The sequence below is a fragment of the Mycobacterium sp. NGS59 genome, assembly GCF_059812345.1.
In genome coordinates, this window is record NZ_JCALCN010000014.1 from 56,670 (window position 1) to 111,523 (window position 54,854).

Here is a 54,854-nt window from a genome sequence, read left to right on the forward strand (position 1 = left end):
GACATGGTCAAAGCCGCGCCACACACCCGGCACAATGATCACGTTGGTTCCGAGTTGCGCTGTCACGAAGCCGACTTCGCTCTCGCGCCAGATGGGCAGGATAGGGTTCTGGACGGCGCCGAGACGCGCCAGAGCGACCATGACAACCATCGTCTCCATCGTGGTCGGCAGCTGCCACGACACTACGGAGCCGTCGCGGACTCCGTCAGCAGCCAACGCCGCTGCCGTTTTCTCCGCTGCTTCGCGCAACTGGGAATTCGTGAGGCTGCGGCCAAAGTCATCAACGAGCACAATGCGGTCGGGGTGTGTCTGTGCTGCGGTTTCGACCAGGCCCCAATACGTTTCGGACATCAGCCGCTCGGCAACAACAGTCGACGTTTCGCGAGGATGTTACGCATTATCTCGGAGCTTCCACCGGAGATCGTATAGGCGCGCGACCACAACCAGCATTCTCGCAGACGCTGTTTGGCTCGCTGCACTTCCGTGTCGTTCGTGACGGATTCGCTTGTGGCGGCGGCGAGTTCGGCGCCGTAGGCAGAAATCCGATGGTAGGTCTCGGCGAAGCTGAGCTTGGCGATCGAGCCGTCGCCGGGTTGGTCGGCGCCGGCGATCAACCGCTCGACATGGTCGTCGATGAACGACTTCGCCACCTCGACCTCGACGCCCAATTCGGCGACGGCCTGGCGGATGTCGTCGTGCTCCCACGCCGGCGTGCCGTCGACGTGCCCGTGGCGCGCCACCGTCACCAGGTCGTCGATCAGCAGTTCGAGCAGCACCACGTTGCCGCCGATACCGAAGCGCTCGAAGTCCAGACCCGCCATGATGATCGACCAACCCTGACCCGCTTCGCCGACGAGACTGTCGGAACCGACCACCACACCGCTCAGGAAGACCTCGTTCACCTCGATCGCGTCCCCGACAGTGCGGATGGGCCGGACCTGGACGCCGGGCGCAGTCAACGGGACGGCGAACACCGAAAGGCCGTGATGACGTGACGACGTCGGATCCGTCCGGATCAGCGCCAAACCCATGTCGGCCCAATGCCCGTCGGTGATCCACGTTTTCTGTCCGTCGATGACCCAGCTGCCGTCGTCCTGCCGTACACCGCGGCTGCGGATTGCGGCGACGTCACTGCCCGCATCGGGTTCGCTGAAAAGCTGGCACCACACGTGCTCGCTGCTGCGGATCCGCGGCAACAGAGTCCGCTTCTGCTCCGGGGAGCCGAAGTGCAGCAGTACATGGGCAGCGAGATTGACCTGGTCGACCGGGCGCGGCGCCCGGGCGCGCAGGATCTCCTCGCTGACGATGCGGTCGTGTAGCGGATGATGGTCAGACCTGCCGCCGTACTCGACGGGCCAATCCGCACCGACGAAGCCCGCGTCGAACAATCCGGCGAACCAGCTGCGCAATTGCGCTTCCTGCGCGGCGTCCTTCGGCGCCCGATGCCCTTCACGGGCTTCGATGGTAGGCGCGTGTTGCGTGATGTGTGCCCTGACCCGAGTTCTGAACGCCGCCAACTGTTCTGCGCTCGGCCTGGACCCGAAATCGCTCACCAGCCAGACTCCTCGGCGAACAGGGCCCGGCTCGTCCGTGCGGTGCCGATTAGATGCCCGTTGTCGAACACCCGCCGCAATTCGTAGTGCAGCGGATACTCCCAGGTGAAGCCGATCCCGCCCGACAACTGCATGCATTCATCAACGGCGGCAGCCGCTTTCGCGGCAACGAAAGCATGAGCCGCCGTCGTCAACACCGCCGCGCGGTCCTCGCCCGCGGCGAGCGCGCGAGCCGCCCTCATCACGATGGCGCGTGCTTTGACCACGAAGACGAACAGTTCCACCAGCCGGTGCTGAACCGCCTGAAAGCTCGCGATCGGCGCCCCGAATGCGATGCGCTCCTTGAGGTAGGACGTCAGCCGCTCCAGCGTCATGGCGACAGCGCCGACCGAATCGGCGGCGACGAGCACGCGGGCGACCGCCGACAGCCGGCGCGCCAACTCGGCCGGGCCGATCGGCACACTCGGCACGCCGACAACGTCGACGGACCAAACTGGCCGGGTGACGTCCAACAGATCGCCGTCAGCTCGGCGACACTGTGGACCCGCGCCGTCGATGAGGTAAACACCGTTGTCTCGCAACGCCACAACAAGATCCACCACATCACCACGGACGATTCGCGTGCCGTCTCCCACGGCGATCCCGGCCGTGACGGCACCGCGCAAAAGGTCTGGCAGCCAACGCTGTCTGATTTCCTCGGGCGCCGCGGCGACCGCGGCTGCGGACACCACCGTCCCGAACCACGCCGAGCCATCCTGTGCCCGGCCGAGTTCCTCGGCGACGACGCACGACTCGACGGGGCGCCAGCCGGCACCGCCCAGGGTTTCGTCGACGAGCAGGCCGGTCCAGTCCAGCGCCGCCAGGGCGCCGATGCATTGGCTGTCTGCCCGCTCCGCCAGGAACTTGCGCGCCGACGACCGCAGCAACTCCAGGTCGACGTCGTCGTCCGGCACAGGTACTAGCCCCGAGCGAGCAGCTGATCGGCGTTGTCGCGCATGATCCGTCGCTTGGCGCCGTCGTCGAGCGGGTCGAGCAGCTTGACGAAATCGGCCGGTTCGGCCAGTCCCTCGGCATGCGGATAGTCCGAACCCATCAGCAGGCATTCGTCGTAGCCCAGCCGGTCGACGATGGTCGGGATGTCGTCCTCGGGGTACGGGACCACGCCGACGTGGCGGCGGAAGATCTGCGACGGGCGCTCGGTCAGTTTGCCGCCGATCCAGGGACCGTTGCGGCCCATCCCGCGGCTTTTGTCCATGTGGATGCAGAACTGCGGCACCCACTCCGCACCATGTTCGGCGACAAGGACATTCAGTCCGGGAAACCGCCCGAACAGGTTGTCGAAGATGAGCGCGGACAGGGTGTCCTCGATCGGTCGCTGCCCGTAGATGTTCATCCACTGCCAGGCAGACATGTGCCACGCGGCAGGGTCGGGACTGTGCCCCCAAGCCGGCGAGATGGCCGTGAAATACCAGTACGGCTGGATGTGGAAGACCAGGGTGCAACCGGCTTCCTGTAGCCGCGCGTAGATCGGGTCGAAGTACGGGTCGCCGGGTGAGCGCCCATAGGCAGGCCCCGTCGGGAGCAGCACCAGGCGTGCGCCTTGCTCGATGATCGCCTCGGTTTCCCGGATCGACGACTCGAGGTCTCGCAGCGACAACAACGCGGTGGCGTACAGCCGGTCCTGATAGTTGAATCCCCATGTCTCATCGAACCAGCGGTTGAACGAGCGCAGATTGGCATAGAGCGCCTCGGTGTCGTCGACATAGTGCTCGGCGGCCAAGGCCATACCTGCCGGGAAGATGACCGCACGTTCCACGTTCTGTGCGGCCATCACGTTCAATCTCGGTTCCCGCTCCAGGTATTCGGGCTGCATCGGCTGGGGCTCATAGGTCTCGTCCGGGTTGCCCGAGCCCATCTGTTTGAGCATCTCCTTGAGCGAGCCCGGCCGGTAGGCCAGGTCGAAGCCCAGTCCGGCCTCGCTGTTGAAGGTGGCGATCCGGTGGCCGGCGAGGATGACCTCCTTGCCGTCGGCGGCGACGACCGGGGCGATCGCGCGGTCGTGAAAACGCTTGGGAAGGTAGCGAGTGAACGCGTCCCGCGTCTCGTAGCAGTGGGTGTCGCAATCGAATATCCCGTAGTCGAGCTTCGTCACCACGTGGCTCCTCCATGCGAGAATGGTTATTCTCTATTTCAGCAAAGATACTATCCTGATCCGGCTACACCTATTCGAGGGGCGGACCGGCAGTTGGAGGCAGCGCGTGCCGTCAAGTGACGTCGACGACCTCCGCAGCGTCGTACGCGACTTTCTGACGGAGAAATCGTCCAGCCACACCGTCCGCGAGCTGATGGCGACCGATACCGGCTTCGACGCGTCGTCCTGGCACCAGCTGGCCGCGGAGTTGGGCCTGACCGGTGTCGCGGTACCCGAGGAGTGGGGCGGGGCCGGCGCGGGGCTCGCCGAACTGGCGGTGGTGTTGGAGGAGATGGGTGCGGCCTTGCTGGTCTCCCCCTTCTTCGCCACTGTCGCGCTGGCCACCCCGGCGCTTCTGGCCAGCGCCGACCGCACCGCGATCGAGAGGTACGTCCCGGCGTTGGTCGACGGCACGAGCACCGCGACGCTGATCCTCAACGGCGGACTCGGGGCATGGGAACCAGACGCTGTGACGTTGCGCGCGCAGCGCGACGGCAGCGTCCACCGGATTCATGGCACGGCACCGCTCGTGCTCGACGGGCATACCGCAGATGTCGTTCTGGCAGCGGCAAATACCGAAGCCGGCGTCTCCCTGTTCGCGGTGGATGCCGGAGCGGAAGGCCTGCATCGCACGCGGCTGGCCGGACTCGACCGTACCCGCAAGGTCGCCCGTGTGGACTTCGACGGCGTCGCGGCGGAGTTGATCGGGACCGACGGTGCTGCCGCGCCCGGACTGGCGCGTACCTCGGATGTCGCCATCGTCGCACTGGCCGCCGAACAGGTCGGCGCAGCGCAACGCTGCCTCGACATGGCCGTCGGCTACGCCAAGGACCGAATCCAGTTCGGACGGCCGATCGGCAGCTTCCAGGCTGTCAAGCATCGATGCGCGGACATGTTGGTGCTGGTCGAGGGGGCGCGTTCGGCGGCGTCGCACGCGGCCGACGTGGCCCAGACCGATCAGCTGGCCACCGTGGCCGCGGTCGCGAAACTGGTCTGTTCGGAAGCCTTTCTCCGGGTTGCGCTGGACAACATGCGCATCCATGGTGGTATCGGATTCACCTGGGAGCACGACGCCCACCTCTACGTCCGCCGCGCCAAAGCCACCCAACTGATGTTCGGGACCCCCGACTATCACGCGCAGCGCCTGGCAGTACTTGTCTCCGCAGTGAAAGGACTCACGTGAGCGTCTCGTTCTCCCTAGAATTGCCCACCCAGCGAGTCGAGAAGGTAGCCGAGTTCGTCTCGGCCGACGCCATTGCCGACATCGCAAAGGCTGCCGAGACAAGCGGTTTCGCCGCAGTGCACGTCACCGATCATCCGGCGCCCGACGCCAAGTGGCTCGACCACGGTGGTCACCACGCCCTGGACCCGTTCGTCGCACTGTCATTCGCCGCCGCCGCGACGACCGACATCAAGTTGTTGACCAACGTCTATATCGCGGCCTACCGCAATCCCTTTCTGGGCGCCAAGTCGATTCAAAGCCTTGCTGTGCTGTCCAATGGGCGGCTCATCCTGGGCACCGCTGCCGGTTATCTGAAGCCTGAATTCAGCGCGCTGGGAATCGATTTCGACAACCGGGGCGCGTTGCTCGATGAAGCGCTGGACGTGCTGGGCAAGGTGATGACCGGTGAGGACATCGCCTATCACGGCACGTCGTTCGCATCCCGGGGGGTCCGGTTGCGCCCGTTGCCCGAGACCCTGCCACCGGTGTGGGTTGGCGGCAACAGCAAGCCGGCCATCCGCCGGGCGGTCTCGCGCGCCCAAGGGTGGGCGCCGTTCAACACGTTCGGCTACGCGACCGCGTCACGGACGGCGGAGATCGCTACGCTCGACGACTTGGAAGCGGCCATCGACTGGGCCAAACGGTACGCGGTCGAGATCGGCCGCACCGAGCCGCTGGACATCTGCTTCTCGGCCGGAAATCTGTTGGACGACAACAGATTGGCAGACGAGCGCCATGCCACCATCGACCGGCTCGAGAAGGCCGGCGTCACGTGGCTCACCATCGCTCCACCCGGTGCAGACCGGGCCGAGGTGATCGAGCATGCCCGGGCCTTCGCCGAGGAGTTCATCGCGGCGCGATAACGTCTATTCTCATGCCGCAACCAAGCCTTCAGGAACTGCTCGATCCCCTCACCACCGCGCTGGTGACGCAGGAATGCCAGGGGGGTGTGATCGGTCCGCAGGCCGGCCTGCCGTTGCTTGCCGAGGAGGCTCGCCGCGAGGCGATCCCGAACATCGCCAAACTGCTCGACGCCGCACGGGCGGCGGGCGTTGCCGTCGTGCATTGCCTGGTTCAGCGCCGTCCCGACGGCCGCGGATCCAACACCAATGCCCGACTGTTCGCGGCAGGCAAGTCCTTCTCCGCCGAACTCACGCCGGGCAGCGCCGGCGCCTCGGTGCTACCGGAACTGGGACCGGTGGACACCGATCTGGTCCTTACCCGCACGCATGGTGTCGGACCGATGTGCGGTACCGATCTTGATTCGGTGCTACGCAACCTGGGCGTCAAGACGATTGTCGGCGTGGGTGTTTCGGTCAACATCGCGATCCCGAACTTCGTCATGGACGCGGTGAACCGTAGCTACCAGTTCGTGTTGCCGCGCGACGCAGTGAGTGGCTATCCACGTGAATACGCGGAGACGGTCATCGACAACAGTTTGGCGCTGCTGGCCACGGTGACCACGACCGAGGCGGTGGTCGACGCCTGGACCGGCAGGTGATAACGTCATTCTCAGTGAGCGTAAATGATCATATTCGCTGCTCAGGAGGAATCTGACATGCCTGCCCGCGTTTTGCCGTACCCGGTTTTCGATATCGACAACCACATGTACGAGACAACGGATGCGCTCACCAAATACCTCCCGAAACAACACCGCGGCAAGGTCGGTTATGTCGAGGTCAACGGCCGGCCCAAACTCGTCGTCAAAGACCACATCAGCCACATGATCCCCAACCCGACGTTCGCGCGGGTAGCCAGGCCGGGCAGCGCCGAAGATTACTTTCTCGGCAACAATCCCGAAGGGCTGACGTTCCGTGAATTCGTCGGCGAGGCAATGGATGTCATACCCGCCTACCAGTCGCCCGGCCCCCGGCTCGAGCTGATGGACGACCTCGGCATAGACCGCTGCGTGATGTATCCCACCCTGGCGAGCCTGATCGAGGAACGGACCACCGACGACGTGGTTCTCACCCATGCCATCATCCACGCGCTCAACGAATGGATGCACGAACACTGGACATTCGACTACCAGGACCGTATTTTCGCGACCCCGGTGATCTGCCTGCCCCTCGTGGAGGAGGCCATCAGGGAGTTCCACTGGGGTCTTGAACGCGGTATGAAGACCTTCCTGGTCCGCCCGGCTCCGGTGCCCAGCCGTTTCGGCGGGTCGCGCTCCATGGGCCTGCCCGAGTTCGACCCGTTCTGGGAAGAGGTGGTGAAGGTCGGGATGCCGGTCACCATGCACGCCTCAGACAGCGGTTACCAGAAGCACCTCATGGAGTGGGAGGGCGGTGACGAGTACCTGTCGTTCAAACCGAGCGCGCTGCGCGAGGTGGTGATGGGTCACCGCGCGATCGAGGACACCTTGGCGGCGATGATCTGTCATGGTGCGCTGTCGCGCTTCCCTGACCTGAAGATCCTGTGCGTGGAGAACGGCAGCGGCTGGGTCAGAAACCTGCTGGAGCAACTGAACACCGCCTACCGGATCATGCCGAAGGAGTTCGACGAGCATCCGGTCGAGGTGTTCAAGCGCAACATCTACATTCACCCGTTCCTGGAAGACGACCTCAAGGGAATCGTCGACATCATGGGCGAAGACCACGTCATGTTCGGCTCAGATTTTCCGCACCCGGAGGGCATCGGTGACCCGTTGAGTTTCGTCGACAGGCTCGAGGGATTTTCTGAGTCGGCGAGGGCAAAGATCATGGGCGGCAACGCGATGGAGCAGTTGGGAATCAAAGTTCCCGTCTGAATCGCCGGTTCAGTCCCGCCGGCGCACGGGTACGTTCGACCAGCCGCAGACGTTGGACATCGCCACCCGGCGCAACCCGCGGCGGTCAACCTCGTACTCGGGGACGAGGTCCAGTAGAGCGTCCAGTGCAATGCGGCTTTCCATTCGCGCCAGCGCCGCCCCCAGACAGCTGTGCACGCCGTAGCCGAACGCGAGATTGAAGCCCATCTTACGTTCCCGGTCGATATCCAGCCGGTCCGGATCGGGGAACATCCGCTCGTCGCGGGTCGCTGAACCCGTCACCAGCAGAACGGCGGCGCCTTCGGGGATCGTCGTGCCGTGCAACGTCACATCGCTTGTCGCGGTGCGGATCTGGTACTGGGACGGCGCCTCGTAGCGCAGTAGTTCCTCGATCGCCGCGGGGATCTTGCTGCGGTCCGCACGCAACTTCTGCCACTGGTCGGGAAAGTCGGCAAACGCAACCATGGCGTTGCCGATGAGCTTGGTCACCGTCTCGGCGCCGGCTCCGCCGAGCATGGTGGCGAATCCGGTGATGTCCACATCGGTGAGTTTCTCGATCTGGCCGTCGCGTTCGATCTCGGTCTCGATGAGGCGGCTGATCATGTCGTCCTGCGGTTCGGCGCGGCGCTGCTGAACCAGGTTGTAGTAGTAGACACCCGTCTTGACTGAGGCCTCGTAACCCGTTCTGGTGGTGGCGATGTCGCCGGGATGGCGTTCCAACAGCAGGTCGAGCCAGACCCGGATCTGGTCGCGGTCCTGTTTTGGTACCCCCAGCATGGTCGTGATGACCTCGTTCGGAAACAGTGCCGAGAAATCCGCCACCGCGTCGAAGGATGTGGGGTCGAGAGCTTCGATGCGTTCGTAGACCTTTTCGCGCACCATGTCTTCCAGCGCCGCGATGGCACGGGGGGTGAACACGTTGCTCACCAGCCTGCGCATCTTCTGATGCTCGGGCGGATCCATCGAGATGATCACCTTGGGCACCGGGATCGCGTTGTCATGGGCCTTCACCATGTCCAGCGTCGCGCCCTTGGCCGACGAGTAGGTTTCGTGATCCTTGGTGGCGGGAGCGACGTCGTGGTAGCGGCTCAGGGCCCAGAAGTCCCATTTGGCGTTGTGGTACACCGGCGCTTCGTCACGAAGACGTCGGTAGGTGTCGAACGCCCCGTTGAAGAAGTCCTCCGAGAACGGGTCAAAGTCCAGGGAATCACCGGAGACGGCCTGTGGTGACGGCACGCTCATAAGATCGCCCCGTCGCGTGGTTCCACTTTGATGACCTCCGCGCCCCACTCGGCCAGCACTGCCCCGGCCGACGGTACGAAAGTCCAGGCGGCAACCTCCAATGCGCGGACGCCGCTGAGTACCTCGTCGACGGGAATGTTGCCCTCCGATGGTTACGTGGCATCAAAAACATACGTCTGCATGTTCTGAGAATGGCAGTTCTACCCTGATCGTAACCAATGTGAGGACGCGTGCTTCACGGACCGGCCGACAGCCGCTCGCCATCACCGCGTTCTATCCGCTCGTGAGAACCGATGTTCTCGGCTTTCGCGAAACCTACTATCCTGCGTATGTGCCGTTTCCGAATATCTCGCCCACCATTCCGGAGCTGGTGAGATCCGGTGCGGCACGTTTCGGCGACAAGCCCTTCCTGATCGTCTGCGACCAGGAATTGACCTACACCGCGCTGGATCAGCGCTCCGCCACCCTGGCGAGCGCGCTGATGGCCGAAGGGATCGGCAAGGGCGACCACGTCGGGATCCTGCTGCCCAACTGTGTCGACTGGGCACTTGCCTGGTTTGCCACCACCCGCGTCGGCGCGGTCGCCGTCCCGCTGAACACCTTCCAGAAGTCATCCGAGTTGGCATGGGCCATTCGCCACGCCGATCTCAAAGCCATTCTGACGTGGCCGAGTTTCCGCAACAACGACTTCCTGGCGAGGCTGGAGGAAGCGCTGCCGGGACTGTCCGAACAACGCAACCCCGGTCGGATCGCGGTTCGCACTGCGCCTTTCCTGCGCACTGTCGCCGTGTTCGGGTCAATGGCGCGGGGCTGGACCACGATGCTGAAAACTGAAGGCACGCTGTCGGGTACCGAGGCAGACTTTCTGATCGACGTGGAATCCTGCGTCACGCCCGCCGATGAGGTGTCGATCGTCTATACCTCCGGCAGCACCGGTGACCCGAAAGGTCCCGTCCACACCCAGGGCGCTCTGGTTCGCCATACCTACAACCTCACCTTCACCTACGGCGTCACACGCGACGACGTTCTGTTCACCGCCATGCCGTTCTTCTGGGTGGGTGGATTGATCACCGGCCTGCACGCGGTGATCCACCACGGCGCGACGCTGGTGACCCAGCCGGCATTCGACGCGCCAGAGGCATTGGAACTCATCGAGCGCTACCAAGCGACCATCACCCTGGGTTGGCCGCAACAGGGTAAGTCTCTGGCCGAGCACCCCGAATTCGCTTGCCGCAATCTGAAGTCGGTGCAGCGCACCAGCATGCCCGCGATGGTGCCGCCGCAACGTCGTCCGGCGGGACCCAACGCGTTGGGTATGACCGAATTGTGCGGCAATCACATCGGAGTCGATCCCTACGTACCGCAGCCGCCCGACCGGTCGGGAACCGGCGGAGTTTCGATCGAGGGACTCACTCACCTCTTGGTCGATCCCGCCACCGGGCAACCGGTGCCCCGCGGCACGCCTGGCGAAATCTGGGTTCGCGGTTATTCGTTGATGCAGCGCTTGCATAAATGTGAACGTGAGGAGGTGTTCACAGCTGATGGCTACTACCGCACCGGCGACTGCGGCGTCGCGTACGACGACGGCTGGATCACTTTCACCGGCCGGTTGGGCGAGTTGATCAAGACCGGTGGCGGTACCAACGTCACCCCCGCCGAAGTCGAGCTCGCGCTTGCCGATTGCGAAGGCGTGCTGGAGGCATACGTGGTGGGGGCCGAGCACCCCGGCCGCGGGACAGTCGTTGCCGCGGCGGTGGTACCGCGCGGGGCATCGCTATTGGACGGCGAAGCCTTGCGCGAGCAATTGCGCAGCCGGTTGTCCGCCTACAAAGTGCCGAGATTCATCTGGGTCGCCGCCAAGCACGAGTTGCCGTTCACCGCGACCGGCAAGGTCAAGAAGTCCGCGTTGGCACAGCAACTCAGCGAGATGCTGCGAACGCTTGGGCATCACTCTGCGCGGCAACGCGGCTAACGGTAGAAGGGTCCCGGCTTGCCCGCCGGAGAGTCCTGCGACGCGCAGAGCCGCCAGCACGGCGAATGACACCAGTCCCGAGCCCGCTCGCGCCGGTACCCGCCTATCGGCGATTGCGGATTCTGGGTCAACGGATTCAACTCGACCCCCAGGCCAAAAATATGCGTTGGCACGAAACGCAAACAAGGTCGCTATGTTGGCAGGGACTCGATTGATCGGAGGATTCATGGACTTGGGTTTCCAGGGCGCGACGGCCGTCGTCACGGGAGGCAGCAAGGGAATGGGACTGGCGATCGCCGAAACCCTGGGCGCCGAAGGCGCTTCGGTGGCGATCATGGCGCGCGGTCAATCCGCGCTCGAGTCCGCGGCCGGACGCATCAGCGCTGCCGGGGCGCCGCGGGTGCTGCCGATCAGCGTCGACATGGCCGATGCGCAATCTATCGAGTCCGGTTTCGCCTCGGTGCGCGATGCGTGGGGCAGTCTGAATGTGCTGGTGCACACCGTCGGTCCGAGCGCAGGTGCGTTCGATGACCTCGACGACGACGACTGGCACGCCGCCTTCGATCTGGGCACCATGTCGGCGGTACGTTCGGTTCGGGCTGCGCTGCCGATGCTCCGATCCGCCGACTGGGCGCGCATCGTCACCCTGTCCGCGCACTCGATTCAACGTCAGAGCGCACGCCTGGTCGCCTATACAGCCGTGAAGTCGGCGCTGTCCAGCTTTACCAAGAATCTGTCGAAAAGCCTTGGAGCCGAGGGGATCCTGGCCAACTGCGTCTGTCCGGGAACGATCGTGACGGCCAGTTTCACCGAGATCCTCAAGGATGTGCTGGCCGCCGACGGTCTCGATTCTTCGAATCCGCACGACGTGATGACGTGGGTCGAGAACACGTACGGTCACCCCTGCGACATCGGCCGTGCCGGGCTGCCCGAGGAGATCGCGTCGGTCACCACTTACCTGGCATCCCGCCGCAACGGCTACGTGACAGGCGCGACCGTCAACGTCGACGGCGGTTCGGACTTCGTCTAGCTCCGACAACGCTTGTCACGGCCGTCACGTGAATCCCATGCGGCGCACGGGACTACCGGCACCGGTCCGCCCGTCAGAGCAAGGGGGATTCCCGCCTCCGGCAGCCCACACAGCGTGCCGGCGTCGACCCCCGCTTTTTCTGTGTCGTACACCCGAACGCCCACCAGTTCCAGGTCTGGGCGGGTCAGGACGTGCCGCAGCGACATCATGCCGGTGATGCCGGTCGCCCATTGGATGACGCGTGTCATCCCCACACCACGTCGAGTCGGGGCGGTGAGCGGAACATGGTGCCGGTCACATATGGCCGAGCCGCACCGGGATCGAGTCTCAGGCCCGGCAATTCGTCGAACAGGGCGGTGAAGATCTTGATGCTTTCCAACCTCGCCAGGTGCATGCCCAGACACACGTGTGCACCGTGACCGAACCCGATGTGCGGCTTGCGTTCTCGAAAGATGTCGAAAGATTCGGCGTTTTCCCAGCGGGTTTCGTCGTGGTTGGCGCTACCGAGATTCAGCATCATCGTTGCGCCCTTGGGGATGTTCACCCCGAAGAACTCGACGTCAAGAGTCACTTCGCGCATGAAGTTCAACAGCGGGGTCTCCCACCTGATGCCCTCTTCGATGGCCTGCGGCAACAGATTTCGGTCGTCGCGAACCGCGTCAAGCTGATCGGGGTGAGTCAGTAGCGCCATCGCCAGACTGGCCGTCGACCGCGACGTGGTTTCCGCACCCGCCGGCAACAGATTGCGCATGAACCCATAGATCTGCTCGTCGGACATCTTGACGCCGTCGATCTCGGCCTGCGACAGGATGGTCACCATATCGTCCTTCGGCGACTTGCGCCGGTCGGCCAGCACTCCGGTGAAATACTCTTTCATCTCCGCGGAGGCCTTCATCGCGGCTGCCATGTCGCCGCGGAAGCCCAGCAGGTCAATCGCCAGTCGATGGAATTCGCCGATATCGGACTCGGGCAACCCGAGTAGGGCCGCGATCACCCGCACCGGAATCGGCATGAAGACCGCATCCACCAGATCGGACCGTCCGTCGTCACGAATCTTTGCGATGGTGCGATCGACCAACGGGCCCACAAGTTCGGCGTCCCAACGTTTCATGGATGAACGCGCGAACGCGAACTCGTGCAACCTGCGATAGATCGCGTGCTCAGGCTCCTGCATCTCCAGGATCGTCGGCCCCTGCAACGGCCGCACCACGTCTTCGTAGCACCGTGTGCTGAAGGTGATGTTGTCGGTGAAGACGCTTTTGACGGCGTCGAACGAGTATGCGGTGTACGTTTTGCGCCCGTTCCCCATGTCTTCGGGTACGCCCATCTCCGGCCACCCCGGGTGCACCGCACCTCTGGCACGCAGCTCACGCAACAGCGGATACGGGGTGGCGTCGCCGTCGGCACCCATGCCGGCGTTGAACTTCGCCTGCGCTTCACGGATGCGCTGATCGATGCCGTCGGTGACCGCCCGTTCTGTCATGCAGCCTCCTGCCGCGCATCAACCTACAGCTCGTCGGTTGCAAACCTACATGATGTATGTTGAACCAACCAGCGGCGAGCCGAAACCCCAAAAAGCAACCTGGAGCATTCGATTGGCCATTCGAGTCGTGCAATGGGCCACCGGCGCGGTAGGCCGCGCCGCGTTACAGGAGCTCATCGAGAATCCTGATTATCAACTGGTCGGGGTGCTGGTGTATGACCCCGCCAAGGCCGGCCTGGACGCCGGGGAATTGTGCGGACTACCGCCTACCACCGGAGTGGCGGCCACCACGGACAAGGACGAAATCGTCGCGCTGAAGGCGGATGTCGTCGTGCACGCCGCCAGCAAAGCGCACACCGTCGAGACCAACGCCGAAGACATCTGCCGACTGCTGGCGGCCGGCAGCAACGTCATCACGACTACCTCCTACAACCACCTGCCCACCTACGGCGCCGACACCGAGGCCGCGTTCGTGGCGGCCTGCCGGACGGGCGGGTCACGGTTCCACGCCGCGGGTGAGAACCCGGGCTTCATGTTCGAGCGACTCGTCGCGACTGTGACCGGGCTGAGCAAGACCATCGATCGCATCGATCTCTACGAAGCCACCGACGTGTCGGCCGTCCCCAGCCGTCCGATGCTGGTCGACCTGATGGGCATGGGCCGTCCTCCCGAGGACGTCACCGTCGACTCGCCCATCATCAAGAAGCTCGACATGGCCTACCGGCAGGCGCTCAACGCCACCGCCGACGTCCTGGGAATCGCCCTGTCGCACATCGACGTGTCGGTGGACGCCACCACGCTGCCCCACGACATCGAGGTGCTCGCCGGCACGATCGAGGCCGGAACTGTTGTGGGACAGCGGTTCTCCTGGGTAGGCCACTGGTCGGGCCGACCGCTGCTGGCCATCCACGAAGAATGGGTGCTGACGCGCGAGCTACCGCAGTGGGGCATGGCGCCGCTGGCGCCGGGCGAGAAGGCGCCATTGATTCGCGCGGTCATCAAGGGCGTCCCCAGCTTCGAACTGCAACTCGACGTCGGCTGGGACGGACAGTTGCCCACGGGCCAGCACGCCATGCCAGGTCACCTGATGATCGCCATGGGAGCGGTGCGCGCGATTCCGTATGTGCTGGATCAACCGTCCGGAATCGTGACTGCGCCGGTGTTCGGTGCGATCCAGCTAGCCGAACGTGACCCCGACCGCGCGTGAAATGTGCTCACTCGGCGCGGCATGAAAGACGTGTGCCGAACCGTCCGGCAGCACGCGCCGGGCCACCAGATAGTCCGACCCCAACCAACCTTGCCGGATGTAGCGGCCGAACCGCAGAAATGTCCCGGGCGCCCCACTCGCCGACGGTATGAGTTTCACCTGCTCGATTCCATGCTTGACGCCTTCGCCGGTCAGCGGGCGAGCCGCCGCCAGCCCGCGCACGATGACGGTCGCCGCGTCGTAGGACAGACCCGGCATGGAATGTCCCGGCCGCCGACCGTAGCGCTCCTCGAACCGGTCCAGGAAAGCCTGGCCGACCGCATTGCGCTCGTCGTAGCTGTCCAAACCGACCCAGCCCGAGAGGTGACGCATCCATTCGGCGTTGATGTGAGCCATTTCGAACGCGGTCGTGGTGTACCGGGCGGGATCCCAGCCCGCGGCCAGCAGTGCGTCGCTGAATCCCCACAACCCGTGCCCGAACCCGACGTGGACCAGGGCATCGGGTTCGGCGGCACGCAGCGCAGCCACCGCCTCGGTCTTGTCAGCCTCTACCTGTGGGATGGCAACAGTGGTGGCGACATTCAAACCCGCTGCAGCATAGGCTTTTTCCGCAAACGACAGATACTCCTTGCCGATCAGCGACGCCTCGTAGGCGATGGCGATCCGCGAATGACCGTCACCGATCAGTACCGCGGCCAGCATCACCGGCTCCTCGCCCATCGACCCGTTGTTCAATGCGAAGCACCACTCGCCCAGCGCGTTTTCCGATCCCGACAAGGTCAGGATCGGCACCTTGGCCGTCGCATCGACGTGCGACCGCAGCGGCACCACATTGTCGGAGACCCAGGGTCCGAAAATGGCCAGGCACCCTTCGGCCACCAATTCGTCGAAGCCGCGTTCCACGGCGTGATAGGTGCCGTTGGGAAGCCCGACGACGTTGCGCTGAATCAGCTCGACCGGTCGGTCGATCAGTCTGGATTCCAGCGCTTCGTCCAGCGCCAGTCGCAGCGCGGCCACGGTGTTGTTGTCGGTGTCGCCGCTCGTCGGATAGTCGTTGAGCAACCCCACCTTCAATGGTGCGACCGACCCGTATGCGCGAACCCCACCGTCTGCCATACTCGGCAACATACATCACGAATGTTGCGTCGAACGGCGCCGCGGCGCATTCAGCCAGAGCTCAACATACAAGCTGAATGTTGTTACGATCATCGGCATGGCGCAGCGGGGCGGTTCCCACGACGAGCGCCGCGCGCGCGGCGACCGGACCAGGCGCGACCTCGTCGCCGCCGGCCGGGAATTGTTTGTGGCGCAGGGATATTTCAAGACGAGCATCGGCGACCTGGTGACCAGGTCGGGCGTCGGCACGCGCGGCGCCTTCTACCACCATTTCAAGGACAAGGCCGAACTGTTCCGCGCCGTGTTCGAGGAAGTGGAGAACGACCTCACCTTGCGTTCCATCGCCGCTCCGCCGCCCGGTGCGGACCCCTGGGAACGGCTCACCCGCGGATTACACGGCTTCCTGGACGCGGCACTGGAACCCGAAGTTCAGCGGGTGATGCTCGTCGACGGGCCGGTGGTGCTGGGCTGGCAGACCCTGCGCAGCATTCAGGAGAGCAACAGCATCGCTCTTATCAACGAAATGGTCCGCGCGGCGATCGCCGACGGGATCATCGACGACCAGCCGATCGAGGAGCTCACCCACATGATCGTCGCCGCGCTCGAGGAAGCCTCCAGACTCGTCGCGCATGCCGCACATCCCAACCGGGCTCGTCGCAGAGCCGCCCAGATCCTCGACCGTCTCCTGCTCAGTTTTGCGGTCCAACCCCGAAAAGTCCTGCGGCGGTGATTCATTGGCTCAAGTCTTGCAACCGACTCGGATGTGCGGAAATGTTTGCTTCCGAAAACCAGATACCGCCCCTCCGGGCGCTGATACGTTCGCTTCCACCCACTGCATAAGGAGACTCGTGCAGCCTCGACCCATGATCCACGGCCCGACCGGCACGAACAGGGCGAACCACCATGTCTAGCGGTCGGGATCGGCCGTTGCGGGTCGCGGTGGTCGGGGCTTCGGCAGGCCTGGGCCGGTGCATCGGCACCGGGCTTGCCCAGCGCGGCAACCAGGTTGCACTGCTGGCACGTCGGTACGACAGGTTGGTCGACGCCGCGAAGGAAGCGGGCAACGGCGCGGTGGCCGTTGCGTGTGATGTCACCGTCGCCGAAATCTGCCGCGAGGCAATCACTGAGGTCGTCGACGCGCTGGGCGGTCTGGATGCCCTGGTGTACACGACGGGGATGGGCGTTCTGGCGCCGTTGCAAGAGGTGACGGCAGAACAATGGGCACTGTTGTTCGCCACCAACGTCACCGGAGCGTCCCTGGTCACCGCGGCCGCCGCGCCCCACTTGGCCGCGACGGGCGGTTCGGCCGTCTACCTTTCCTCGCTGAGCGCGTCCTACACCACGCCATGGCCGATGCTCGGGTCCTATGCCGTCACCAAGGGGGCGCTCGACAAGCTGGTCGAGGCGTGGCGCATCGAACACCCGGAGATCGGCTTCACCCGCCTGGCCGTGGGCGACAGCCTCGGCGGCGCCGGCGACTCGATGACCGAGTTCAACAAGAACTGGGATCCCGACGTCCTGGAGAAGTCCATCCGATTTTGGATGGAAAACAAATACATGCTGGGCGGCCTCATCGACGCCGAGCATCTGACCGACGTCGTGGACAACGTAATCCGTTGCGGTAACAGCGGTTTCATTCCCTATCTGACACTCGCTCCGCGCGCTTCCAGCGCAGTCAAGGAACTCCGCAAATGGTGACGACCCGAGGGAGACGGCGATGAAGTCCAAAGCAGCGGTGCTGCGTGGAGTCGGATTCGACTGGGACGTAACAGAAATCGAACTCGACCCGCCGCATGCCGGTGAGGTCCTCGTCAAGATGTCCTACGCAGGCATCTGTCACTCCGACGAGCACTTTTACACCGGTGACAGTGTGCCCACCCCGGAGATGGAGGAGATGATGCGGGCAGCGGGCCGTCCGGTGCCCGAATGGTTCCCTCTGCTCGGTGGCCACGAGGGATCCGGCGTCGTCGAAGCGGTTGGGCCCGAGGTCGGGACCTTGAAACCCGGTGATCACGTTGCTGTCTCGTTTCTTCCCGCCTGCGGCAACTGCCGGTGGTGTACCACGGGCCGCACCTATTTGTGCGACGTCGGTGCCGACATCCACAGCAAGGCCATGACCACCGACGGCACTCACCGGCGCCACCTCGACGGCGAAGACCTGATGGCGATGATGCAGGTCGGCACCTTCTCCGAATACGTGGTGGCCTCCGAGCGGTCACTGGTCAAGGTGCACGACTGGATCCCCCTGGATGCCGCCTGCCTGGTTTCCTGCGGTGTCACAACGGGATTCGGGTCGGGTTCGGTGGCCGCGGGTACCGAAGCCGGCGACACCGTCGTGGTGATCGGCGTCGGCGGAGTCGGCATGAACGCGGTCCAAGGGGCGAAGGTCGCCGGCGCCAAGCACATTGTGGCGGTCGACCCGAACGAGTTCAAACGGCAAATGGCACCGGCCTTCGGGGCCACCCACACCGCCGTCGACACCGGCGCCGCACTGGAACTGGTCAGCGAGATCACCTGGGGCGTGATGGCCGACCGGGTCATTCTCACGCCGAACGTCGTCCCAGCGGACATGGTGCTGATCGCCATGATGTTGGTACGCAAAGGGGGCACCTGTGTACTGACCGGGGTGCCCAAGCTCACCGAGTTGATGGTGCCGATGGTCCTGACCGACATGATCTACTCCTGCAAGACGTTCAAGGGCGCTCTCTACGGCGAGATGAATCCGCGCGAAGCCATGCCCCGTCTGCTGTCGATGTACGAGGCGGGCCTGATCAAGCTGGACGAGCTCATCACCCAGAAGTACAAACTCGACGACATCAACGAAGCGATGAAGGACCTTCGGGCGGGCAAGAACATTCGCGGCGTGATCGCATTCGAGTGACTGGGATGACACATGCCTAGCATCGACTTCGCGATCCGTCCGGCCGAACGCCGTCACGCAGCTGGTGCTGGGTCGAATACGCCGGCGGCATGTTGACCCCGGAAATCCTGGACATGGTCATGCAGCGGTTTCGTCTGGCGCGTGGGGCCTCATGACTTGCCGAAGGTGCGTTCCTCCCACCACACGGCCAGCCGCGGGTAGTGGCGCGGCAGCAGTCGCACCAACAGGTCGACACCCCGTGCGTCGTTGCCGATGAGCACTCGGCCCCGATTGGCTTCCACGGCTTTCAGGATGCCCTCGGCTGCCTTCTCCGGCGACATCTTCAACAGTTTCTCGTTGTAGGCCTCGGCCCGCTTGAGCTGCTCGGGACTGAGCTCCTTGCCGGCCCGTTTGGCCTCGTCGAGTGCCGCGGTGGCGATGTTGGTGCGGATACCGCCGGGATGGACGACCATGACCTGAACCGGGTGGCCGGCCGCCAGCATCTCGGCCCGCAGTGACTCGGTGAAGCCGCGGACCGCGAATTTGCTTGTGCAGTAAGCACTCATCGAGGCCTGCGCCATCAGCCCGTTGAGACTGGAGACGTTGACGACGTGCCCGTCGCCCGACGCGATCAGGTGCGGCAGGAACGCTTTCGTCCCGTTGATCACGCCCCACAGGTTGATCCCGATGATCCGCTCGTAGGTCTCGTAGTCGCAGTCGACGACCGGCGCCGCACCGCCCGCGACACCCGCGTTGTTGTAGAGCTGGTGGACCACTCCATAGTGGTCCACGATCGACGCGGCGTAATCGGTGACTGCCTCGCGATTGCTGACGTCGAGAACGTCTTCGTGCGTGTCAGCTCCGAGATCTCTGGTCTGCCCGGCGGTTTCGGCCAGACCTTCCTTGTTGACGTCGGAAAGCGCCAGTCGGGCGCCGCGCCGTGCCAAGCCGACGGCCAGAGCCCGGCCGATACCCGAGCCGGCGCCGGTGACGACCGCAACCTTGCCTTTGACCGATCCCATCGGTGGCCGCTACCGGGCTTGACCGTTGAGGGCCAGACTTGGCTGCACATCAGCCTTCGACGACGTTTGATAGGCGTCGGTGTCGAAGCGCTTGAGTCGTTGCCGGAAGCGGAAAGTGAAGTCCGGCCACAAGGTCGTGTTGTTGCCCTGCGCGTCCAGGTACCAACTGGCGCACCCCCCCGTCATCCAGACCGATCCCGCGAGCTTGCGCTGCAGTTCCTCGTTGTAGCGGTCCTGGATGTCCGGCCGCACCTCGAGGCGGGTGATGCCTTCGCGGGTCATGGTGTCGACGGCGTCGACGACATAGTTCAGCTGGGATTCGATCATGTAGACCATCGACGTGTGCCCGAGGCCCGTGTTGGGACCGACCAGCACGAACAGATTCGGGAAACCGGAAATCGCGCAGCCCTTGTAGGCACGCATTCCCTCCTCGGCGAAGACTTTGCTCAGGCTGCGCCCGTCGCTGCCGCAGATGGTGTCGAACATCGGTGAATCGGTGACATGGAACCCGGTCGCCACCACCAGTGCGTCGACTTCGCGTGCGGAGCCGTCCTTGGTGACGATCTTGTTCCCGTCGATCTCACGGATGCCCTCGGTCACCAGATCGACATGGTCACGGTCCAGGGCCCGGTACCAGTCGTTGGCGATCAGCATTCGTTTGCAACCGATCCGGAAGTTCGGTGTCACCTTGCGCCGCAGCTCGGGATCTTTGATTTCCAGCCGGATCTTGGCGCGCGAGATCAACTCGAAGGGCTTCATCATCTTCGGGTACTTGGCCAATCCGACGACCTGGGTTTCGCGTGCCGTGTAGATGCCGGCACGGGCCAGCCGGAGCAAGCCGGGGATCTTGCGGAATGCCCATCGTTCCGGTCGCGTGAACGGCCGGTCGAATCGGGGCAGCAGCCACGGCGCGGTGCGCTGATAGACGTCGATGTGGGCGACCTTGTCGACGATGGCCGGGACCAACTGAATCGCCGAGGCGCCCGTGCCGATCACCGCGACACGTTTCCCGGTCAAGTCGGCGTCGTGGTTCCACTGCGCGGAGTGGAACAACGTGCCGGCGAAGTCGTCGATACCGGGGATGTCAGGCAGTGACGGCTCGGCCAGCGCGCCGAAGCCACCGATCAGCACATCGGCTGTCAGGTCGCCCTTCGAGGTCGACAGCTCCCACACATTGTTCTGTTCGCTCCATGCCGCCCGTTTCACATGGCAGCCGAAGACGTGGCGATCCAGCACTCCGGACTTCTCCGCGACACCGCGAATGTAGTCCTGGATCTCCGGTTGAGTGGAGAAGGAACGTGTCCAATTCGGGTTCAGGGCAAACGAATACGAGTACAGGTGCGACGGCACGTCACAGGCCGCGCCCGGGTAGGTGTTGTCGCGCCAGGTGCCGCCGACATCGTCACCGCGTTCGAGCACGACGAAATCCTGGTGACCGGCCTCGCTGAGTTTGACTGCCGCCCCCAGACCGGAAAAGCCGCTGCCCACGATCGCGATCCTGGTGTGGCGGGGCAACTCGGATCGCGCCGCCTGTGCGCTGGGACTCGCCGTCACTGTGAACCTCCCGAAGCCCGTACCCGACCCTTCGGTAGGTACCCAACGAGAGACCTCGTTAAAAGGAGTTCACAGCAAACCCGAAAATTGGCCGGCTAGCGCACCACGCCGCGCAGTGTCACCAGTCCGAGTTCCTTGTGGGTGAGGAACCCCGGCGGCGCGTCGCAGACCGCCGGGATCGCATTGACGGGTCCCATCGCCGTCCAGGTGTAGCCGGGGTTTCCGTGGTCACCGTGTTCGTCGGCGGCACCACGCAGAATCAGCTCGGTGGACACGTCGCCCTCCACCACCAGGCGGTAGTGGTAGTAGCCGTCCCAGTCGGGACGGGGGTCGATGGCGTCGTGCTCGATGAACGCGTATCTCTCGTGCAGCGTGATGAAGGGCCGGCCGTCCACCCACGCCGTCCATTCGTGTTGCTGGGCGGCCACCGTGCCCTTCTTGATGACTCCCTTCAACCCGGGCATGTCCATTTCTTCGGTTCCCTCGTAAGGAATGTCGCGGGTGGCCACTCCCACCTTGGTCTCCGTCGTGAACTTCTCGACAGTCTTGCCCACGCCGTCCACCACCATGGTCAGCGACTGCGCGAACAAGGGCCAGGCGGCTCCGAACAGATTCCCCGCTTCGAACTCGACGGGATCTTTTCCGAACCCCATTTCGTCGAGGTATTTGAGCGTGTCCTTGTTGAAGTTCACCACTTCATAGATATGGATGCGGTCGATCCGGCTCGCGATCCGGCACAGCGTCAGCACCAGCAGGTCCGCGGCAAACCCGGGATGGATCCCGCCGCCGTGAAATGACGTGCCGCCCTCCCGGCAGGCCTCTTCTATCTTGTCGATGTCGGCGGCGTTCGTCTCGGTTCGGTACCACCAGGCGCCACCGGAGGCGACGACATTCTTGCCGCCACGAAGGAGGCGGCAGATTTCGTCGATGTCGGACCACAACGGCGCGTAGAACACACAGTCCGCATCCAGCGCTTCGAGAGCTGACTTGTCGGTTGTCGCGAGCACACCGAACGGAGCGACTCCCACGAGTTCACCGGCGTCCTTGCCTACCTTCTCGGGGCGGCTACAGAGCACGCCGACGACCTCGTAGACGGGGTTGTCGGCGAAATGGCGCAACGCCAGCGTTCCCACATTGCCGATGCCCCACTGGATGACGCGATACTTCTTGTTCGCGGTCTGCGTCATCGCTACTCCTTCCACATGAGACCGCGGAGTGCCTCCGCCGGCGGAATCTCGTCCGCGGCAATCAATCCCGCCGGGGCACGACAAACCCAGTCGATGACGTTCACCGCCCGGGCGGCGGTGGAGATGCAGCCGGCGTCTGTCGTATCGAGTACCGGATGCGAGACATATGTGTTGATCTCTATCCGAGGTTCTCCCTCGGCGACGACGCGGTGTACCCCGGGTTGGCCGTCGGGCGGGTAGGGCCAGTCGGGTGCCGCGGCGCTGGTGAGTCTCGTGATGTGCTCGAGGGTGATCACCGGTTGCCCGTCGACGACGCCTTCGGCGGCGAACCGGACCGCGGCCATTCCGCCCGGCTCCACTTTCATCATGATGCAGTCGATGGGCTCCGGGGTGAACCAGCGTTCATCGCGTTGCCGCACCTCGTCGAGGGTGATCCCGAGATGGTCCGCCAGATTCCGGACCGCGCCGCCGAACATGGATACCACGACACCAGGCAGGAAGAGCATAGGCGGATCGTCATCCGGTTTCAGACCGAAACCCATTGAAGTGCCTGTAAATTCGTAGTCGTCGTAATTTGCGTAGTCGAAGATCTCCTGGACGATGATCGAGGAGACGCGGGTCGTGAGGCTGCACGCCGAGTACACCAGGGTGTCCCCGGAGAACCCTGGGTCGATGCCGTTCACATACAGCGACGCGTTGCCGGCCTCGCACGCCCGCTGCAGCGGCTCCCGTAGCCACTCATCGGCCTGCCGTGGATTCGCAAGCCAAACCAACGACGTGCCAACCACATTGATGCCTGCCGCCAGAAACTTGGTCAGCTGGTCGATGACTTCCATCGGCCGTGTCTCGCCGAGCGCCGTATAGACCACGCAGTCGGCCCCGAGGGCCACCAGGGCATCGACGTCGTCGGTGGCCGTGACGCCGGTTGGTTCGTTCAACCCGCACAATTCGGCGGCGTCTCTACCGACTTTCGCGGGGCCCGAGGCGTGAACTCCGACCAGCTCGAGGTCCGGCCGTCCGATGATGGCCCGCAACGAATGTCGGCCGACGTTCCCGGTGGAGAACTGGATCACTCTGCGCATCGGCAGCCTTCCTTTAGTAGTCAGGGATCGGCAACGGCGAGTTGTTCGACTCGATTCCGCCGTCCACGTGGAAGATCGCATTCGTGGCGTAGCAGTCACGCGTGCTCAGGTACACGCACAGACGCCCCAGGTCCTCGACATTGCCCAGCCGGTGCAGCGGCGTCGCCTCCTGCATCTTCTCCAGCGACCCCGGCATCAAATCCAGGCTCGACTGCAGCCCGTCGGTGGCGAACGAACCGAGCGCGATGGCATTGACCCGGATCTTCGGGGCCAGTTCTTGGGCCATCGCGCGGGTCAAGGCTTCCAGGGCTCCCTTGGCGGTGCAGTACGCGGCCAGCGCGCGGATGCCGAAACGCGCTGAGCCCGAGGAGATATTGACGATGTTGCCGTGTCCGGCTTCGATCATGTGCGGTGCGACGAGCTGGCTCATGATGAACGTAGACGTCACGCACCAGTCGAAAGCGAGCTGGAAATCTTCGTCGGTGATATCGAGAAACCTTGCGTACGTTGCCCCGCCGACGTTGTTGATCAGGATGTCGATGTGACCGAATTTCTCCATGGCGGTCGAGACGACGCGTTCTCCGTCGGGACGACTCATCGCGTCGGCGACCAGCGCCAACCCCTTTCCGCCGGCCGCCTCGATGCCGTCGATGGTGGCCACGATGTCGGACTCCGTACGCGCGGTACCCACCACGGTCGCACCCGCCTCGGCCAGGACCCTGGCGATGCCCTGTCCGACGCCCTTCCCGGCGCCGGTGACGATGGCGACCTGTCCGTCCAAGTTGAACTGCTCCAGTGCCATCCCTGCTCCTCGGCCCGCGGTGACGTCGACATCATCTAACGACTCAAACTGACTTAAGTCAACGATGGACTACACAGCGCGCCAGCTTGCTGGCTGGCTTGGACGACGCCGGCGCGCTACTGTTTGCAGTCGGGTTTGACGAGGAATCAGATCGGATAATGACGGCCAGCAACAAGATCTCAGCGCGTGAGACCAAGCGTCTGCAGACGCGGGAGCGGCTACTCGGTGCCGCGGTCGCGGAATTCAAGCGATCCGGTATGGCCGAAGCGGATGTCGCGGCGATCGTGACGGCGGCCGGTGTCGCGCACGGCACCTTCTTCTTCCACTTTCCCACCAAGGAACACGTGTTGCTCGAACTCGAGCACCGGGAGGAACAACGCATCGCGAACCAGTTCGCCCGGTTTCTGGACACCGAGCATGATCTGGAGGGTGCCCTTCGCGAAGCCGTCCGGCTGGTCTCCGGACTGGAACGGCGGCTAGGTGAAGAGCTGTTCAAAGACTTTCTGGCGCTGCACTTCTCGCAGACCCGCCCACCGGCGGAGGATGGCAGGGACCACCCGGTGATCATGGCGGTGGCCCGGGAGATCGAGCAGGCACAGCAACGCGGCGGCGTAGCTGTCGATGTCATCCCGATGAACAGCGCGGTGTTCTTCCTGCTCGGCTTGTACGCGTTGCTGATCACCACGAACACGTGGCCGACCCGCGACGCGATGCTGGACGACTACGTGGCCCGAACGATGCAGAGTATGACAACCTGCTGAACCGTGCTGTTGACCTCAGTCAGTTTGTGGACTAGAACAAGCGGGGTTGAGGGAGGAAAATTGAATCTGCCCACATTGAGCTTTCGCCGCTCCAACGGGGACAACGGAACCACTGCCGGTGGCCGCGACGGGCTGTCCTTCGACGAGCACATGGAGGAATCGCAGCTCGCGCAGCGCCGGGCGGACAAGTGGCTGATCTCGGGATCCCTGTTGATCGGCACGGCCGCGCTCGGGATCTTCGGCCTCCCCCTGTTCCTGCGGGGAGTCTGGTTGCTACGGCGGGCGCAGCGGGCGGGATTGTCCGTGCGGCCCATGCTTGTCACCCTGCTCGGTTACCTCGTGATCATCGATGCCGCCATCAACACCGTGGGCTGGGCGCTGGACATGGTGGGCAACCACACCCTGCTGGGCCGAGTGTTGTTGGTGGGCTGGGGCAATATGTTCGACGCCGGCTACTTCTGGCATTTCAACGAACTCTGGATAGGCGGCGCGGCCGGCCCGGGTGAAAAGGGGTGGGAAGTCGGTCTGATCCTGACCGTCTTCACCATGCGCATCGCCGCCGGGATCGGTTTCCTGCAGATGAAGCGGTGGGGGCACCAGTGGATGGTCGTCACCTGCTGGATGGGTGTGGTGATCTGGATCGGCTACGTGTTCAACATGACCATGTACGCCGACGTGCGCTTCGCCGGTGTCATACTCCCCGTCGTCGGTTGGTGGCTCTACGACATCTTCTACATCACGCCGTTTCTGGCGATCCCCTACCTGCACACGGTCAACCGAGAGATCTTCTCCGACTGACTTCGTTGACTGATGTCATGACATTCGACAACAGTGCAACGGCAGCGTGCGCCCAAAACCTGGCATATGCAGGCCGATTTCGTCCATCCGACCATCACCGGCCGCTTCGTAATCTATTGACTTGGGTCAGTAAAAGGTCTACAAAGAGCACACGATGACGGCACAGATCAGAACGTCCGTACGCGAAGCACAGCGGCTGCAGACCCGCCAGCGGGTGCTGGGTGCGGCGCTCGCCGAGTTCCAGCGTTGCGGAATGGCCGCCGCCGAGATCAGTGCGATCATCAGTGCCGCCGGGGTCGCGCACGGCACATTCTTCTTTCACTTCCCCACCAAGGAACACGTCCTGTTGGAGCTCGAGAATCGCGAAGAGGTCCGCCTCGCCGGCGAATTGGGACGCTTTCTCGACGAAACTCACGACCTCGCGGCGGTCTTGACGGAGGTGGCGCGATTGGTGGTCGGCCTCGAACAGCGGCTCGGCGGGCCCCTGTTCAAAGACTTCCTGGGCATTCACTTCTCGCCGACGCGTCCCAACCGCGACGAGGAGTGGACGGATCACCCGGTAATCGTGTTACTGGTCAGGGAGATCCAGCGCGCACGGGACCGCGGTGAAGTACATGCGGAGGTAAACCCGTTCTGTAGTGCGGTCTTGTTCCTGCTCGGCATCTACGGCGCGCTGAGCACCACATCGTCCGGGACCGCTCGCGACACCATGCTGGCCGAGCTGATCGCGACCGCGGTCCGCAGCTTGGAGCCCCGGAAGTAACCGATAAGGAGACACCACCCATGGACATGGTTTGGGAGCTGTTGCGGTACGTCGCCGCATGGGGCGGAACCGGTTTGATCATCTGGTTCTGGTACTGGATGTTTTCCAACATCGGGACGTTCTGACCACGTGGCCGAGACCACCGACTCGTCGGCGATGGCGATAGAGCGTAGCTGCGCGTTGACCGCGGTGGCGCTCAGTGAGCAGCGTCGTGGTGGCGCCCGTCTCATGACGGGAGCCAGGCGCGGCTTCGGGGTGAGCATGGCGCTGGACCTCGTCCATGTCCCCTACCCGGCGTTGGCCCGCGACTGGACGCGCCGGACGCTGACTTGCGGGGTAGCGCTGCAATGTTCGCCGTCCAAAGACCGCTTGGCGCACTACCGGCTGAACGACCTGTCGTCGCGCGAGCACCGTGCGCTGGCGCTTGTCGAGGCCGGTGTGGCCCTGGGTTGGGTCGCCGCTCGATGGCCCGGCCTGATGCCCGAGGTCGAACGGGTGCTGCCCGATGTGCCCGTCGGCGATCCGGATCTGGATGCGCGGGCGATGTTCGACCTCGCGATCGCCCTGGCGCGGTCCGGACAGCAGATCGTCGAGCACCCGCTGCTCGGCATGCTGCCGCGCACGCAGACGAGCGCACGCGGACTGGCCAGTGCGATCAAACGATTCGGCAGAATGCCGTGGACCACCACCCAGCAGCGACATCCCCGTCCCTACTCGGTGCCGGTGGGCGGCGACGGTGGTGTGCGCAACCCCAATCTGCCGCCGCCGAGTCGCCCCGAGGACAACGACCTGGACGTCAGTCCCGAACGCAGGCAGGGCATTCCGTATCCGGAATGGAACGGATGGACAAAGACCTTTCTCGCCGATCACGTCGCGGTGCTGGAACTTCCGCCCGCCGCTCGCACCGGCCATCCGGCACCGATAGCCGAGAACCTGCGGAAGTGGTTCGAGGAACACACACATCGCGCGATGACGAACCGGCTCGAAGACGGATCCGACCTCGATGTCGACCAGTACGTCCGCCACTACATCGACATGATGACCAGCCAAGCCAGCGAGCCCCGGATCTTTCGGGAACTGCTGCCCAGCAGCCGCGACGTCACCACCGCGCTGCTACTCGACGGAAGCTCATCGCTGGGCGTGCACGGCGGCCGCATATTCCGCCTGGAACTGGAATGCGCCGACGCGCTGTCTCGCGCGATGACGCTGGCCCGCGAACGGCACGGCATCTTCGTGTTCACCGGAAACACCCGCCATCGCGTGGAAGTGCGCTGCCTCAAGGACTTTCGGGACGGCCGCTTCGTCGCGCCGGGCAGCCTCGGGCTGATGACCGGCGGCTACACCCGGCTCGGCGCACCGATCCGCCACCTGACCTCGCGGCTGCTGGCGCAGCCCTCCGAACGTCGTCTGCTCATCGTGATCGGCGACGGGTTGATGTCCGACGAGGGCTACGAGGGCCGCTATGCCTGGGCCGACGTGGCGCACGCGGTCGAGGAAGCCAACGACGCCGGCGTCTCCGTCTATTACGTGGGCGTGGGACCCACCCGCGTCGACCCGCTGCCAGAAGTGTTCGGGTCCCGCCGATCGAGACGGATCAGGCGAGTCGAGGAACTGCCGCGCGTGCTCGCGCACGTCCACCGAGAGTTGGTCGCCGTATGAGAGACACCTACATTGCCAACGGCAACGAAGTGGAACTGTTCGAACAGGCTTACCGCGAACACATTCCGGTCATGCTCACCGGGCCGACCGGATGCGGCAAGACACGCTTCGTCGAGCACATGGGGGTACTGCTCAGCCAACCCGTCGTCACCATCAGCTGTCATGACGACCTGACCAGTTCCGACCTCGTCGGCCGGTTCATGGTCACCGGCGGCGACGTGTCGTGGACCGATGGTCCGCTGACCAGAGCCGTCAAAGCCGGTGCCATCTGCTACCTCGACGAGGTGGTGGAAGCCCGGCACGACTCGCTGGCGATCCTGCACTCGCTGACCGACCACCGTCGCGCGCTGTACCTGGATCGCGCAGACGAAGTCGTCCGGGCGCCGGACTCTTTCATGCTCGTCTGCTCCTACAATCCCGCCTACCGCAGCTCGCTCAAAGAGCTCAAGCCGTCCTTCCGTCAGCGCTTCGCGACCCTGCCGATGAGATATCTGCCTGCGCACCAGGAGGCGAAGGTGATCGTGGCGGAGGCCGGCGTGGATCTCGCGACCGCGACACGACTTGTGCAGTGCGCCAACGCCATCCGCAACGCGGATGAAGTGTTCCACTTCGAACCGCCGTCAACCAGGGTGCTGGTCACCACGGCCAAGCTGATCGCCGCCGGCGCGTCCGAGATGAGCGCCGCCGAAGCCTGCATCCTCGCGCCGCTCAGTACCGACGGGGCGATCAACGACGGCCTGCGTGAAGTCGCCGCGGCGACCCTGCTTGCAGGCGAACCCTCGAACTCCGGAAACCGCTAGGAAGGGCAACGGCATGGTGGATCAGCAAGAGCGCAAACGCAAGAAGGCACTCATCGTCTTTCAGATCTTCATCTACGGCTACCTGCTGGTGATGTTCGGCATCCAGCTGTACATGTCGTTCGCCCGAGGCTGGTGGGATCTGTGACCGCGGTCGTCTCGTCCGGCGACTCCGTCAGCCTCACCGAGCACGACGACGAATCGCGGATCGCGCAACGCCGCGCCGACAAGTGGATGATCGTCGGCGCCGGGTTAATGGGCTGCTGGGCGCCCGGCCTGATCGGGTTCCCCATCTTCATGCGCGGAGTCTGGCTGCAGCGCCAGGCTTTACGCGCGGGCCTGTCGGTGCGGCCGATGATCGTCACCCTGATCGGCTACCTGGTGCTGATCGACGGGATGCTGAACAGCCTTGGCTGGGCGCTGGATCTGGTCGCCAACCACACCTTGATCAACCGGGTGCTGATGATCGGCTGGGGCAACATGTTCGACGCCGGCTACTTCTGGCACTACAACGAGCTGTGGGTCGGCGGCGCGGCGGGACCGGGCGAAAAGGCCTATGTGGCGGGGCTGATCCTCACCGTGTTCTCGATGCGGGTCGCCGCGGCGATCGGGTTCCTGCAGATGAAACGCTGGGGACATCAGTGGATGATCGTCACCTGCTGGATGGGCACCGTCATCTGGTGCGCCTACGTGTTCAACATGACCATGTACGCCGACGTCCGTTACGCCGGCGTGGTGTTCCCGGTGATCGGCTGGTGGCTGTACGACATCTTCTACATCACCCCGTTCCTCGCGATCCCGTACCTGCACACCGTCAACCGCGAAATCTTCTCCGACTGAGCGCCCGAGGAGCACAACCATGACCACGAAAACACCTGCCGCAGAAGACAAAGACGCGGTCGAAGACCTGCCGCCGGGCACCACGCCCTACTACGCGCGGATGCACAAGTGGATCAAGCGCGCCGTTCTGGTGTGCCTGATCGCGCTGGTAGTCGAGGGCGCGTTCACGCTGCCATTCATGGCCGTCTACTACGGCTATCCGACGTTGAGTCTCACCGAGATCTGCAGTGAGTTGCTCAAGGTCCGCTACTCCGACGACGCGCTGGAGTGCAAGTACCCCTACCCGCCGCTGGGGCCGCCCGAGGGCGCCGAAGGCAAGGACACCGCACGCGACGTCTGGGGTATCCAGCCGACGCCGAAATACCATCGGCTGGGCTTCCGAGAGTTGGTGCGCATCCACGACGAAAGACTGGCCCGTCAGGCCGCCCAGCAGCAGCAGGCCGGCGCGAAACCGTGACAGGGAAGCTGCGCGTCGTCCAGTGGACCACCGGCAACGTCGGCCGCAAATCGGTGCACGCGATCGCAGCCAATTCGCTGCTGGAACTGGTGGGTTGCTATGCCTGGTCTCCGGACAAGGTGGGCCGTGACGTCGGCGAACTGTGCGGCATCGAAACACTGGGGGTGCGGGCCACCGACGACGTCGATGCGCTGCTGGCGCTGCGGCCCGACTGCGTGGTCTACAACCCGATGTTCGCCGACATCGACGAGGTGACACGCATCCTGCGGGCGGGGATCAACGTCGTCACCACATCCGAGTTCATCACCGGCCATCAATTGGGCCCGGACCGGGACCGCATCGTCGAAGCCTGTGCGACAGGCGGATCCACGATATTCGGCAGTGGCATCAATCCGGGATTCATACAGTTGCTCGCGGTCGTCACGGCCGGCATCGCCGACCGGGTGGACCGGATCTGCGTCGTCGAATCCTTCGACACCACCATCTACAACTCCCCGGCCACCGAGATACCGATGGGCTTCGGCCATCCGATAGACCAGCCGGATCTTCCCGCCGTCACCGAGAAGGGATCCGGCATCTTCCGCGAGGCGGTGCAGTTGGTCGCCGACGCCCTCGGCGCCGAAATCGACGAATACCGTTGCGAAGTCGACTATGCCCAGACCACCGAGGATCTGCTGCTGCCCGGCGACTGGATGATCAAGAAGGGGTGCGTGGCGGGTATCGACCTGCGGTGGAAGGGAATCGCCGCGGGGCGCGAGATCGCCGAGATGCGCGCGGTGTGGACCAAGGGCCAAACGCTGGATCCGGCGTGGTCGACCACCTTCGGCTATACCGTGACCGTCGAAGGTCGCCCGACCATCAAGAGCACGTTGAGTTTCGAACCACCGCCGGACTTCCAGGCCGAGTCTCTCGAGGACTACATCATGCTCGGTCTGACCATCACCGCCATGCCGCCCATCACGGCGATACCCGCCGTCGTCGCCGCGCCGCCCGGCATCGCCACCTACACCGATCTGCCGCTGCTGCTGCCACGTGGAGTGCTGGCACGCAACTGAGAGGACGTGCGTTCGATGAGGGATAGAAAATATCGCGTCATTCAATGGATGACCGGGGATGTGGGGCAGGTCGCGCTTCGGCATTTCGCCGACAACCCGGTGTTCGACCTCGTCGCCGTGCTGGTGCACACACCCGAGAAGGTCGGCAAGGACGCGGGCGACATCGTCGGCATCCCGGCGACCGGAGTCACCACCACCGACGACGTCGAGTCCGTCGTCGCCACCGACGCTGACTGCGTGTTCTACACGCCGATCATCATGGACGTCGACACCGTCTGCCGACTGCTGCGGTCCGGCAAGAACGTCGTCACCACCAGCGGATTCTTCCATCCGTCGAAGTATTTCCAGGACGAGGCGACGCGCATCGAAGCGGCTTGCCGCGACGGCGGGACGAGCTTCCATGGCGGCGGCATCCACCCCGGCTACGCCGGAGATCTGTTGCCGCTCACCCTGGCACGGGTCACTAGCCGGATCGACAAGATCGAGGTCTACGAAGTGGTGAATGTGCTCACCGATGCGCCGCTGGACCATATCGACTGGATGGGCTTCGGCAAGCCGAAAGACGAATTCCTCTCGACGCCAACGGTGCTGGGCATGGCCGTGCCCTTCTTCGGCCAGTCGATGTACATGATCGCCGACGGACTCGGCGTCGAGATCGACGACATCACCTCGGATTTGAGCGTCGCCACCGCAACCACGGACATACCGCACGAGCTGGGCGTGATCCCCCGCGGCACCGTCGCCGCGCAACACCACACCTGGACCGCCCACGTCGACGGGCGGCCGTTGATCGTTTTCCACGCCATCTACCTGACCGGCGGTCCATCCGATATCGAACCCGCCTGGGATTGGGGAAAGACGCGGTACCGCATCGTGATCGACGGAGACCCGCCGAGCGCGCTGACGCTGGAAGGTGTCGACCCGCCCGGCGGGACGATGACGCATCCCGGCTACAACTGGACCGCGATGTGTGCTGTCAATGCCATTCCCGACGTCTGCGACGCCGCGCCGGGTTGGCTGACCCACTTTGATCTCGGTGTGATCCGGCCGCGCGGGCTGGTACGCAAATGACCGTCAAGTCCCGTGCCCCAAGCGTTTTCGATGCCGGGCTGCCGACGCTCGAGTACGACGTCAACGAACCACCGCATGAGGTCTGCGAACGGATCCGGGCGGCGCAGCGACTGGCGCCGATCGCCATCGGGCCCTTCGGTCCCGAAGTGATCTCGTACGAACTTGCCCGGGGCATCCTGCGCGACACCCGGTTCGTGATTCCGCCTGGTCTTCATCTGGCCGCCCAGGGAGTGACCTCGGGCCCGTTGTGGGACAGGGTCGTCGGGAGCATCATCTGCGCAGAAGGCGCCGAACATCATCGGCTGCGCAGCCTCGTCTCGAGAGCCTTTACGCCGCGGGCAATCACGCGTTTGCACGACACGATCGACGAAGTGCTCAACGATCTGATCGACGGAGTCGCTGACGCAGGACGCTGTGACATCGTCACCGATATCGCCCGGCACTACCCGATCCCGATCATCTGCGCGTTACTCGGTGCGCCACGCGCAGATTGGGCACAGTTCGAACGCTGGGCCGAAGCAATCTTCAAGATGGTGAACTTCTCGGTCAACCTGATCGACGAGATGCCTGCCGTGCTGCGCGGCTGGGCCGAACTGGATGCCTATGTCGACGACATGGTCGCCGAACGACGGGATCATCTGACCGAGGACCTGCTTTCCGACCTCATCCGCGCCGAGGATGACGGTGATCGCCTCAGTGCCGACGAATTGCGGATGACGGTGGCCGGGTTGCTTCTTGCCGGGACCGATACCACGCGCAACCAGTTCGCCGCCTCCCTGCAGGTGCTGTTGGATCACCCGCAGCAGTGGGCGATGCTGCGCGAGCATCCCGAGCTGGCCATGTCGGCGGTCGAGGAAAGCATTCGTCATTCGCCGGCCGTCTGCAACACCGTCCGCACCGTCCACGAGGACGTTGAGTTCGGCGGTTACACCTTCCCCGCCGCAGCATTCATTTTCGTCAATTCCTTTGCGGCCAATCGTGATCCGCAGATCTATCCGGATCCCGACCGATTTGACATCAGCCGCGAGTCGGCACCGGCGGTGCTGACCTTCGGTGGCGGCGTGCACTACTGCCTCGGTGCGAATCTGGCCAGGATGGAACTGGCCGAGGGACTCAAGATCCTGGCGCGCCGGATGCCCGATGCTCGCCGTGTCGGGCCGGCGCCGTGGAAGCCGATGCTCGGCATGAGCGGACCGACAACGTTGCCAATCGAGTTCGGAATGCCCCGATGAGTTCGCGGTTGCATCATGTCGTCTTCGCGGTGGCACGCGAACGGCACGACACCATGGGGCAACTGTTCACCGAATTGGGATTCACCTTCAACGAGATCAGCCTGGACGAACTCGGGATCCGCGTTCTCCTGGACTGGGAGCGCGGCATCGAACTCATCAGCCCGAATCCGGGATCGGCGGCCGAAGTCGCCACTTCCGTAACCGAATTCCTGGCTGCGCACGGTGATGGCATCTTCACGGTCGTGCTGCAGGTGCCGAGCGCGTCCGGCGCAGAGGACATCGCCAAAGGCTATGGCTCGATCACCCGATTCAGACAGGGATTCGAAGGCGACGGCAACTATCTCGAAGAAATCGACTTGTCCGTGCTCGGCCTGCCGTTGACCTTCCTGTCGACCAACCTGCCGTGAGCACGAACGCCGCCACCGGACTGCAATCGATGCCGCAGTGAAGATCAGCTGAAACAGTGCCGGGGCCGGTCGGTCGCGCTGCCAAGGCACCATACTGAGCACTGATGGTGAAGATCGGCGTCCAGATACACCCGCAGAACACGACCATGGCCGCATTACGTGCAGGCTGGGAAGGCGTCGACGACCTGGGCGTCGACAGCCTGTGGACCTGGGACCATTTCTTCGCGCCGCTCTACGGCGCCGCCGACGAACCCCACTTCGAAGGCTGGCAGATCCTGGCGGCGATGGCGGTGACGACGTCCAGAATTTCGCAGCTCGGCATGCTGGTGACCGGATGCGGTTACCGCAACCCGGACCTGCTGGCCGACATGGCCCGCACGCTGGACCACCTGTCCGGCGGACGCGCGGTGCTGGGCGTCGGATCGGGCTGGATGGAAAGGGACGAGGTCGAATACGGCTACCCCGTCCGGACCCCCGCACAACGACTCGATGTCCTCGCCGAGGCGTTGCCCCGCATTCGCCGCCGTATCGGCTTGCTCCGGCCCGGGCCGATCGGCCGGTTGCCCATCTTGATCGGGGGCAATGGCGAACGGCGCACGCTGCGCCTGGTGGCCCAGCACGCCGACATGTGGAACGGCTACGGAGACGCCGAGACGATCCGCAGGAAAAACCGCGTCATCGACCGGTGGTGCGACGAGGTGGGACGTGATCCCGGCGAGATAGAACGCACCGTGTGGATCGAACGGGCGGATCCGGCCGTGATGGGCTCGCTCGTCGAGGCGGGGGCCGATCATCTGATTCTCGGCCTGCGGGCACCGTACGACTTGCGCGAGGTGGAACGCCTGGTGGCGGGCCGGCAGGCGTTTTAGCCTCCACTGGCCCGGGTATGCGGCCCGTAGCGGCGCACAGCCCCCCGCCCGCGTTCCCAGAACTTCACCTATGGATTCACCTGTGGAGGTGCATCGGCGTGGCCGAGATGATTGTTGAAACACCCGAGGAAGTCGTGGCGTTCCTCAAAGCCCAGCATGACCTGATCGAGGACATGTTCGACCAGGTTCTGCTCGCTTCGGATCCGGAAGCGCGCGAGAAGCCGTTTGTCGAGTTGCGTCAACTGCTCGCCGTTCACGAGACGGCAGAGGAGATGTTGGTGCACCCGCGGGTACGGCGCGAGTTCGATGCCGGTGACGACATCGTGGACAAGCTGCTGCAGGAAGAGCATGACGCCAAAGAACAGCTGTCGAGAATCGAGAGTTTGGACATCACCTCGCAGGAGTTCATCGACGAGTTGACCAAGCTGCGCGACGCCGTCCTTGCCCATGCCGAGCACGAAGAGATCGAGGAATTCGCGAAATTGCAGCGCAACCTCGACACCGAAGAACTCAAGCGGTTGGGCACCGCCGTCAAGGTCGCAGAAGCCATCGCGCCAACCCGGCCGCATGCCGGGGTCGAGTCGGCGAAGCTGAATTTCGTTGTCGGGCCGTTTGCTTCGATGCTCGACCGCGCCCGCGATTTGATTCGTCAAGCGATCAGTTAGGAGCCTCGATGAGCACTCCCGAACCGCAGGACGCCACCGGACAGTCGGCTTCCGAGGAAGAAAAAGATGACAGCGCGGTATCGCCGCCGGCGTATCCGGCCTACTCCACTCCGCCGCCAGAAGGTCTCGCCGGCAACGAAGACGGTTGACGGCGGCCCGTAGGCTGAACCAAGTGGCTGTTGCACCGGATACGACCATCGCCCTTCAGGACGGCTTTTTTCGGGAGCTTCCTGAACTGGCGGTCCCCTGGCATGCCCAGGTGCCGCCCGAAGCCCGATTGTTGGTGCTCAACGAGCCATTAGCCGAAGAGTTGGGGCTGGACGCAACGTGGTTGCGCAGCGCAGCGGGGATGCGCTTTCTGGCCGGAAACTCGGTTCCCAAGGGCGCCACCCCGGTCGCTCAGGCCTATGCCGGGCATCAGTTCGGCGGCTACGTGCCCCGCCTCGGCGACGGGCGCGCGCTGCTGCTCGGCGAACTCGTCGACAACAACGGGCGACTGCGCGACATCCACCTGAAGGGGTCGGGCCGCACGCCGTTCGCCCGCGGCGGTGACGGCCTGGCCGCGGTGGGCCCGATGTTGCGCGAATACATCATCAGCGAAGCCATGCACGCCCTGGGTATCCCGACCACCCGGTCCCTGGCAGTGCTGGCCACCGGGCAACCGGTCGCGCGCGAGACGATGCTGCCGGGGGCGCTGCTCGTCCGTGTCGCGAGCAGCCACCTGCGGGTCGGTAGCTTCCAATATGCCTCCGCCAGTGGGGATCTCGGTTTGTTACGCCGGCTGGCCGACTATGCCATCTCCCGCCACCATCCAGCGGCGGCGCAGGCCGAGAACCCGTACCTGGCGTTGTTCGAGGCAGTGGTCGCTGTGCAGGCATCGCTGGTGGCGCGGTGGATGCTGGTCGGCTTCATCCACGGAGTGATGAACACCGACAACGTGACGATCTCGGGCGAGACGATCGACTACGGACCGTGCGCCTTCATGGAGGCCTACGACCCCGACACCGTATTCAGTTCGATCGATGCCTGGGGACGTTATGCCTACGGGAACCAGCCGACGATCGCCGCCTGGAATCTCGCCCGCTTCGCCGAGGCCCTGCTGCCGTTGATCGCCGACGATGTCAACGAGGCAGTCCCGTTGGTGGAGGAGGCATTTGACGGCTTCCATCAACACCACAGCGCGTGGCTGTCGGGCATGAGCGCCAAGCTGGGCTTAGCCGCCGGCGTCGAAGCGGCCCGGCCACTGATCGATGAGTTGCTGCCCCTGTTGCAGGAAAGCCACGTCGACTTCACGTCGTTCTTCCGTCACCTAAGCGCAGCAGGCGACGACCACATGCCGGCACGCGACCTGTTCGTCGACCCCGCCCAGTTCGACGCGTGGGCGTCGCGATGGCGAGCGCTGGGACCGGATCTCGAGTTGATGAACCGGGTCAACCCGATCTACATCCCGCGTAACCACCGCGTCGAGGAGGCGCTGACCGCGGCGACATCAGGTGACCTCGATCCGCTGAACGGGCTCCTCGACGCCGTCAGCGCCCCTTACACGCCGCGACCGGGGCTGGATCGCTACGCTTCGCCGGCCCCGGTCGATTTCGGGGTGTACCGGACTTTCTGCGGTACCTGAGTCTATTTGCGTTCCGGCAACTTGTGATTGTCCCAACTGATCAACCGGTCGGGCTCGAAGACGACCCATCGTGCCGAACGCCCGACAGCGGTCTGCGGATACCGGATTCGCTCTTCGTTCTGCGGCTCACCGTGCCCGCCAGCGTATTTCGAACCCATCTGCCAGCGGACCTCTTCCAGATGGGGGTCGGCGTCTTCGGCTTCGGCATCTTCCAATACCGTTGCCGTGCCCTGGAACATCGCGCCGACGAGCTCGGGGAAGCGCTCGTTGCGATCGACCAGAACGGTGCAGATCGGGCTGCGCCGCAGATTGGCGATCTTTTGGCCGCGGCCGAAGAAGTACACCCGACCGGCGGCCCAGGCGAACCACAGCGGCGTGACGTTGATCCGTTGCCCCGGCCCCACCGTGGCGATCCGCATGTTCCATGAAGTCGTCATCAGCTCGTCCAGTTCCTCGGCCGTCAGGCCGAGTGCAGCGGGTATCCGCGCCATCGAGGGCCTCCTTCGATCGGTGTTCTCTGCAAGCAGGATCTCAGCCCGCTCCGAGCATCGCGCAAGATGGTGGCCATGACCGCCGTGTACCGCGCGCCGATGCGATCTCGCTGCGACGACATCGACGTGAGTGCAACCATCGAACGCGCCCGTCGGCTCGGTGTCTGCGGGTTCGGCCGGCTGGTGCGCGGTGCAGGTGAGGAGGAACGGCTGGCCCGGCGGGTCGCGAGGTTCGCCGAGGTGCCCGACGGCTCATTCGTATGGACCCGCGACACCGACGGGTTGTTCTGGCTGGGACGGCTCTGCGGCCCCTACTTCGTCGACTCCGACGACGCAGCCGCCGCGGTCGACCTGGTGCATGTGCGGCCCTGCGAGTGGTCGAGCCGCCCACTGACGGAACCGCAGGTGCCCGCCGCGGTGATCGAGACATACCGTCGCGGCGGACGCAACTTTCAGCAGACTCATCACCCGTCGGTTGATGTTGCGACACAACGCATTTGGGACAGTACCCGCCGCTGACCACTACTTGGTGATCAGGACCTCGCCTTCCAGTCCGTCGGGGTCGCGGAAGAACAGGCTGCGCACGGAACCGAAGTCGTTGACGTTGCCGTCGCTGGCACCGCGCTCCATCAGCCGCCGGCGGATCGCTTCGAAGGCTTCCGCCGACGCCGCCTGCAAGCCGAAGTGGTCGAGTCGGCCACGACCCCACATCGGTGTCTGCCGGTCAGCCTCCGAATTGCCTTCGATCGTCACCACATTGAGTTCGGTGTGCGGACCGATGCGGATCATGGTCATCGTCTCGTCGCCCTTTTCGCCGTGCGGCTTGGTGGGTCCGACCTCGGCTTCGAATACCTCGGTGTAGAACTCGCGCAGTCGGCCGATATCGCGTGAGATCAGCGCGATGTGGTTGATCCCGTCCAGCAGCACGGCGTGCTCCTCTGGTTACGACGGCCGGCGCCGCCGGGCGAATTTGAAAAGGTGCACCACGACCACCACCACTGCACCGACGGCAATCCCGAGTACCGCCGACGCTGCGGTGTTGGTCAGCCACGCGAGCACGCCGCCGACGGACTCGACGAGGTGATGGACCTTGTCCTCGAGATGGTGCACAAAACCGTACGGCGCCTCCCAGCCGAGATTGTGGCTACCCAGCAGGAGAATGTGGCCGCCTACCCACAGCATCGCGACGGTACCCACCGTGGAGAGCACGGAGAGCAACCTCGGCATACCGGCAACCAGACCCAGGCCGATGCGGCGTCCGACCCGCGACCGTGTTTGAGTGAGGCGCAGACCGATGTCGTCCATCTTGACGATCACGGCGACGACACCGTACACCGCGGCGGTGATCACCAGCGCAACGACGATCAGGATGACCAGGCGTGGTACGAACCCCTGTTTGGCCACCTCGTTCAGCGCGATCACCATGATTTCGGCGGACAGGATGAAGTCGGTCCGGATCGCCGAGGACACCATGTCGTCTTCGCTCTGCGGCGCTTGGGACTGCCCCTGGTGACCCTGGAGCGCACCCCAAACCTTTTCGGCGCCTTCGTAACACAGGTAAGTAGCGCCCAGCATCAGGATCGGGAACACCAGCCACGGCACGAACTGACTCAATAGCAACGCGCCGGGCAGGATGAACAACAGCTTGTTCCGCAGCGAACCGAGGGCGATGCGCTTGATGATCGGCAGTTCGCGCTCGGCGGCGATGCCGTGCACATATTGCGGTGTCACCGCGGTGTCGTCGATAACGACTCCGGCAGCTTTGGCGGTCGCACGGCCGGCAGCGGCACTGATGTCGTCGACCGAGGCGGCGGCCAGGCGCGCCAAAGCCGCGACATCGTCCAGCAGGCCGAACAGACCCGCGCTCATCGCGTCTCCGCCATCCCGATTGAGGTTACCGTCTCAGCAAGCACGAATGGACTTCTCAGGCCGGTCGACTGCCGATCTCCAGACCCGCCAACTCCGAAGTGCCCTCGAAGATGGTCCGACCCCATTCCCGGACCGTGCAGCGCAGCGTGCCGGCCAGGTATTCGTAGTCGGTGTCGATGTTTCGGCGCTCGGCCGGCAACGGCACCGGCAGCACGTGCGGGCCATCTCCGACGCCCCGACCGTCGAGTTCGACGTGATAGCGGGCGGTCCGCGCCTCGATCTGCCACCGCAGGTCGGTGCCGGAGTAGGACACCAATGCCGGTGGCGTGATGCGTAGCACTCGATCCCCAAGTCGCACAACGACTCCGGTGACGTCGCGCTTGAACGGGCCCAACTCCAGCAGGCCTCCGGAGAACGCCACGCACACGTCGGCGTCGCCGAAGTCATGCGCCTGACCCCACCACCAACGCAGCGGGAAACCCGCTCCCCAATTGCGCTCGCAGTACAGATTGGCGTCGGTGAATGTCCATTGCTCGTCGCCGCTGGTCACCGTGCCCGACGCCTTGCCGCCCAGCCGGTAGGGGTGCCAGTACTGGTTGAGGAAGGGGACGGACGAGAACACTCCGCCGCCGCCGAAAGGTTTGGGCCAACGGAATTCGTCGTCGAATTTCATGTCGACCTGGCTGTCGCCGATCACCATCCGGAGCCGATCGCGGCTCGCGTCGACCAGGTCGCCGCCGTCCTCTGCCTTCACCGAGAATTCGGTGCGGTCGGCGCGGACTCCGTCGATCGCGGCCGAGCGCACCACACCGCCGGGGTGCAGCGCTATCGCAGCGGTGGACCATTCACCCTCGGGATGCCGGTTTTCGCTACACAGCGCGACCACCACTCGGCCCTCCGCCGGGTCGGAGATCCGCCAGAACCAACCCTCCATCTCGGTGCCGTGCGACGGCAGCGGATCCCCGAAGGGCACGTCAGCCCCGGTGCGGCGATAGGTCGAGACGAGTTGCCGGCCGGCGTTCAACACAGTTCCCACGACGTCCATCCAGTTTTGGTACCCACCGGTTATCGGGATGAACCTGTCCAGGAGGCCGGATTGATCACATTGCGGGTGGCGGTGTGGCGGTCACGCTGGCGTGACGCTCGGCGTGCTGGGTCACGCTGGCGTGACGCTCGGCGCGCTGGGCCACGCTGGCGTGACGCTCGGCGCGCTGGGCTGGCGTCGAGTGTGCGGCTGCGCACACACTCGCGAGGTGCTCGCTCGTCGGTGTGGTGGTCACGCTAGCGTGACGCTCGGCGTGCTGGGCCACGCTGGCGTGACGCTCGGCGTGCTGGGCCACGCTGGCGTGACGCTCGGCGCGCTGGGCTGGCGTCGAGTGTGCGGCTGCGCGCACACTCGCGAGGTGCTGGCTCGTCCGTGTGGTGGTCACGCTAGCGTGACGCTCGGCGTTCGCCGCCACGCTGGCGTGACGCTCGGCGTGCTCGAGCGAGTTGAGGCAGTTAACGCACACACCTTTTGCCACGGCCGTCCTGCAAAACCCGACCCCGCGGCATGAACAGGTATCCGAGGCTTTCGACTGTGAAGTCAGGGATTTCAGAGTGAACTCAGGGCTTTCAGAGTGAACTCAGGGTGCGATCTGGTCCATTTTCCCGCCCACGCTTCACGCGCAACGCCCACGCTTCACGCGCAACGCCCAGCATTCACGCGCAACGCCCAGCATTCACGCGCAACGCCAACGCCTAAGACCCAGTTCACGTCCGGGCGGATTCGCCGAGGTAGGCGACGATGGCATTGGTGAGTCCGCGGCGTGCCTCGTCGAGATCGGCGTAGCTGCCGAGCTGGCGTTCCGAGGCCAGGCCGCGCATCGCCCCCGGGATCAGCGTGGCGATCTCGCGCACCCGTTGCGGATCGACCCGCAAATCGGCGAACGCCTTCTGACAGGTGGCGTGCCAACTTCGGCCCCAGGAACGCAGTTCGGCCGCGGTGCGCGGATACAGCCGATCCAGCTCACTGGGTTCCCGCGGCAACGCCGCACGCAGGTTTTCGATGGCCCGGGAGTCGGGTGCGGTCAGCCCGTCGTAGAGGGTGTCGATGATCTCCGACACCCGCGCCTGCAGCGAAGCCCCCGTGTCGGGATTGGCGAACAGGCTGGCGCGGCGCTGCGCGGTGTGATGCAGCACCGCCGCCCAGAACCCGTCGGCGTCGCCGAACTGGTACTGCACGGTGCCCCAGGTCACCCCGATCTGCTTGGCGATGCGGTTGGCCGAGACAGCTCCCGGATCGCCCGACGCCAGGGCGGTCAGCGCCGCCTGCAGCATCGCTTCGCGGGTGGCCAGACCGCGCCTGTTGGATCTGCGACCCGCACTGTCCGCCACCGCCATTTGCGCATCTTAACGCCGAAATACGGGTTTCGTTGACTCCTTTATGAATCTTCCATAGAGTACTTCAGGACCGGATCGAGAGGACCCCGCGCATGGCGAAGCCGCCGCTGTCGATGAAGCCGACCGGATGGTTCCAGGTTGCGTGGACCGACGAGATCGGCGTCGGGGATGTCTACTCGATGAAGTACTTCGACCAGGAGATGGTCGCCTGGCGCGCCGAATCGGGTCAGCTGACCGTGATGAACGCTTATTGCGAGCATCTCGGGGCGCATCTGGGCTACGGCGGCACGGTGGTGGGCGAGGTGTTGCAGTGCCCCTTCCACGGCTGGCAGTGGAGCCAGGAGGGACGCAACGTCTGCATCCCCTATCAGGACCGGCCCAACCGGGGCCGGCGGGTGCGCACCTATCCGGTGATCGAGCGCAACGAGTCGGTGTACATCTGGCACGACATCGAAGGTCGCGCACCGTTTTTCGACGCACCCGACGTCTTCGCCAGCTTCGCGGATGACAGCAGTCCCGACGACTATTACCCGCAGCAACGACTGTTCCGCCAGAATCTCGAGTTGCATCCGCAGTACGTACTGGAGAACGGGGTCGACTTCGCCCACTTCAAATACGTGCACAGCACCCCGATCGTGCCGATCTTCACCCGCCACGACTTCGACGACCCGGTGTCCTACGTCGACTTCACCATCACGTTCGAAGGTGACGACCAGCAGCGCATCGAGGACGTGAAGAGCGGAGTGGAGGCGATCAACGGCGGGCTGGGCATCGCGGTGACCAAGAGTTGGGGAATGGTCGACAACCGCACCATCTCCGCCGTCACTCCCGTCGACGAACGGACCTCCGACGTGCGGTTCATGGTCTACATCGGCCGCGTTCCGGGGCGGACGGGACTCGACGCCGAGCGTGCCGAGCGCAAGGCCCTCGGGTTCGGTGAAGAAGTGATTCGCCAATTCACCCAAGACGTGCACATCTGGTCACACCAGCGCTATTCCGATCCGCCCGCGCTGGCAACGGCGGAATACGAGGGGTTCACCGCAATCCGCAAGTGGGCCAAGAGGTTCTATCCCGACGGCAAGGGCGGCAGTGCCGCCGAGCTGGCCGCGTCGAAACCGAGGTCCGGAGAGGTAAGGCTATGACTGTCAAGGTGTTCCAGGTCGCGACCGGCAACGTCGGATCGGAGATGATCAAGCGCATCGCCACCCAGCCTGACCTCGAACTCATTGGCGTGCATTGTTATTCGCCGGAGAAGGTCGGCAAGGACGTCGGGGAACTGGTCGGCTTGCCCGCCAATGGCGTCAAAGCGACCGGCAGCGTCGACGAGATCATCGCCGCCAGACCCGATGTGCTGACCTTCCACGGGGTATTCCCGGACGAGGACCTCTACGTCAAAGTCCTCGAGGCCGGGATCGACATCGTCACCACCGCCGACTGGATCACCGGTTGGCACCGCGACCGTAACCACCCGCACCACTCCGGCAAGCCGGTCACCCGACTGCTGGCCGAAGCGTGCGAGAAGGGCGGGTCGACGTTCTACGGGACGGGCATGAACCCCGGCGTCAACCAGATCCTGGGCGTGGTGTGCTCGGCCGATGTCGCCGAGATCGAGAACGTCACCACCATCGAGTCCGTCGACGTGTCCTGCCATCACTCCAAGGACACCTGGATCGAGGTGGGATACGGCCTGCCCGTGGATGATCCGTCGATCCCGTCCAAGCTGGAGAAGTACACCCGCGTGTTCGCCGACAGTGTGCTGATGATGGCCGACTGCTTCGACATCACGCTCGACGAGGTGAAGTTCGATTACGAACTGGGCGCCTGCACCAAGGACGTCGACCTCGGTTGGTACACCCTGCCCAAGGGCTCGCTGGGCGGCAACTACATCAAGTACCAGGGGATGGTGGACGGCGTGCCGCGGGTGGAAACGCACCTGGAGTGGCAGATGACGCCGCACACCGACCCGAGCTGGGATATCAAGGGCTGCTACATCACTCAGATCAAGGGCGACCCGTGCATCTACAACAAGCACATGATCTTCCCGAAGCCGGGCGTGGATTTGTCCAACCCGGACAATTTCGCCTCCATCGGCATGACGGTTACCGGCCTGCCCGCGCTGAACTCGATCAAGTCGGTCGTGGCCGCTCCCCCGGGCCTGATCACCAGCGCCGACCTGCCGCTGCGCGCGTTCGCCGGACGCTTCAAGATCTAGCGTGGGCCCGCACCGCGGGCGCCACCCACTCGCGCAGATAGCGTCGTAGCGCGGCCCCGGTCCGCCTCGGCCGGCCGGGGTCGAGGATCAGCGACTGCAGGATCCGCAGCATGAACTCGACCAGTTCGTCGAGTTTGCGATCGACGAATCCGGCTGTCGCCCAGTCGATGTCGAATCGCTGCAGAATCGATCGACCGAAACCGATCGCGACGTCGGAAGTCACGCCCGTCGCGAACGCGCTGGCCTTGCCGGGTTGCATGACCAAGCTGAGATACCGGTCGTGCGGCAGTTGTTCGAAGGTGTAGGCGATGCCCTCCACCACTGCGTCCGTCGGGTCGTTGACGTCGCGCAGGTCCTCGGCAAGCCGATCGAGGAAACTTTCGACCGCCGACATCGCGGTGGCCGTCAGCAGCGCCTCCTGGGTCGGGAAGTACCGGTACACCGTCTGGCGGGTGACGCCGAGCGCCTGGGAGACCGCCGAGACGTTCACTCCACCCGACTGCTCGATCGCGGTCCTGGCCGCTGCGACGATGCGGCGCACCGCATCCTCGTCGTCGACCGGCATGTCACCCGACCAGCCGTGCCTGCGCATCCGTCGATGATTCCACAGTTCGAGCTTGACAATACAAACAAATCGTCCTGTATGGTCAAGTGCGCAGCCCCTTCCAGGAGATCCCGATGACAGCCACCTTGAACGTGCCGGTCGGCAGCCACGACGAAGCCCTGACCCTGCGTGCCCTGCGACACGCGCTCGACAAGACCACCGACATGGCCGAGCGTGAACTCCGCGTGCCGCTGCACTACTACCGCGACCCGAAGCTCACCGAACTCGAGGAGTCACAGATCCTGCGCCGGGTACCCCTGGCGATCGTGCCCTCGGCGCAACTGCCGCAACGCAACGACTTCGTGGTCCGCTCGGTGCTGGGCGATTCGCTGCTGGTGACCCGTGACCGCACCGGGACGAGTCACGTCTTCCTCAACTACTGCCGCCATCGCGGGGCCAAACCAGCCTGCGGTTCCGGAAACGCTTCGCGGTTCGTGTGTCCGTATCACGCGTGGACCTACAAGAACACCGGCGAGCTGTTCATGGTGCCGGGCAGGATCGGATTCGACTCGATGAATTTCGCCGACTACGGTCTGGTCGAGTTGCCCTCCGAGGAGCGCCACGGTTTCGTTTGGGCCGTGCTAACAGCCGGCGAAAGCATTGATGTCGCAGCCCATCTGGGATCGCTGGGTGCCGAGCTGGAGTCGATGAACTACTCTTCGTTCGGGTACCACACCGAGCGTGAATTCGTCTCCGAGGTGTCCTGGAAAGGTGCGTTGGAGGCCTTCGCCGAGGGATATCACTTCCCGTTCGTGCACGGCGAGAGCCTGATCGGGCAGAACACCCTGGCCAACACCTCGGTCTACGACTCGTTCGGCAGGCACCACCGGATCGGTTTCCCGTTCACCTGGATCACCAACGTGCACAACGACGCTGCCGCCGCCCGAGACCCGCTGTCGAACATGGGCGTGATCTTCTGGGTGTATCCGAATCTGATCCTGGCCAACAGCCCGGTGGGCGTCGAGATCATCGACATCCTGCCGGCCGGCGACCCCACCCGGTGCACGGTGCGGCACAGCTGGATGGGACGCGTCCCGGCGACCAACGACGAGATGCGGACCAACTACGACGCGATCTACGAGGCCGTCCACGCCGCAGTCCGTGACGAGGACTTCGCGATGCTGCCCCAGTGTGGTGAAGGCGTGCGCCATGCCCAGCACGACCATATGATTATCGGCCGCAACGAGATTGGCGTACAGCACATGATCCGCGTCTTCGCCGACGAACTCGGGGTTGCGCTGCAGTAGTTGCGTCACGTCGGTCAACGTCGGGACCGCGATGCAGGTCCTGACTGCGGTCGCGGGCCGTGTGCGACCTGCCGCCGGTCACAAACTACGGTTGTTCGCGGCGACGCTCGGCGCCGTGCAGCCCACGCACCAGCTCGGCGAGGTCGTCGTCGGTGGGCGCATAACCCGGAAAATAACAGCAGACGTCGGAAGCCATTGCACCAAAACGATTCTCGATCTCGGCAACGCACTGTGCCGGGCTGCCGACGATGCCGATGGTACGCACCATCTCCTCGGTGATCAGCGCCCGCATGGCGGGGTAGTCACCCGTCTTGGACAAGGCATTCAGGCGTGGTTGCAGATCTTCCCAGCCCTCGACCTCGAGCACCGGGCGGTAGTTGGGCGTCGACCCGTAGAACGCGATCAGCGTTGACACCCCTTGGATTGCGGCGGCCAGTTGCGCTTCGTTGCTTCCGACGGCGACCATGGCCTGCGCGATCACCTGCAGGTCGGCTCGCGAGCGCCCGGATGCGCTGAGACCGTCGGCGATTGCGGGCTCGGTCCGCTGCGCGAGGTGGCGCGCACTGTTGAACGGCATCACCAGCAGTCCGTCGGCCACTTCGGCGGCCTTGCGGGTCATCACCGGTCCGAGGGCGCCCATCAACACCGGCGGGGGGCCGTACGGGTTGGGGCCGGGATTGAAGTTGGGCGGCATCAACGTGTGGGTGTAGAACTCGCCCCGAAACTTCAACGGCGCCTGACCTTCCCAGGCCGCGAAGATCGCTTTGAGCGCGGCCACCTGCTCGGCCGTCCGGCTTGCCGGTCTGCCCCATTGCGCACCGTAGCGCTTCTCGATGTGCACCCTGATCTGCGAGCCCAGTCCGAGCCGAAAGCGGCCGTGGCTGTAGACCTGCAGATCGTAGGCGGAGTGCGCGAGATGCATCGGGCTGCGCGGCCCGCCGATCGCCACGTTGGTCATCAGTTCCAGGTCGCTCTCGCCCGCTGCGACGACCAGCGGGAAGAACACGTCGTGGGGTCCCTCGAAGGTGAACAGGCCGTCGGCTCCCAGTTCGGCGATTTGCCGCACGCTGTCCCGCACCTTGTCCGGTGCGCCTTCGACTTGCAGATGTACTTTCACCTGATACCGCACTCCTTGCGATCGAGACCGTCGCAAGTATGGCTGCCCGCGGTGCCGTCAGCGCGTCGGGCAGGCGTTCGCCAGCTGAATCGAGGCCGGCCAGAACAGGGTCACCACCCCGAAGGCCACGATGTTGGCGTCGACCGGCAGCACCGTGGCCAGCCGTGTCTCGATTCGCTCGACCTGGCTCTCGTGCAGGAATGCCCACACCAGGCCGATGCACAGATAGGGAAGCGCCAGCCATACCGCGACTTCGATCAGCGCCGCGATGCTGACCCGGTGCTCCAGGAGTCGCCGCAGCCCGTTCAGACCGCGCTCGACTCGGTCGATACCGCCGTTGGGTTCCGTCATCGGTGTCCTCAGATCAACGGGCGCCCGCGCCGAACGCGGTGGCGTACGTCGGCGAGCAGCACGTGACTGCCACCCTGCCGGATGAACGGCGGCAGAAAGCGGTTGACGAAAGCCACCAGCAGGAACAGCATTTCGAAGCGGCGCTGCTTGGCCTCACTCCACGACACCCCGAGGGCCTCACGGAAGACCGGCGCCAGGAACCCGGCCGTCAGAAACTTCAGCAAATGACGAAACGGCAACCGCAACAACGGGTTGATCATCCGCAGCTCGATCAGGTCGTGCAGATAAGCGCCTACCGTCTCGTCGATCTCGACTTGTGCGCAGGCGTCAATCCAGTAGTCGTCGAACGCTTTCCGAGTCGGTGGCCATTGCTCTTCGAGTACTTGCAGGGTGGTGCCCAATGGCCACGCGGAGCGGTAGAACTGTTCGGCCTGCTCGTCGTTCATCGGCCCGCGCAGCAGTTGATAGGTGTCTTCCAACCCGACGAACAAGCACGCGGCCACCCACAGCTGCAGGTTGCGGTCGAAGGCGTTGTAGCGGACCGGGCTCTCGGGCGCGGACCTGACGTGCCGGTGCGCGCCGTCGACGGCGTCGCGGAATGCGGCCCGGTCCCGCTCGTTTCCGAACACGGCGACGGCCAGGTATTGAAACGTGGTGCGGGCCCGTTTCCAGGGGTGCTTGAGCAGGTTGCCGGAATCGACCTTCGATTCCACCACGCCGTAACCCACGCCGGGCCGCGACAGCTGCATGATCACATTCGCCGCGCCGGCCGCGAACGACCAGAAGTCCATCGCATGGCGCACGTCGACTGGTGCGTCGGTCCAGCGCGCCGTTTGCCGGGTGACCTGGATGCGGGTGCGCTCGAGGGTCAACGCCGAACGGAGAACCGACGGCTCTGGCGAAACAGTCATTAACTCAACCCTAGCTTTCATCGCGTCAAACCCGCGCTCAGCAGGTATCGCCAGATTCTCACAACCGACCGTGCTGGGCAACGATTGTGCGGAATTGCAGTTAACATAGCGGTGATGCTCACCAAACTTCGCAACCTGCTCGATTACCGGATGACCATCGCCGAACTGATCGGCCTCGCGGTGATCGTGGGCGTCCCGTATTTCATCGTGGGACTCGTCTGGTCGTTGACGCACACCACGCATCTGCACCGATTGCACGGCGCCGACCTGGTGGTGTCATTTCTGGGTTCCATCGTGTCGTGGCCGGTGCTGGTGTTTTCCAATGTGTGCATGACCTGAGTGCGCTGGACGACAGCGCAGGCGTGGCTACTGGGGGTGTGAAGCCAGGTAGTCCGCCACCGGGATGCGTTCGGACGCGGCGTAACCGACCGGCAGCAACACGTCGCCCGAGGTGGTCAGATAGTAGACATCCCAACGGTGATAGGCCGCGAATGCCGCCGGATCGCCGCCGATCGCCGCGGCGTAATCGTTGACCGCTCCGACATAGTGGCTCGAATGGTTGTAGCTGTAGATGGCGCCGTCGCGGTTTCCGGCGAACCCGTTTGCCGCGAGCATGCGACCAGCCGCCATGATGCTGTCGCGTGGTGAGCGGATGTCGCCGCCCTCGCCGTAGCTGGCGAACGTCGACGGCAGGAACTGCATCGGCCCCTGGGCGCCGGCAGTGCTCACCCCGGAGATGCGACCGAACGCGGTCTCGACCATATTGATCGCCGCCAGGTAGTTCCAGCCGACGCCGCTGGCCGCCTCGGCGGCACGGTAGTAACCCAGCAGCTCGCCGGTGGAAGCCGGCGCATCTATCCGCCACGCGGGCAGCGTGGGCTTCGCCTCGCCGGCGTTCAGCGCCTGCAGGTGGTGGCGGGCGTCGACATTGAGGTCGTAGGTCGCGGTGAGCGACGCCGGAATGATCGGGCGCACGGTCGACTCCCACTCCGGGTGGCGCCCGATGGCGCGGTAGGCGGCCTGTTGGCGCAGTGCGGCGGCCTGCAGAACGGCCTCCGACGACGACGGGTCGCGCAGCGCCTGCTCGTCGGCCACCAGATCCCGGGCCAGCAGCGCGGGGTCGGAGGCCAGTGCCGGCGCCGCGGGCCGCGGTGCGGCGTTTGCCGATTGCGGCCCGACCAACAGTCCCAGGCCGGCCATGCCCGCCAATAGCATTGCAGCACAACGGGTTACGCTGGCTCTCAGGACCGAACCGGGAGACGGGCGTCGGCGGTTACGGTGTGGCTGTGCAACGTGCATGGGATACATCTTGTCCGCCGCGCACCATTTGTCCAAGCGTGCGGCGTCACCAGGTCGGTTCGGCGTCCAGCGCGACGACGCGGCTGCCCTGCCACTGGTAACGCGTGGTGGTGATCGGGCCGGGGCATGCGGTGCAGACGTTGCGGCCGTCTTTGTAGTCCAGGGCGACCGTGTCGTCGGTGGTCTTGGCGGTGTTCAACGACGTGAACGGGAATGCCTTCGCGGTGGCGACACCGGCGAACGCGCCCTTGTGGAACAGCAGGGCGAGGTCAGGCGAGCTTCCGGTAGCGCCCAGGACGGTGATGATCACCGTCGACAGCGTGGTGCACGGGTTGTAATTGCTGCTCGGGTCGAAGCTGTGGGTGTTGGTATCCCAGGCCGAGTTGTCCGGTAGCACCGGCAGCGATTTGACCGCCGTCTGAATCTCCGGCGCAGCAAGATTGACCCCGCATGTCGGTTCGGCGTAGGCGGGCGCGGTCAGTGGATTGAGCACGCTGAGAGCGGCGACAAGCATGGCCAGGACAACCATTCGCATCGAAACATTGCCTCCCTGTTGGCTGCCACTCATCGTCGCCCCGCCTTCTGCTGGCGGGTAGGACTGTGGCGACATTGTTTCGAAGAAGTGACCCTATGGGTCCCCGGGAATTGACCTCAGTCTTCGGTCTCCACCACCAGCACCTCGGTCTGCGCGCGCTTGGAGACGGCTTTGGACACCGAACCGACGACACGCCCGACCAGCGAATTGGCCCCAACGTCGCCCACCACGATCAAGTCGGCCTTCGAATCGTCGGCCAGTTCCAGCAGCGCATCCACCGGCGCCCCTTCGACGGCGCGTTCCTCGACGTCGGTGGCGCCGGCGTCGCGCGCCCGGTCAGCGGCTTTGCGAAGCAAGTCGTACACCGGCGCGTTGCCCTGGGTGCGGTACTTCTCGTCGCGCGCCTGGTCGGGATCCGGACCGCCGCCGCGGTCGTCGTCGTCCACGAACGCCGACGCCACGATCAGCTTGGCACCCGATTCGGCGGCGATCTTCGCGGCGCGATCGACGGCGCGAAGGGACGTGTCGGATCCGTCGGTACCTACCAGCACGACTTTGTAATCGCTCATTGCATACCTCCCGAAGGTGTGACCGTTGGCTAACCAATCGCGGGAGAAACGAAACAAGTTCGTTCCGGCGGCTCGGTCAAGTCGTCCTGACCGGCAGTCGCGCCCATCCCCGCACACTGGACGTCCGGGCCCGAATTGCGTTGTCGTAGTCGACTTCCCAGTCTGTCCATCGCTTCAGGACCTCTTCGAAAGCGACCCGCCCCTCCAGACGTGCCAGTGCCGAACCGAGGCAGAAATGCAGTCCCTGTCCGAAACTGAGATGACCACCCTTGCGGTGGATGTCGTAGCGGTCGGGTTCGACGAACTTCGTCTCGTCGCGGTTGGCGGACCCGTTGAGCAGCAGCATGTACGACCCTTCGGCGACGGTCTGCCCGTACAACTCGACGTCGGCGGCGACGTAACGTGCCTGCACCGGGGAAGGCGGCTCGTAGCGCAGGGTCTCCTCCACCGCGCCGGGGATCAACGAGGGATCGGCGACCAATTCGTGGCGTTGTGCTGGATGCTCGCCCAGCAGCTGACCCATGAATCCGATGAGCCGGGCGGTGGTTTCGTTGCCGGCGCCGGCGATCATCGCGGTATAGGCGAGGACTTCGGTACGGTCGAGTCGGCGCCGGGATCCGTCTTGTTCCTCTACCTCGGCGTTGAGTAGTTCGGTCATCAAATCGTCGGACGGGTGCTGGGCGCGCCACTCGATGTACTCGGCGAACAGCGCGATCGAATCCTGGAAGATGGTGGCGCTGATGTCGCCTTGCTCCGCGCCGACCGTGATGCTCTTGTCGTTGCGGTCGCGGATCTCCTGCTGCCCCTCCTCCGGGATGCCCAACAGGTAGCCGATGGTGCGCATCGGCATGATCGCGCCGAGATCGGCGACGAAGTCGAAGCCGTCCAGGTCGCGCAGCGGATCCAGTGCGCGCGAGCATGATTCACGCACCAGGTCTTCGACGGCCAGCATCCGGCGCGGGGTGAACACCCTGGACAGCAGCTTTCGGTGCAGATCGTGCAGCGGCGGATCCTCGAACAGCAGGATGCCCGGCGGTACCTCGAGGCCGCTGAACAAGATGTCGGCGGTGGTGCCCCGTCCCGACCGGTAGGTCTGCCAATCATGCAGTGCCGGAGCCACATCCTGGTAGCGGCTCAGCGCGTAGAAGTTGTACCTGTCGTTGAAATACAGCGGCGCTTCCGCGCGCATCCGCTTCCACACCGGGTACGGATCGTCGTCGATGTCATAGTCGAACGGGTCGTAGTAAAGCTGCGTGGTTTGTTGGCTCATGGCTCACTTGGGTTGATTCGGTACGCCGGGGAACAGCTGCTCGTCGGGTCCCGAGGTCACATAGCCGTTCAGCATGGTTATCAGATGGGGCGCAAAGACCGCGCCGTAGAGCAGGTTTCCGATCAGGACGACGGCGCCGATGGACAGCAGTGACGACTTGACCCGGCTCTTCGTCTTCGACTCCGCCCACATCTCGATGACGTTGCGCCCGAAGGAATCCGTGCGTCCGAGCAGATAAGCGAAGACCATCATCTGTACGCCCAGGGCGATGGAATCGTAGATCGGGTACTGGTGCTTGGTGCCTTCGAACACCGCAAGCCCGGGAATCACGTAGGCGTAGTGGAAGACGCCCAACCGGGCGCCCAGGAACGCGTTGAAGGCAAACGCCCAACAGAAGCCAACCACGAAGCCGGCGCCGAGGAGCGCAAACGGCCGGCGCCAACCGAACCGCGCGGCCGCCCGTTGCCCGAGTGCCGCGCCGATCACGGCGGGCAAGCAGAAATACCCGATGTAGCCCAGCGGCACGGACGACGGCAACCCACCCCAGGTCATGTTCAGCGGCCACCACGACGGCATCCGCGGCAGCGCCGGCGGGAACTGCGCATACATCGCCCAGTCGTAGGGCGCCTCGATCCAGGAGAACGAGATCGCCGAGATACACAGCAGAAGCAGCGGGTGCAACCGGCGTTGGCGGACGCTCAAATACACACCCGCAGCGGTGAACGCGATGCCGCTTCCCCAGCCGAAGATGACCGCTCCGGTGAGCAGCGGCGTCAGTTCGCCGCTCACTGGACCGGCTCGTCCCGGCCGCCGCCACGCGCTTCGGGATCGAAGTAATAGACCAGCCCGAAAATCAGGACGATCAACCCGAACAGCGTGCCAAGCATGATGACTGCGCCCACGTCCGCGCCCCTTCGTCAGGGAACAATCCGACGTTGAATAGTGCACACTATTCTAAGTGGAAGGTCAAGGGACTATCGTGGGAAATCGTGTCCCCGCGACCGGCGCCCAAGAAGAAGCCGGCGGCCGAAGCGTCCGTTCAACCGCTCCGGCGGCCACGAGGCGAGCCCCGCAGGTTGCTGCTCGACGCCGCCCGTGAGCTGTTCGGGCGCCAGGACTACCGCAGCACCACCACGCGTGAGATCGCCGAGGCCGCCGAAGTCAGCGAATACCTGCTCTTCCGCAACTTCGGATCCAAGGCCGGGTTGTTCCGGGAAGCGCTCGTCGTTCCGTTCACGAACTTCGTCGACGAATTCGGGCGGACGTGGCAATCGATCATCCCCGAGGAGACCGAAGAAGAGGAATTGGCACGCCTTTTCGTCGGACAGCTCTACGACGTGCTGGTGGAACATCGCGGACTGTTGTTGACGCTGTTGGCTTCGGAAAGTTTCAGTCGAGACGAGATCGCCGGCACCGGGATGGACGACATCCGCAGGGCGCTCGCGGTGCTCGGTGGGATCAGCGCAGAAGGCATGCAGTTACGCGGTTTTCGCTCCAGCCAGCCCGACCTGCCCGCGCACTCCACGGTGGCGATGATCGTCGGCATGGTCGCGTTGCGGTCGACCTACTTCGGCGAGAGACAACCTTCCCGGGAAGTCATCGTCGACGAACTCGTCCAGGCGACTCTGCACGGGTTCCTGCACCGCAACGACTGACCTCCAATCTGCTACGCCGGCTCCTCGGCCGGCCCGTCGCACCGCGGAAGCCGGTGCAGCGCGCCCGGCCCCTCCCCCGTCGTCCGCAGGATGCGCTGTCCGTCCGCGGTGGTGGCGACGCTGATCTGCAGATCGTCGCCCGCCGCGTTGTCCGGGGTGACGAAAAGCTCCAACTCACCGGAATCCGCGAACAGGATCGCGTCGTCGTTGGACAGCTTCCAGGGCTGGCCATCGCTGGGCCACCGGCCTCCGACCACCCGGATCTCCTCGCGGTCGCTGTCGTGTTCGTCGGACTTGATATTGACGCAATCGACCCAGAGCTTCGCCGGGACCGGACGGAAGTAGACCGCGAGGCGCTGACGATTCAGATTGGCGTCCACCGGGATTCCGAGCGGGGGCAGCAACGTCCCCTCCGGGCGGTCGTTCAGCGACTTCTTGACCTGGCGCGACCCCAGTCCGGCGCCGAACCAGTCGATGGTCAGCAACGTGCCGATGTACTGCACGATCGCCAGCGTCAGCACGCTTCCGGCGCTGGCGCCCACCCCCGCCCCCACGGCCCACGTCACGGGCAGCGCGAGCAGACCGACCACGGCCGCCGCGCCGGCCGCCGTCGCGGCCTTGCCGGCCAATGTCAGCCCGAATTCCGCGTTCACCTCGGGCTCGGGCGGATTCTGCGTCGGACGCACTCCGACCGTGCGGGGCAGCGCCTCGAACTGGTCGCTGACGTGCTTGACTATCGCCTCGTAGTCCTGCTCGTCGAGTTCACCGGCGCGCTTCTTGTCGCCGGCTGCGCTCAACGAACGCTCGAGAGCCTCGACGGTTTCCAGGTCGGCGTAGTGTGCCTCGCTGGGGTCGGGATCGCGCGGTATGTCGTCGAGACCCATTTCGTAGGTGACCTTGAAATTCGCCTTGAAATCGTAGAGCTTCGTGTCCGCGCTGACGGTGCCGTCGATGACCAACCGGCCTTCTTCAGTGCGCGGCAGGATATCGGCGGCAATGGCGTCCAGGCAGCGATCGTCGCCGCCGATGTTGACGGTCTTGGGACCGTTGAGCACACAGGGCACCTCGG

The 54,854-nt window shown here is 64.6% G+C and carries 61 protein-coding genes and 1 pseudogene (2 of these 62 cut by a window edge); 32 read left to right on the forward strand and 30 right to left on the reverse strand.

The window, feature by feature from the left end; all coding sequences use genetic code 11:
- The 4 genes in view from AC5Y46_RS16435 to AC5Y46_RS16450 are tightly spaced (at most 5 nt apart) and all read right to left on the reverse strand, a layout consistent with a single transcriptional unit that may run on beyond the window.
- On the reverse strand, positions 1-351 hold the beginning of the coding sequence (locus tag AC5Y46_RS16435) for a class I adenylate-forming enzyme family protein (RefSeq protein ID WP_499992222.1). It extends 1,185 nt beyond the left edge of the window; the window shows 351 of its 1,536 coding nt (coding positions 1-351); its start codon is at positions 349-351; the stop codon falls past the left edge of the window.
- Complete coding sequence (locus AC5Y46_RS16440) at positions 351-1,553, reverse strand: acyl-CoA dehydrogenase family protein (RefSeq protein WP_499992224.1); 1,203 nt, start codon at positions 1,551-1,553, stop codon at positions 351-353. The genes AC5Y46_RS16435 and AC5Y46_RS16440 overlap by 1 nt, the downstream gene beginning before the upstream one ends.
- Entirely contained in the window at positions 1,550-2,506 is a 957-nt protein-coding gene (locus AC5Y46_RS16445; protein WP_499992226.1) for an acyl-CoA dehydrogenase family protein, read from the reverse strand. The genes AC5Y46_RS16440 and AC5Y46_RS16445 overlap by 4 nt, the downstream gene beginning before the upstream one ends.
- A gap of 5 nt (positions 2,507-2,511) precedes the next feature.
- Positions 2,512-3,708, reverse strand: coding sequence for an amidohydrolase family protein (locus AC5Y46_RS16450; protein WP_499992227.1), 1,197 nt, complete (start codon positions 3,706-3,708; stop codon positions 2,512-2,514).
- Between the two features lie 103 nt (positions 3,709-3,811).
- On the opposite strand from AC5Y46_RS16450, the gene AC5Y46_RS16455 reads away from it, so the two are divergent.
- Genes AC5Y46_RS16455 through AC5Y46_RS16470 form a run of 4 tightly spaced genes read left to right on the forward strand, consistent with a single transcriptional unit; the run spans position 3,812 to position 7,718 of the window.
- Positions 3,812-4,927, forward strand: coding sequence for an acyl-CoA dehydrogenase family protein (locus AC5Y46_RS16455; protein ID WP_499992230.1), 1,116 nt, complete (start codon positions 3,812-3,814; stop codon positions 4,925-4,927).
- Positions 4,924-5,829 carry a TIGR03619 family F420-dependent LLM class oxidoreductase gene (locus AC5Y46_RS16460; RefSeq protein ID WP_499992231.1) on the forward strand — a complete coding sequence of 302 codons (906 nt, stop codon included), beginning with the start codon at positions 4,924-4,926 and terminating at the stop codon, positions 5,827-5,829. The genes AC5Y46_RS16455 and AC5Y46_RS16460 overlap by 4 nt, the downstream gene beginning before the upstream one ends.
- Before the next feature lie 11 nt (positions 5,830-5,840).
- On the forward strand, positions 5,841-6,467 hold the full coding sequence (locus tag AC5Y46_RS16465) for a cysteine hydrolase family protein (RefSeq protein WP_499992232.1): 627 nt from the start codon (positions 5,841-5,843) through the stop codon (positions 6,465-6,467).
- 57 nt (positions 6,468-6,524) lie between these two features.
- Positions 6,525-7,718, forward strand: a complete 1,194-nt coding sequence (locus tag AC5Y46_RS16470) for an amidohydrolase family protein (protein WP_499992233.1) — start codon at positions 6,525-6,527, stop codon at positions 7,716-7,718.
- 9 nt (positions 7,719-7,727) lie between these two features.
- Here AC5Y46_RS16470 and AC5Y46_RS16475 read toward each other — a convergent pair whose 3' ends face one another.
- Both AC5Y46_RS16475 and AC5Y46_RS16480 read right to left on the reverse strand, forming a co-directional pair.
- Positions 7,728-8,954, reverse strand: a complete 1,227-nt coding sequence (locus tag AC5Y46_RS16475; protein ID WP_499992234.1) for a cytochrome P450 — start codon at positions 8,952-8,954, stop codon at positions 7,728-7,730.
- Between the two features lie 14 nt (positions 8,955-8,968).
- Positions 8,969-9,097: pseudogene (locus AC5Y46_RS16480) on the reverse strand (CoA transferase); the annotation flags it as partial.
- 194 nt (positions 9,098-9,291) lie between these two features.
- Between AC5Y46_RS16480 and AC5Y46_RS16485 the strand changes: the two are divergent.
- Complete coding sequence (locus AC5Y46_RS16485) at positions 9,292-10,932, forward strand: class I adenylate-forming enzyme family protein (protein ID WP_499992236.1); 1,641 nt, start codon at positions 9,292-9,294, stop codon at positions 10,930-10,932.
- 226 nt (positions 10,933-11,158) lie between these two features.
- Positions 11,159-11,962, forward strand: a complete 804-nt coding sequence (locus tag AC5Y46_RS16490; protein WP_499992237.1) for an SDR family NAD(P)-dependent oxidoreductase — start codon at positions 11,159-11,161, stop codon at positions 11,960-11,962.
- Here AC5Y46_RS16490 and AC5Y46_RS16495 read toward each other — a convergent pair.
- Positions 11,959-12,210 (reverse strand): hypothetical protein, encoded by a 252-nt coding sequence (locus AC5Y46_RS16495; protein WP_499992239.1) that lies wholly within the window; start codon positions 12,208-12,210, stop codon positions 11,959-11,961. The genes AC5Y46_RS16490 and AC5Y46_RS16495 overlap by 4 nt on opposite strands.
- A complete protein-coding gene (locus tag AC5Y46_RS16500) occupies positions 12,207-13,445 on the reverse strand; it encodes a cytochrome P450 (protein WP_499992242.1) in 1,239 nt (412 codons plus the stop codon). The genes AC5Y46_RS16495 and AC5Y46_RS16500 overlap by 4 nt, the downstream gene beginning before the upstream one ends.
- Before the next feature lie 127 nt (positions 13,446-13,572).
- Between AC5Y46_RS16500 and AC5Y46_RS16505 the strand changes: the two genes are divergently transcribed.
- Positions 13,573-14,652, forward strand: coding sequence for an NAD(P)H-dependent amine dehydrogenase family protein (locus AC5Y46_RS16505; protein ID WP_499992311.1), 1,080 nt, complete (start codon positions 13,573-13,575; stop codon positions 14,650-14,652).
- Here the strand turns inward: AC5Y46_RS16505 and AC5Y46_RS16510 are convergent.
- Positions 14,623-15,768, reverse strand: coding sequence for an ABC transporter substrate-binding protein (locus tag AC5Y46_RS16510; RefSeq protein ID WP_499992244.1), 1,146 nt, complete (start codon positions 15,766-15,768; stop codon positions 14,623-14,625). The genes AC5Y46_RS16505 and AC5Y46_RS16510 overlap by 30 nt on opposite strands.
- A gap of 97 nt (positions 15,769-15,865) precedes the next feature.
- Here AC5Y46_RS16510 and AC5Y46_RS16515 point away from each other — a divergent pair, with 97 nt between their 5' ends.
- From AC5Y46_RS16515 to AC5Y46_RS16525, 3 genes are all read left to right on the forward strand, one after another.
- Positions 15,866-16,498: a TetR/AcrR family transcriptional regulator gene (locus tag AC5Y46_RS16515; protein ID WP_499992245.1), complete on the forward strand. Its 633-nt coding sequence runs from the start codon at positions 15,866-15,868 to the stop codon at positions 16,496-16,498.
- 173 nt (positions 16,499-16,671) lie between these two features.
- A complete protein-coding gene (locus AC5Y46_RS16520) occupies positions 16,672-17,466 on the forward strand; it encodes an SDR family oxidoreductase (RefSeq protein WP_499992246.1) in 795 nt (264 codons plus the stop codon).
- 19 nt (positions 17,467-17,485) lie between these two features.
- Positions 17,486-18,649 carry an NDMA-dependent alcohol dehydrogenase gene (locus tag AC5Y46_RS16525; RefSeq protein WP_499992247.1) on the forward strand — a complete coding sequence of 388 codons (1,164 nt, stop codon included), beginning with the start codon at positions 17,486-17,488 and terminating at the stop codon, positions 18,647-18,649.
- A 149-nt stretch (positions 18,650-18,798) separates the two neighbouring features.
- Here AC5Y46_RS16525 and AC5Y46_RS16530 read toward each other — a convergent pair whose 3' ends face one another.
- The 5 genes from AC5Y46_RS16530 to AC5Y46_RS16550 form a co-directional block, all read right to left on the reverse strand.
- The gene (locus tag AC5Y46_RS16530; RefSeq protein ID WP_499992248.1) at positions 18,799-19,650 is read right to left on the reverse strand and encodes an SDR family NAD(P)-dependent oxidoreductase; all 852 of its coding nucleotides are present in this window, start codon (positions 19,648-19,650) and stop codon (positions 18,799-18,801) included.
- A gap of 9 nt (positions 19,651-19,659) precedes the next feature.
- A complete protein-coding gene (locus tag AC5Y46_RS16535) occupies positions 19,660-21,204 on the reverse strand; it encodes a flavin-containing monooxygenase (RefSeq protein ID WP_499992250.1) in 1,545 nt (514 codons plus the stop codon).
- A gap of 95 nt (positions 21,205-21,299) precedes the next feature.
- On the reverse strand, positions 21,300-22,391 hold the full coding sequence (locus tag AC5Y46_RS16540; RefSeq protein ID WP_499992251.1) for an NAD(P)H-dependent amine dehydrogenase family protein: 1,092 nt from the start codon (positions 22,389-22,391) through the stop codon (positions 21,300-21,302).
- A 2-nt stretch (positions 22,392-22,393) separates the two neighbouring features.
- Complete coding sequence (locus AC5Y46_RS16545) at positions 22,394-23,473, reverse strand: NAD(P)H-dependent amine dehydrogenase family protein (RefSeq protein WP_499992252.1); 1,080 nt, start codon at positions 23,471-23,473, stop codon at positions 22,394-22,396.
- 13 nt (positions 23,474-23,486) lie between these two features.
- A complete protein-coding gene (locus AC5Y46_RS16550) occupies positions 23,487-24,275 on the reverse strand; it encodes an SDR family NAD(P)-dependent oxidoreductase (protein ID WP_499992254.1) in 789 nt (262 codons plus the stop codon).
- A 158-nt stretch (positions 24,276-24,433) separates the two neighbouring features.
- Between AC5Y46_RS16550 and AC5Y46_RS16555 the strand changes: the two genes are divergently transcribed.
- The 16 genes from AC5Y46_RS16555 to AC5Y46_RS16630 all read left to right on the forward strand — a co-directional run bounded on the left by AC5Y46_RS16555 (position 24,434) and on the right by AC5Y46_RS16630 (position 37,273).
- Positions 24,434-25,036, forward strand: coding sequence for a TetR/AcrR family transcriptional regulator (locus AC5Y46_RS16555; protein ID WP_499944866.1), 603 nt, complete (start codon positions 24,434-24,436; stop codon positions 25,034-25,036).
- Positions 25,037-25,096: 60 nt separating this feature from the next.
- Positions 25,097-25,834: a hypothetical protein gene (locus AC5Y46_RS16560; RefSeq protein ID WP_499992255.1), complete on the forward strand. Its 738-nt coding sequence runs from the start codon at positions 25,097-25,099 to the stop codon at positions 25,832-25,834.
- A gap of 154 nt (positions 25,835-25,988) precedes the next feature.
- On the forward strand, positions 25,989-26,597 hold the full coding sequence (locus tag AC5Y46_RS16565; RefSeq protein WP_499992256.1) for a TetR family transcriptional regulator: 609 nt from the start codon (positions 25,989-25,991) through the stop codon (positions 26,595-26,597).
- Between the two features lie 156 nt (positions 26,598-26,753).
- Positions 26,754-28,256: a nitric oxide reductase activation protein NorD gene (locus tag AC5Y46_RS16570; RefSeq protein WP_499992313.1), complete on the forward strand. Its 1,503-nt coding sequence runs from the start codon at positions 26,754-26,756 to the stop codon at positions 28,254-28,256.
- The gene (locus AC5Y46_RS16575) at positions 28,253-29,056 is read left to right on the forward strand and encodes a CbbQ/NirQ/NorQ/GpvN family protein (RefSeq protein ID WP_499992257.1); all 804 of its coding nucleotides are present in this window, start codon (positions 28,253-28,255) and stop codon (positions 29,054-29,056) included. The genes AC5Y46_RS16570 and AC5Y46_RS16575 overlap by 4 nt, the downstream gene beginning before the upstream one ends.
- A gap of 13 nt (positions 29,057-29,069) precedes the next feature.
- Entirely contained in the window at positions 29,070-29,201 is a 132-nt protein-coding gene (locus AC5Y46_RS16580; protein ID WP_499944857.1) for a hypothetical protein, read from the forward strand.
- An 86-nt stretch (positions 29,202-29,287) separates the two neighbouring features.
- Complete coding sequence (locus AC5Y46_RS16585) at positions 29,288-29,893, forward strand: hypothetical protein (RefSeq protein ID WP_390176192.1); 606 nt, start codon at positions 29,288-29,290, stop codon at positions 29,891-29,893.
- A 19-nt stretch (positions 29,894-29,912) separates the two neighbouring features.
- Positions 29,913-30,350 (forward strand): hypothetical protein, encoded by a 438-nt coding sequence (locus AC5Y46_RS16590; protein WP_499992258.1) that lies wholly within the window; start codon positions 29,913-29,915, stop codon positions 30,348-30,350.
- The gene (locus tag AC5Y46_RS16595; protein WP_499992259.1) at positions 30,347-31,405 is read left to right on the forward strand and encodes an NAD(P)H-dependent amine dehydrogenase family protein; all 1,059 of its coding nucleotides are present in this window, start codon (positions 30,347-30,349) and stop codon (positions 31,403-31,405) included. The genes AC5Y46_RS16590 and AC5Y46_RS16595 overlap by 4 nt, the downstream gene beginning before the upstream one ends.
- Positions 31,406-31,420: 15 nt before the next feature.
- Positions 31,421-32,476: an NAD(P)H-dependent amine dehydrogenase family protein gene (locus AC5Y46_RS16600; protein ID WP_499992260.1), complete on the forward strand. Its 1,056-nt coding sequence runs from the start codon at positions 31,421-31,423 to the stop codon at positions 32,474-32,476.
- A complete protein-coding gene (locus tag AC5Y46_RS16605; protein ID WP_499992261.1) occupies positions 32,473-33,708 on the forward strand; it encodes a cytochrome P450 in 1,236 nt (411 codons plus the stop codon). The genes AC5Y46_RS16600 and AC5Y46_RS16605 overlap by 4 nt, the downstream gene beginning before the upstream one ends.
- Positions 33,705-34,115, forward strand: coding sequence for a hypothetical protein (locus tag AC5Y46_RS16610; RefSeq protein ID WP_499992262.1), 411 nt, complete (start codon positions 33,705-33,707; stop codon positions 34,113-34,115). The genes AC5Y46_RS16605 and AC5Y46_RS16610 overlap by 4 nt, the downstream gene beginning before the upstream one ends.
- Positions 34,116-34,219: 104 nt before the next feature.
- Positions 34,220-34,984, forward strand: coding sequence for an LLM class F420-dependent oxidoreductase (locus tag AC5Y46_RS16615; protein WP_499992263.1), 765 nt, complete (start codon positions 34,220-34,222; stop codon positions 34,982-34,984).
- 98 nt (positions 34,985-35,082) lie between these two features.
- Positions 35,083-35,649, forward strand: coding sequence for a hemerythrin domain-containing protein (locus tag AC5Y46_RS16620; protein WP_499992264.1), 567 nt, complete (start codon positions 35,083-35,085; stop codon positions 35,647-35,649).
- 8 nt (positions 35,650-35,657) lie between these two features.
- Positions 35,658-35,798, forward strand: a complete 141-nt coding sequence (locus AC5Y46_RS16625; protein WP_499992266.1) for a hypothetical protein — start codon at positions 35,658-35,660, stop codon at positions 35,796-35,798.
- A 23-nt stretch (positions 35,799-35,821) separates the two neighbouring features.
- Positions 35,822-37,273, forward strand: a complete 1,452-nt coding sequence (locus AC5Y46_RS16630) for a protein adenylyltransferase SelO (RefSeq protein WP_499992267.1) — start codon at positions 35,822-35,824, stop codon at positions 37,271-37,273.
- A gap of 2 nt (positions 37,274-37,275) precedes the next feature.
- On the opposite strand, the gene AC5Y46_RS16635 is transcribed toward AC5Y46_RS16630, so the two are convergent.
- Positions 37,276-37,764, reverse strand: coding sequence for a pyridoxamine 5'-phosphate oxidase family protein (locus AC5Y46_RS16635; RefSeq protein WP_499944846.1), 489 nt, complete (start codon positions 37,762-37,764; stop codon positions 37,276-37,278).
- A 75-nt stretch (positions 37,765-37,839) separates the two neighbouring features.
- Here AC5Y46_RS16635 and AC5Y46_RS16640 point away from each other — a divergent pair, with 75 nt between their 5' ends.
- On the forward strand, positions 37,840-38,283 hold the full coding sequence (locus AC5Y46_RS16640) for a GAF domain-containing protein (RefSeq protein WP_499992271.1): 444 nt from the start codon (positions 37,840-37,842) through the stop codon (positions 38,281-38,283).
- A gap of 3 nt (positions 38,284-38,286) precedes the next feature.
- Here the strand turns inward: AC5Y46_RS16640 and AC5Y46_RS16645 are convergent, their stop codons facing one another.
- The 5 genes from AC5Y46_RS16645 to AC5Y46_RS16665 form a co-directional block, all read right to left on the reverse strand.
- Positions 38,287-38,691: a VOC family protein gene (locus tag AC5Y46_RS16645; RefSeq protein ID WP_499992274.1), complete on the reverse strand. Its 405-nt coding sequence runs from the start codon at positions 38,689-38,691 to the stop codon at positions 38,287-38,289.
- A 15-nt stretch (positions 38,692-38,706) separates the two neighbouring features.
- Positions 38,707-39,633, reverse strand: coding sequence for a DUF808 domain-containing protein (locus tag AC5Y46_RS16650; RefSeq protein WP_499992275.1), 927 nt, complete (start codon positions 39,631-39,633; stop codon positions 38,707-38,709).
- A gap of 55 nt (positions 39,634-39,688) precedes the next feature.
- A complete protein-coding gene (locus AC5Y46_RS16655) occupies positions 39,689-40,678 on the reverse strand; it encodes a tocopherol cyclase family protein (RefSeq protein ID WP_499992277.1) in 990 nt (329 codons plus the stop codon).
- A 55-nt stretch (positions 40,679-40,733) separates the two neighbouring features.
- On the reverse strand, positions 40,734-41,063 hold the full coding sequence (locus AC5Y46_RS16660; protein WP_499992279.1) for a hypothetical protein: 330 nt from the start codon (positions 41,061-41,063) through the stop codon (positions 40,734-40,736).
- A gap of 322 nt (positions 41,064-41,385) precedes the next feature.
- Positions 41,386-42,015 carry a TetR/AcrR family transcriptional regulator gene (locus AC5Y46_RS16665; RefSeq protein ID WP_499944840.1) on the reverse strand — a complete coding sequence of 210 codons (630 nt, stop codon included), beginning with the start codon at positions 42,013-42,015 and terminating at the stop codon, positions 41,386-41,388.
- Between the two features lie 92 nt (positions 42,016-42,107).
- Between AC5Y46_RS16665 and AC5Y46_RS16670 the strand changes: the two genes are divergently transcribed.
- The gene (locus AC5Y46_RS16670) at positions 42,108-43,157 is read left to right on the forward strand and encodes an aromatic ring-hydroxylating dioxygenase subunit alpha (RefSeq protein WP_499992283.1); all 1,050 of its coding nucleotides are present in this window, start codon (positions 42,108-42,110) and stop codon (positions 43,155-43,157) included.
- Positions 43,154-44,227 carry an NAD(P)H-dependent amine dehydrogenase family protein gene (locus AC5Y46_RS16675; RefSeq protein WP_499992284.1) on the forward strand — a complete coding sequence of 358 codons (1,074 nt, stop codon included), beginning with the start codon at positions 43,154-43,156 and terminating at the stop codon, positions 44,225-44,227. Before AC5Y46_RS16670 ends, AC5Y46_RS16675 begins: the two co-directional genes overlap by 4 nt.
- Here AC5Y46_RS16675 and AC5Y46_RS16680 read toward each other — a convergent pair.
- Entirely contained in the window at positions 44,217-44,819 is a 603-nt protein-coding gene (locus AC5Y46_RS16680; protein WP_499992286.1) for a TetR/AcrR family transcriptional regulator, read from the reverse strand. The two genes, AC5Y46_RS16675 and AC5Y46_RS16680, sit on opposite strands and share 11 nt — an antisense overlap.
- Before the next feature lie 86 nt (positions 44,820-44,905).
- On the opposite strand from AC5Y46_RS16680, the gene AC5Y46_RS16685 reads away from it, so the two are divergent.
- Positions 44,906-46,078 (forward strand): aromatic ring-hydroxylating oxygenase subunit alpha, encoded by a 1,173-nt coding sequence (locus tag AC5Y46_RS16685; protein ID WP_499992288.1) that lies wholly within the window; start codon positions 44,906-44,908, stop codon positions 46,076-46,078.
- Positions 46,079-46,163: 85 nt separating this feature from the next.
- Here AC5Y46_RS16685 and AC5Y46_RS16690 read toward each other — a convergent pair whose 3' ends face one another.
- From AC5Y46_RS16690 to AC5Y46_RS16700, 3 genes are read right to left on the reverse strand one after another with little or no spacing between them, the layout of a single operon-like run.
- Positions 46,164-47,195: a TIGR03617 family F420-dependent LLM class oxidoreductase gene (locus tag AC5Y46_RS16690; RefSeq protein ID WP_499992290.1), complete on the reverse strand. Its 1,032-nt coding sequence runs from the start codon at positions 47,193-47,195 to the stop codon at positions 46,164-46,166.
- Between the two features lie 57 nt (positions 47,196-47,252).
- The gene (locus tag AC5Y46_RS16695; protein WP_499992291.1) at positions 47,253-47,546 is read right to left on the reverse strand and encodes a hypothetical protein; all 294 of its coding nucleotides are present in this window, start codon (positions 47,544-47,546) and stop codon (positions 47,253-47,255) included.
- An 8-nt stretch (positions 47,547-47,554) separates the two neighbouring features.
- Positions 47,555-48,457, reverse strand: coding sequence for an oxygenase MpaB family protein (locus AC5Y46_RS16700; RefSeq protein ID WP_499992293.1), 903 nt, complete (start codon positions 48,455-48,457; stop codon positions 47,555-47,557).
- A 114-nt stretch (positions 48,458-48,571) separates the two neighbouring features.
- On the opposite strand from AC5Y46_RS16700, the gene AC5Y46_RS16705 reads away from it, so the two are divergent.
- Positions 48,572-48,796: a hypothetical protein gene (locus AC5Y46_RS16705; RefSeq protein WP_499944831.1), complete on the forward strand. Its 225-nt coding sequence runs from the start codon at positions 48,572-48,574 to the stop codon at positions 48,794-48,796.
- A gap of 27 nt (positions 48,797-48,823) precedes the next feature.
- Here the strand turns inward: AC5Y46_RS16705 and AC5Y46_RS16710 are convergent, their stop codons facing one another.
- From AC5Y46_RS16710 to AC5Y46_RS16730, 5 genes are all read right to left on the reverse strand, one after another.
- Complete coding sequence (locus tag AC5Y46_RS16710; protein ID WP_499992295.1) at positions 48,824-49,657, reverse strand: lytic transglycosylase domain-containing protein; 834 nt, start codon at positions 49,655-49,657, stop codon at positions 48,824-48,826.
- A gap of 145 nt (positions 49,658-49,802) precedes the next feature.
- The gene (locus tag AC5Y46_RS16715; RefSeq protein WP_499992297.1) at positions 49,803-50,291 is read right to left on the reverse strand and encodes an LppP/LprE family lipoprotein; all 489 of its coding nucleotides are present in this window, start codon (positions 50,289-50,291) and stop codon (positions 49,803-49,805) included.
- A 116-nt stretch (positions 50,292-50,407) separates the two neighbouring features.
- Positions 50,408-50,860, reverse strand: coding sequence for a universal stress protein (locus AC5Y46_RS16720; RefSeq protein WP_499944828.1), 453 nt, complete (start codon positions 50,858-50,860; stop codon positions 50,408-50,410).
- 76 nt (positions 50,861-50,936) lie between these two features.
- Entirely contained in the window at positions 50,937-52,130 is a 1,194-nt protein-coding gene (locus AC5Y46_RS16725; protein WP_499992299.1) for a cytochrome P450, read from the reverse strand.
- A 3-nt stretch (positions 52,131-52,133) separates the two neighbouring features.
- The gene (locus tag AC5Y46_RS16730; RefSeq protein WP_499992302.1) at positions 52,134-52,919 is read right to left on the reverse strand and encodes a spirocyclase AveC family protein; all 786 of its coding nucleotides are present in this window, start codon (positions 52,917-52,919) and stop codon (positions 52,134-52,136) included.
- 200 nt (positions 52,920-53,119) lie between these two features.
- Here AC5Y46_RS16730 and AC5Y46_RS16735 point away from each other — a divergent pair, with 200 nt between their 5' ends.
- Entirely contained in the window at positions 53,120-53,785 is a 666-nt protein-coding gene (locus AC5Y46_RS16735) for a TetR/AcrR family transcriptional regulator (RefSeq protein ID WP_499992304.1), read from the forward strand.
- A gap of 11 nt (positions 53,786-53,796) precedes the next feature.
- Here AC5Y46_RS16735 and AC5Y46_RS16740 read toward each other — a convergent pair whose 3' ends face one another.
- Positions 53,797-54,854, reverse strand: partial view of a hypothetical protein gene (locus tag AC5Y46_RS16740; protein ID WP_499944824.1) — the final stretch only. Its footprint extends 1,075 nt past the window's final position; 1,058 of the gene's 2,133 nt are visible here — the last part of the coding sequence; its start codon lies beyond the right edge, outside the window — the gene reads right to left on this strand; it ends in the stop codon at positions 53,797-53,799.

What these genes read in the sequence shown, in the direction of transcription:
- AC5Y46_RS16465 (WP_499992232.1), top strand. Translation starts at nt 5,841, where the DNA reads ATGCCGCAACCAAGCCTTCAGGAACTGCTCGATCCCCTCACCACCGCG.
- AC5Y46_RS16470 (WP_499992233.1), top strand. Translation starts at nt 6,525, where the DNA reads ATGCCTGCCCGCGTTTTGCCGTACCCGGTTTTCGATATCGACAACCAC.
- AC5Y46_RS16490 (WP_499992237.1), top strand. Translation starts at nt 11,159, where the DNA reads ATGGACTTGGGTTTCCAGGGCGCGACGGCCGTCGTCACGGGAGGCAGC.
- AC5Y46_RS16495 (WP_499992239.1), bottom strand. Translation starts at nt 12,210, where the DNA reads ATGACACGCGTCATCCAATGGGCGACCGGCATCACCGGCATGATGTCG.
- AC5Y46_RS16500 (WP_499992242.1), bottom strand. Translation starts at nt 13,445, where the DNA reads ATGACAGAACGGGCGGTCACCGACGGCATCGATCAGCGCATCCGTGAA.
- AC5Y46_RS16510 (WP_499992244.1), bottom strand. Translation starts at nt 15,768, where the DNA reads ATGGCAGACGGTGGGGTTCGCGCATACGGGTCGGTCGCACCATTGAAG.
- AC5Y46_RS16515 (WP_499992245.1), top strand. Translation starts at nt 15,866, where the DNA reads ATGGCGCAGCGGGGCGGTTCCCACGACGAGCGCCGCGCGCGCGGCGAC.
- AC5Y46_RS16520 (WP_499992246.1), top strand. Translation starts at nt 16,672, where the DNA reads ATGTCTAGCGGTCGGGATCGGCCGTTGCGGGTCGCGGTGGTCGGGGCT.
- AC5Y46_RS16525 (WP_499992247.1), top strand. Translation starts at nt 17,486, where the DNA reads ATGAAGTCCAAAGCAGCGGTGCTGCGTGGAGTCGGATTCGACTGGGAC.
- AC5Y46_RS16530 (WP_499992248.1), bottom strand. Translation starts at nt 19,650, where the DNA reads ATGGGATCGGTCAAAGGCAAGGTTGCGGTCGTCACCGGCGCCGGCTCG.
- AC5Y46_RS16540 (WP_499992251.1), bottom strand. Translation starts at nt 22,391, where the DNA reads ATGACGCAGACCGCGAACAAGAAGTATCGCGTCATCCAGTGGGGCATC.
- AC5Y46_RS16545 (WP_499992252.1), bottom strand. Translation starts at nt 23,473, where the DNA reads ATGCGCAGAGTGATCCAGTTCTCCACCGGGAACGTCGGCCGACATTCG.
- AC5Y46_RS16550 (WP_499992254.1), bottom strand. Translation starts at nt 24,275, where the DNA reads ATGGCACTGGAGCAGTTCAACTTGGACGGACAGGTCGCCATCGTCACC.
- AC5Y46_RS16555 (WP_499944866.1), top strand. Translation starts at nt 24,434, where the DNA reads ATGACGGCCAGCAACAAGATCTCAGCGCGTGAGACCAAGCGTCTGCAG.
- AC5Y46_RS16565 (WP_499992256.1), top strand. Translation starts at nt 25,989, where the DNA reads ATGACGGCACAGATCAGAACGTCCGTACGCGAAGCACAGCGGCTGCAG.
- AC5Y46_RS16570 (WP_499992313.1), top strand. Translation starts at nt 26,754, where the DNA reads ATGGCGATAGAGCGTAGCTGCGCGTTGACCGCGGTGGCGCTCAGTGAG.
- AC5Y46_RS16575 (WP_499992257.1), top strand. Translation starts at nt 28,253, where the DNA reads ATGAGAGACACCTACATTGCCAACGGCAACGAAGTGGAACTGTTCGAA.
- AC5Y46_RS16580 (WP_499944857.1), top strand. Translation starts at nt 29,070, where the DNA reads ATGGTGGATCAGCAAGAGCGCAAACGCAAGAAGGCACTCATCGTCTTT.
- AC5Y46_RS16585 (WP_390176192.1), top strand. Translation starts at nt 29,288, where the DNA reads ATGATCGTCGGCGCCGGGTTAATGGGCTGCTGGGCGCCCGGCCTGATC.
- AC5Y46_RS16590 (WP_499992258.1), top strand. Translation starts at nt 29,913, where the DNA reads ATGACCACGAAAACACCTGCCGCAGAAGACAAAGACGCGGTCGAAGAC.
- AC5Y46_RS16600 (WP_499992260.1), top strand. Translation starts at nt 31,421, where the DNA reads ATGAGGGATAGAAAATATCGCGTCATTCAATGGATGACCGGGGATGTG.
- AC5Y46_RS16605 (WP_499992261.1), top strand. Translation starts at nt 32,473, where the DNA reads ATGACCGTCAAGTCCCGTGCCCCAAGCGTTTTCGATGCCGGGCTGCCG.
- AC5Y46_RS16610 (WP_499992262.1), top strand. Translation starts at nt 33,705, where the DNA reads ATGAGTTCGCGGTTGCATCATGTCGTCTTCGCGGTGGCACGCGAACGG.
- AC5Y46_RS16615 (WP_499992263.1), top strand. Translation starts at nt 34,220, where the DNA reads ATGGTGAAGATCGGCGTCCAGATACACCCGCAGAACACGACCATGGCC.
- AC5Y46_RS16625 (WP_499992266.1), top strand. Translation starts at nt 35,658, where the DNA reads ATGAGCACTCCCGAACCGCAGGACGCCACCGGACAGTCGGCTTCCGAG.
- AC5Y46_RS16635 (WP_499944846.1), bottom strand. Translation starts at nt 37,764, where the DNA reads ATGGCGCGGATACCCGCTGCACTCGGCCTGACGGCCGAGGAACTGGAC.
- AC5Y46_RS16640 (WP_499992271.1), top strand. Translation starts at nt 37,840, where the DNA reads ATGACCGCCGTGTACCGCGCGCCGATGCGATCTCGCTGCGACGACATC.
- AC5Y46_RS16650 (WP_499992275.1), bottom strand. Translation starts at nt 39,633, where the DNA reads ATGAGCGCGGGTCTGTTCGGCCTGCTGGACGATGTCGCGGCTTTGGCG.
- AC5Y46_RS16655 (WP_499992277.1), bottom strand. Translation starts at nt 40,678, where the DNA reads ATGGACGTCGTGGGAACTGTGTTGAACGCCGGCCGGCAACTCGTCTCG.
- AC5Y46_RS16665 (WP_499944840.1), bottom strand. Translation starts at nt 42,015, where the DNA reads ATGGCGGTGGCGGACAGTGCGGGTCGCAGATCCAACAGGCGCGGTCTG.
- AC5Y46_RS16670 (WP_499992283.1), top strand. Translation starts at nt 42,108, where the DNA reads ATGGCGAAGCCGCCGCTGTCGATGAAGCCGACCGGATGGTTCCAGGTT.
- AC5Y46_RS16675 (WP_499992284.1), top strand. Translation starts at nt 43,154, where the DNA reads ATGACTGTCAAGGTGTTCCAGGTCGCGACCGGCAACGTCGGATCGGAG.
- AC5Y46_RS16680 (WP_499992286.1), bottom strand. Translation starts at nt 44,819, where the DNA reads ATGCGCAGGCACGGCTGGTCGGGTGACATGCCGGTCGACGACGAGGAT.
- AC5Y46_RS16685 (WP_499992288.1), top strand. Translation starts at nt 44,906, where the DNA reads ATGACAGCCACCTTGAACGTGCCGGTCGGCAGCCACGACGAAGCCCTG.
- AC5Y46_RS16695 (WP_499992291.1), bottom strand. Translation starts at nt 47,546, where the DNA reads ATGACGGAACCCAACGGCGGTATCGACCGAGTCGAGCGCGGTCTGAAC.
- AC5Y46_RS16700 (WP_499992293.1), bottom strand. Translation starts at nt 48,457, where the DNA reads ATGACTGTTTCGCCAGAGCCGTCGGTTCTCCGTTCGGCGTTGACCCTC.
- AC5Y46_RS16705 (WP_499944831.1), top strand. Translation starts at nt 48,572, where the DNA reads ATGCTCACCAAACTTCGCAACCTGCTCGATTACCGGATGACCATCGCC.
- AC5Y46_RS16710 (WP_499992295.1), bottom strand. Translation starts at nt 49,657, where the DNA reads ATGGCCGGCCTGGGACTGTTGGTCGGGCCGCAATCGGCAAACGCCGCA.
- AC5Y46_RS16715 (WP_499992297.1), bottom strand. Translation starts at nt 50,291, where the DNA reads ATGCGAATGGTTGTCCTGGCCATGCTTGTCGCCGCTCTCAGCGTGCTC.
- AC5Y46_RS16720 (WP_499944828.1), bottom strand. Translation starts at nt 50,860, where the DNA reads ATGAGCGATTACAAAGTCGTGCTGGTAGGTACCGACGGATCCGACACG.
- AC5Y46_RS16725 (WP_499992299.1), bottom strand. Translation starts at nt 52,130, where the DNA reads ATGAGCCAACAAACCACGCAGCTTTACTACGACCCGTTCGACTATGAC.